Raw genomic sequence first — 57,671 nt, 5'->3', positions numbered from 1 at the left:
TATCAGTTTCAGAAACACCTGATGAAGATGAGAGATCAAGGAACTGATATTTATCAGTTCCAGTATTGTAGTTATCCGGGTTTGCATATTTCTTAATATCATCTTCAGAGGCGTTGACAAAACCGCGTCGCGTCCACTTTTGAGGTTTAGCCTTTAAATTCTTTTGCTTATCCACCATGTCCTGCAACGAATAATTATATTCACTGGTTTTGTCTGTGCCCGTTGTAGCAGCAGAATTGTTTTGCGCAGGCGCCGCTTTACCCGATCCTCCGGCAACTCCCGCACCGGCAGATTTTTTAGCCTGATCCGGAGAGAAATACGCCTGCACCGACGCATCAATATCCCCTTTATGCCCCGATCCCGGTGCCGTTGTGCCCGGCTTGGTGCCAGAGGTATTCAGATGCAGCTTACCGCCCGTGGTGATATACCCATCCCCTTCCACGAAGAAGTTAAACTCTTTGCCGATCAGGTTAATCTTGCCGTTAGCGTTCAGCTCAATGGCGCTCTCACCGGAGACCAGCCGCAGCTTCGTCCCGGAAGCAATGACGTACTGCTCCACCGCCGCATCCAGCTTGCCTTTCCCCGTCAGGATCTCGGTTCCACCTTTCACGGCCTGGGTTTGGTTCGCTTCCACGCGATGCAGTTCATTTTTCTTCACGTAATGGCTGCGCGCCCCGCCGACGCTGTGCGTTTCATCGTTCTTAACGCTGGTGTCCATGTTGCGCTCGGCCTGGATCCACACCTGCTCTGCGCCCGCTTTATCCTCAAACCGCAGGGCGTTGGCATTGTCGACGGAACCGTCTTTCGTGCGGCTCATAAAGCCCATCTGCGTCGCGGCGGCAGGCAGCGCCCACGGCGGCATGCTCGCGTCGTTGTACACGCGACCGGTAATAATCGGACGGTCCGGGTCGCCGTTGATAAAGTCCACCACCACCTCGTCGCCGACGCGCGGAATTTGCACCCCGCCGTAGCCCTGGCCCGCCCACGCGCTCGACACGCGCACCCAGCAGGAGCTGGTGTCATCGCCCTTCGCCAGGCGGTCCCAGTGGAACTTCACCTTCACGCGGCCGTATTTGTCCGTCCAGATACTCTCGCCCTTCGGCCCCACTACTTTCGCGGTCTGCGGGCCGTAGGTGCGCGGCCACGCCGTGGTCTGCGCCGGACGGTAGACCACCGCCGACGGGATGACCGTAAAATCGGTGCGGTGAATGGTTTCACCCTCGCCGCTGGCGTAGCGGTTCTCTTCGAAGTGATAACCCGCCGCCGTCACCAGATACTCGCCGTTGTCGCTGAAGAACGGCGCGTTGGTTAAGGTGAAGGTGTGCCCTGGCGCAATCCCCGCCGCCGTGGCGGTGGCCTGAATCTGCTGATGTTCAACCTGCCAGCGTTCCTGACGAATACGGGCATAAAACTCCCCGTGGCCTTTGTCCACAAAGCGACCCGGCCAGTCGTACACGTCGATGCTGCCCGGCTTCGGCGACGCCGGGTTCTGCTGGGCCTGGAACAGCCACGCGTTCGGCTTGCGGAAGTCATAGTCGTCGAGGCTGTAAATCCCCGGCGTCACGCTGTCCTCCAGCGCCCACTGGCTGATGCCCTCTTCGTCCGTACTGCCGCCTGACGGCGTCTGGTGGTAAGGAATGACCTCATAGCCGCTGAACGGCTGATGCTGCGTGGCGGCGTCGGTGAGCACCAGGGTGTGTTTGTCCGCCTCGTGGCTGAAGTGATAGGCAATCCCCTCCAGCTCCATCAGGCGGCTGATGAAGTCCAGGCTCGACTCCTGATACTGCACGCAGTAGTCCCACACCCGGTAGCTGCCGGTGAGTTTATCCTCAACGTTAACCTGATGCTCGCCCAGCAGGGTTTTCACAATCTGCGGCACCGTCTGCCCCTGGAAGATACGCAGGTTACGGTCGCGCTTCATCGTCCACAGGTCCGGCTCAACCGTCAGCTGGTACACCGCATAGCGGGTGCCCGTCAGCTCGACGGCGCTGACCGCCACGCGGGTAATTTTGCCGTTAACATAGCGGGACGTCAGCAGGTTCTGCGTCGGGATGGTCACCGTGACCGGCTGGCCCAGCAGCTTGCTGCGGTCAATGCGCGCGTCCGTGCCGAGCACGGTCAGCGTCAGCGCGAACGACTCGGACATCGCCTCGCGGCCCGTCAGTTTCCAGAACAGAAGCCCCTCCACCGGGAGCTGAACGGTAATTCGGTTGAGCATAATCTTTATTCCATCTAGCTTATGCGATTCAGAAAAGAGGTTCGCATCTGTGACTGAGCGTAATTCTAAGGGTTCACCAGCCAGGTGCCCGGCTTGGTGATATCCAGCGTCTGGCCACGCGTTCTTCCGTTGCCCTGGAGTTCAATCTTCACCTCACCGGCCGGCAGCTTGAGCGATGCATAGCCGTTGGTCGCCGGACGCAGCGCTTTTGGCTCGCCGTTCACTTTCAGCGTTTCGCCGTCGAGGATGCGGATATAGACCAGCGCAACCGGGCTCTCCACAGGCGGCGGAGTCTGCTGGGCCGTCGCCTGCTCGTTAACCTTCGCCGTTTCCGGCTTCATGTCCGGCGCGTGTGCGGCGGTTTCAGTCGAACGCGTCTCTGCCGGTGCCTGTGCAGCCTGCTCGGGAGCATCGTTACCGCCGCTGAACAGCATCGCCCCGGCGACAATACCCACCAGCACGCCTGCGGCAACCATGCCAGGGATCTTGTAGCGGCGCCAGTCGAGCAGCGAAGCCGGTTTTTCGTCTTCGACCGGAACCAGCATCGTGCCGGGCTTTTTCGCCGTCAGCACGTCGTTGATCCCTGCGACCGGCATCTCTATCAGCGCGGCGAACTCGTCGATTGACTGCGGACGGTCCTCCATGTGCAGCGCCAGCGCGCGGTCGATGGCCTGCAGCAGCGGAATGGAATAGCCCTGCGGCATAATTTCCACCAGCGGTTTGCAGGTATCCTGAATCGAGCGCACCACGCTGACCGGCGGCGGAGAACCCACAATCAGGGTACGCAGCACCGCGCCGAGGGCGTAAATATCCGTCCACGGGCCCTGCTCGCTTTCGTTGTCGTCGGTGTACTGCTCGATCGGCGCAAAGCCCGGGCGCAGCATGGTTTCCGTTTCATCGGAAAGGTTACCGATGGTGCGGCGCGCGGAGCCGAAATCAAGCAGCACCGGCAGGCCGTTATCCTGGATCTGAATGTTATCCAGCGAGATGTCGCGGTGCAGATAGCCTTCGTTGTGGATGGTCTTGATCGCACCGAACAGCATCGGCAGCGTGCGGCGGATCCAGGCCTCGTTGATCAGCTCCGGCTTTTCCTCGCGCAGGCGCGAAAGCGTGGTCCCGCTGTAAAACAGCGTCCCCATGTAGGCCGTGTCGTTTTGCACCCAGAAACGCAGGACGTGCAGCAGGTTCGGGTGGTTAAAGCGCGCCAGCAGACGCGCCTCCTGAATAAAGCTGTTCAGGCCTGCGGAAAACGCTTTGCCAAAGCGCTCGCTGCGCAGCACAAGGGTCATGTCGTCGCCGCGCACGGCGAGCGAGGAAGGCATAAATTCTTTGATAGCGATAGTGCGTTCGAGCTGGTGATCCCACGCGCGATAGACGATGCCAAAACCGCCGCCGCCGATCACCTCTTTGATTTCAAACTCGTTGAAGCGGTACCCGACCGGGAGCGCGTTTGGGACAGTCCGATTGTTATCATTATCCGTCATCTTTTACAGTTCTCTTGATGATTATTACGCGGCAAACTGACAGTGAAACTCGCCCTGCTCGCAGGTGACGTGCAGACGTCGGTACTGCTCGTCGCTGCGGCTGGCGGTAAGTAAGATCTGGCTCATCTGAGGCAGCAAGGTGTTGGTCAGAATAGCATCCACCATGCGGCCCCCGGACTCCACCTCGGTACAGCGCTGAACAATCTGTTCCACCACGCTGTCGTCAAACTCAGAAATAATGCTGTGATTCTCTTCCAGACGACGCTGAATGCGCTTGAGCTGCAGGCGAACAATCTGCCCCAGCATCTCGTCGCTGAGCGGGTAGTACGGCACCACCAGCAGGCGGCCCAGCAGCGCCGGTGGGAAGACCTCCAGCAGCGGCTGGCGCAGGGCGCCGCTTAACGCATCAGGCTCCGGCATCAGCTCCGGATCGGCGCACATGGCGCTAATCAGGTCGGTGCCGACGTTGGAGGTCAGAATAATGATGGTGTTCCGGAAATCGATGTGGCGCCCCTCGCCGTCTTCCATCCAGCCTTTATCAAAGACCTGGAAGAAGATCTCGTGGACGTCCGGGTGCGCTTTTTCAATTTCGTCCAGCAGCACCACGCTGTACGGGCGGCGGCGCACGGCCTCGGTCAACACGCCGCCTTCACCATACCCTACGTACCCCGGAGGCGCACCTTTTAAGGTGGAAACGGTGTGCGCTTCCTGGAACTCACTCATGTTGATGGTGATAACGTTCTGCTCGCCGCCGTAGAGGGATTCCGCGAGCGCCAGCGCGGTTTCGGTTTTACCGACCCCGGACGGGCCGCACAGCATAAAGACGCCCACCGGTTTGTTGGGATCGTCCAGCTTCGCCCGCGAGGTTTTCACGCGGCGGGCAATAAGATCCAGGCCGTGACGCTGGCCGATAACGCGCTGGTTAAGCGTGTCGGCGAGGTTGAGCACCGCGTCGATCTCGTTTTTCACCATCCGGCCCAGCGGGATCCCGGTCCAGTCAGAGACCACCGCGGCAACCACGTTTTCATCCACCGCCGCAAACAGCAGCGGTTCATCACCCTGCAGGGCGTTCAGCGCCAGCTGCTGTTCCGCCAGCTGGCCGCGCAGCTCGGCGCTATCTTCATCACCCGCCGCGAACAGCGCGGCGCGCAGGCGAATAATCTCCTGCACCAGGCTGCGCTCTTCTTCCCAGCGCCGGGACAGGGCTTCGCGTTTTGTCTCATACGCGTCGCGTTCGGCGAGTAAAGCGGTTACGCGCTCGGCGTCACCGGCTCCCACGCGCGCTTCACGCTCAGCGATCTCAATTTCCACGTCCAGCGCGGCAAGGTGGCGCAGGCAGTCTTCGAGCTGCGCAGGGGGCGCGCTCTGGCTGACCGCGACGCGGGCGCAGGCGGTGTCGAGCAGCGCAACGGCTTTATCCGGCAGCTGACGCGCCGGGATGTAGCGATGCGACAGCTTCACCGCCGCGCTGACCGCTTCGTCGAGCAGCAGCACCTGATGGTGCGTCTCCAGCGGCGACACGGTGCTGCGCAGCATCAGAATGGCTTTCGCTTCGTCCGGCTCGTGAACCTGCACCGTCTGGAAACGACGGGTCAGCGCCGGGTCTTTCTCGATGTATTTTTTGTATTCCGCCCAGGTGGTGGCCCCGATGGTGCGCAGCTGTCCGCGCGCCAGGGCAGGCTTCAGCAGGTTCGCCGCATCGCCGGTCCCCTGCTGGCCGCCTGCGCCAATCAGGGTGTGGATCTCATCGATAAACAGAATGATCGGCGTGGCGCTGGACTGGACTTCATTAATGAGCGCCTGCAGCCGGGCCTCGAACTCGCCTTTCATGCCTGCCCCAGCCTGCAGCATGCCGATATCCAGCAGCCATAGCTGAATGTTTTGCAGCGGCTCCGGAACGTCGCCGTCGGCGATACGCAGCGCCAGCCCTTCCACCACCGCCGTTTTGCCGACCCCGGCTTCCCCGGTCAGCAGCGGATTGTTCTGGCGGCGGCGCATCAGGATATCCACCATCTGGCGGATCTCCTCGTCGCGCCCGACAACCGGGTCAATCTTCCCTTCGCGGGCGCGGGCGGTCAGATCCTGGCCGTACTGGGCCAGCGTCCCCTGCGCAGCCGGTACCGCACCCGCCGGTGAGTCGACGGCGGCAGCGGCCTGCTGCGTCTCTTTGCTGTTGGCGCAGATGGCGTCGAACTGCTCAATCAGCACCTCGACGTTCAGGCGGGTAAACTGCGACGAGATGCTTTTCAGCACGTTGGCCAGGTTCCAGGTTTTAAGCATGCCGATCAGCAAATGGCCGCCGCGAATACGGCTGACGCCAAACTTCAGCGAGCCGAAGACCCAGGCGCGCTCCACGGCGCTGTCGATGTGCTCGGAGAGATCGGAAACGGAACTCGCCCCGCGCGGAAGGACATCCAGCGCCGCCACGATATCGCGCGTCAGCTGCTGTTCATCAAGGGCAAAGTGGCGGATGAGCTGCTGCAGATCGCCATCCTGCTGCTGCATCAGCTGATGCAGCCAGTGCACCAGCTCAACATAGGGGTTGCCGCGCAGCTTGCAGAACGCAGTGGCGCTTTCCAGAGAGGTAAATAACAGCGTATCCAGTTTGCCGAAAAGCACGGCACGGCTAATTTCTGACATGTTCGGTTCCATTGATAACAATGCGTTAGAAAAATTATCGCTCTGCGCAATACACCAGATCGCCACGCGGGACAGGCTGCGGCTGAAGGCCCAGCCAGGTGTTATAGCCTAATCGCCCATTGCTGCCGAGCGTGGTGCCCTGCACCGCGTCTTCACGCAGGATCACCCGCGTTTCCCATTCAAACTCCACCCCGGCGTACTGACGCACCCAGTCGCGCAGCTCGGTGACCCACGCTTCACCCGGCAGAAAACGGTTGTACTCCTCCGCGCTCAGCGGGCCAATTTCGATGCGAAACTTATGCTGCACGTCGCGGACGGCAACGCCGAGAAAGGCGGATTCCCCCATGCGCGGCATGCGGCGTCCTGCTCCCAGCTGCGCCTGCTCGCGCGTGGAGAGCGGCATCCACTGCGGCACGTTGCTCACCAGCTTAACCGGCGCGTTAAAATAGCTGCGCAGGATCTTCTCCAGCCCCTCCGGATCCCGCCCGTGACGGGTCAGGTGCCCGGCGTGGGTAAAGCGGGCATGCGAGCTCAGGCTGCCTTTGTTCATCTGTCCCGGCTGGCCCATGCCAATCAGCGACGCCAGGTAGCCCTCAAAGCGCCTGTTATCAGCGCGATCGAGGGAGACGGTGGGCTGCGCATCCGCCCAGGCGCGGTAAAACAGCAGCGCCAGGCGATGATGGAACAGGTCGGCAAACGCGCTGAGGCTGGTGTCCTGATGATGATAAATTCGCTCGCGGGCGTATTCGGTCATATGGACCGGCAGCGGGCCGTTCGGGCCAAACAGGCCGAAACTGAGGATAGACACCTCGTGCAGCCCGCTTTCCTCCCGCTGGCGGACCTGAGCCAGCGTCGACGGCGCAAAACTCATCGACGGCTGCTGGCCGATGCGCAGCGGCTCAAATTTCGGCAGCGGCGCGCGTCCCAGCGGGTAGCGTTCGCCGCCCTGGGCATCAATGCGCCTTAACAGCTGAAACAGGTCGTAGCGCCAGGGCGTCTCGCGAACCCCTTGCCAGAACGCGTCCGGCAGCCGGGTCAGGCGATGCACGCGCAGCGGTGCAGTGGCAGCGTCACTCATATCAGCGCCCTTTTACCCATGCGCGGCGCCCAGTAGCCAATCTCGCCGCGCTGCTGACTTTTCAGGGTGAACTCCGTAAAGCTGTTGATGGACACCAGGCGGGCAAAGAGACGTTCCATCACGCTGCCAAAAAGCCACGGACTGGCGCCGGAAAAGGCACGCTCGTCCACCGTCAGGGTAATGCCGATCCCGCGGGCGAAAACGACCGGGCCGGGTTCAGGCACGCGGCGGTGAACCGGCTCCAGCACGCAGTGGCGTACCCCTTCCACCTGACGCGCAACGGGCGTTTCTGCCAGGTTGGCGTACAGCCCTAACAGCTGGCGCAGCGCGGCCGCGCCGTCTTCGTTTTCGCTGTCCATCAGGCTGAGGTAGTTCATCTGCAGCTGGCTGATGAGCCGCCAGGTGCTGAACCCTTCTGCCAGCGCCGGACGCGGCGGCGTCGGGCCTTTGCGCAGGGTGAGGGATTTCACCGGCATGGAGTCGGCCATAATGAACTGCCCGAGCTCCTGCTGCAGCATCAGCGGCAGATCGCGGCTGGTGCAGAGCACCTCGGCAGAGATATAGCGCAGGTTGTCCTGCCACGGGGCGTGCTGTTCATCCACCAGCGAAACAAACACCTCCGAGCCGATATAGCCGGTTCGCGTGCCGTAGCGCAGGGCGTGCTCGGACAGCACGCGCTGTTCGCGGCGCAGGGAAAAATAGGCCCCGTAGTTGCCCGCATCGCCGCTCCAGGTGCTCCAGAATGGACGAAACGTCTGGTCATCGCGCTGGCCGTCCGCGCTACCATAGATTTTTTTGACCGCGTAAATTTCATAATCCAGCGGACGGATATTATCGACCACCAGATGGTATTCATGCTGGCCTTCATTCAGCTTCTGACGCGCCGCGACCTTTGGGAACAGGTTGATGACCGGCGTACAGTGCAGCGCCAGATGGCTGGCATCAACCACGCGCTCCAGCTGTTCATCCGACTTATCCAGCAGAATGAAGATGTCGAAGGCTTTTTCGCCTTCACAACGCTCGATAAGCTTGCCCAGACCGCTCAGGCTAATGAAGCGGAAGCGGGCCGGAAACGCGAAATACTCCTGCAGCAGGCGATAGCCGTCAAAGTTGCGCAGATCGTCCGGAAGCAGGGCCTGGTCAGGCTCAAAGCCTTCCTGGCGCAGCGCGTCAGACGCCAGCAGCTGCCGCTGCGGCTGCGGGCTGACCGTCTGGCAGACGATCCCGGCGTGATGCTCCATCACCAGCTCCAGCAGCTTCAGCGCTTCAATATCCGGACCGCCGAGGAAAAATTCCAGACGGTCGAAATCCAGGTGCCCGAGGTTTTGCGGGCCGTCGCAGGCGATGCGGATCCGTAAGGCGCTGCCGATCCCCCGCTGGCTCAGCCCCAGCTGCGCGAGCGGCAGATCGGCGGGCACGCCGCCCAGCTCGACCTTGTCGATTTTCAGCGGCAGCAGGTTGACCTCGTGCGCCGTGGTATAGCTGCAGGTCACGCCGGTTTTTTTCAGCGCCAGGCTGTCCATCATGGTACCGCGCGGCACAATGAAGCCCTTGCTCAGGTCGCCCCGGCTGCTGTCGGGCTCAATCTCCGCAATCGCCATCGACGGCGTGGGCGCGAGATAGTTAGGGGCAATCATCTCCAGCAGACGCTGGGAGAAGCGCGGAAACTCAGCGTCCATTTTCATCTGCACGCGGGAGGTCAGGAAGGCGAAGCCCTCCATCAGACGTTCGGTATACGGGTCCGCCACTTCGATGCCGCGCATGCCCAGCCGTCCGGCGACCTTAGGATAGCGTTCGGCAAACTCGGCCCCCATTTCGCGCAGGTAGGCCAGCTCGCGGTTGTAATATTCGAGCAGTTTACTTTCCATGATTACCCCGCATCTTTCAGTTCAAAATGGCCGTTTTCCAGATCGACATCGGTACGAAACAGAAACTCCAGCGGGTACGGCACACACCACAGACGCCCTTTGATCTCGATGGAGAGCACGTTGTGCAGATCCAGCGAGGAGGTATCCGACACGCAGCGGACCTGCAGCCCCTGCGGCAAAATGCGCGGTTCAAAATTGATGATGGCCTCGGTGAGCTTGCGCTGAATGTCGTGCCATTCGATATCCGACATTCTTTTCCCGGCCAGCGGCGCGACGCCGAAGTTGACCACCGAGCGCTTCACGTGCGGCAAGGCGCTCAAATCGCCGGAGGCATCGTGGTTGATGGTGTTAAACAGCCACTGTAGATCGCGCAGGACGTTGCGGCGCAGGGCGGCGTGGGTGATCAGATTGCTGTTGGCCGACTCGCGCTTTTTTTCCGGCTCATTATCGGTAAGACGATCCAGCAGCGAGGGCTGCATTTTGTCACGCGCCCCCACCTTCTCCTGCCTGCTGCGGGCTTGCCAGCCGCTGCGCAGCAGATCGCCTTCGCCAGCGGGATTACTCATCGGCTCCATCCGTCGCAAACGTCACGAGGCTTAAGGACAGCAGCGGGTATTCGCTTTGCTCGCTCAGCCAGGCCTTCTGGCCCCTGCCTTCGTAAAGGATGCCGTCTTCGTCGAGCGGCTGCCAATCGGTGGTGCGGCCCAGCCTGACCGCATCGGTGGCATCGGCAGCAAACGGGTAACGCGCCGGGATCTGACACACCTGCTCCGTACCGTCGGTCAGGCGCACCAGCGCGTGACGCCAGACCAGATCGGTCACGCTGGCGGGCGCCTGGAAACGGATCTCCGCGATGGCGCTGAACGGCAGCCAGAAATAACGGCCGTTCACGATGGTTTCGCAGACCGGGCCGAGACGGGCATCGCCGTCCATCAGCCAGTCAAACGCCTGCGTCTCCTCGTTTTCGAGGATAATCTGGCCGGGGATGGCTTCAGCCCGATCGAGGCCGTCAAGACGCAGCGCCCGGGCGCGCTCGCCCTCCTCGCTCAGCGCCGTGGCCAGGGTCGTCAGCCACGGCCACTGGGTTTCCGGCATGGCCGGACGCGCCTGTCCCGCCATCACCTGCGCGCGCTGCAGCTCGCCCTGAATGGATTGCTCCAGCAGCGTGACGGTGGGTTTCGCCTGAGGCTTCAGCGCCAGCCAGCTTTTCAGCTGGGTCAGCGCGCGCGTCCAGTTGCCGCTGAGGGTTAAAAACTGCACGAACGCGGCGCGGAGATCGGCATCCGCCGGACGGGCTTTGATTTCAGCTTCAAGGCGCGCCAGCGCATCGCTGATCGACTCGCCCGCCAGGTGTTGATAGAGCGTATTCATAGCCATTCCTTAATTCGCCGCGCGCCATGCGCCAACGGCCGGGTCGCGCAGCTGAGGACGCAGGGTGTCAATCAGGACGATATTGAGCGGCGTGCCGGGTGCGACCCAGGCGCTCCAGGTTTTTTTCACCGCCGCAATACGCGCCTGCAGTTTTGCATCGTCGCTGGCGATTTCACGGGAAATCTCCACCGCTACGGTGCCGTTGCTTTTCCAGCTGTTCAGGGCGCTATCGTAAGGCAGGATCATCCAGCTCTGGTCGCTGTTTGGGGTGCTGAACACCATGCGCTCTTTGTTGACGGAGGTGATCAGCGCGTTTTCAGGATCGGCGCTTTGATTCAGTCCGGTCACCGGGAAGCCGTGGATGTAGGTCACCGCCATCTCTTTCTGTCCGCCGTTGCGGGACTGCGAAACCACGGTGTGACCACTCAGCCAGCTGCCGTTACCGCAGCGGGTGGTGTCAGAATCCGGAATAAAGAGCGCCGGAGCGGAAGCGCCACCTTCCCAGAAGGTGCGCAGGTGACAGCCGTCCTGCAGGGTAAATTCCTGCCACGGCGTGCGGTCAGCCGCGACGGTGCGGGAAGCCACGTTCTGGTCCGGCGGCAGCAGCGCGCCGCTGGTTGGGGTTGCGGTCACGGTCGCAGCAGGCGCGGCCTGGTCCTGTTTCACCACCAGCGCCCAGTCCTGCGCTTTGCCTGCCGTACCCTGCGCCAGCGTGGTACCCGCCGGATCGTTTAGCGTCCAGCTAAGCTTATTCACTTTGCTGCACTGGTGTTCCAGCAGGGAGCCAAGACGCGGCACAAAGTTCTCCAGCACGGAGACGTCCTTCTTGCCGTTCGCCACAATGCGCAGCGCCACCTCAGGCTTACACCAGCTCTGCGGCGTGTTGTCTTTAATGTTGTCGATCCAGATATCCAGCTTCTGCGCAGGAGACTGCACGATGCGGAAATTCTCAGCCTGCGCGGTGGAGGTGACCGCCAGAAGTGCCAAACCCGATAGCCAAAGTTTCATATCATTCCTTGTGTGTCTAATCAGTTCCGCAGGGAAGAAATTGTGCTGCGTCAGAGAGGGTGTGCAGCAAAGTGGTGTCCTGAGGGTTGCCCATCCATACCGCCAGGGCAGTATAGTTATCCTGAGCATTCCCCTCCTGTTCGCCATTCTTTTGAATGATTTGGTTCATTAAGGTCAGCCACTCCTGCGGCGTATTGACCATATGCAGCGACTGCTTCATTTGCTCTTCGCTAACGCCGTGCCAGAACCCGTCGGTGCAGAGTAAGAATGCATCGCCGTCTTCAACCTGCACCACGTCGCTGTAGCTCGCTTCCGGCCCGCCGTTTTCAATTCCCAGCGCCAGATAGAGCAGGTTGCTGTTCAGGTTGTCGGTCTGGTGACCGGCGTCTTTCATCTGCTGCACCAGGCTGTGGTCGGTGGTCACATGCCACAGCCATCCCCGGCGAAACAGGTACAGGCGGCTGTCTCCGGCGTGCGCCCAGTAGGCCAGGCCGTAATCACGGTCAATGAACAGGCTGACCAGCGTCGTGCCCATCCGGCGATAGTCCTGAACGGCCTGCTGTTCGCTGAGGATGGTGCGGTTCGCCGTCTGCACGTAGTCGCGGATATGCTGCGCATTAAGATGTTTGTCGCCATCGAAGCGGGAGATAATGCTGTTGCGGGCCAGCTCTGCAGCCACCTCACCGCCCGGCAGGCCCGCGATTCCGTCGCAGACGACAAAGCAGGCTGAACGTTCCCCTATGGTTTCTCCCGTCTGATCCTGGTTGCTGGCGCGCGTCCCCTGGCGGGAGAGAGAAGCCGTTGCGATATTCATTTGTCTTCCGATCCGCTCTGTGAGTCTTTGTACTGATTCACCTCCATGTCGTACGCATGAAGGAAGGCCTCGCCGAACAGGGTGTGGAAATCATCCTCAATCTCGCCAGCCGTTTCGCCATAGCTGCGCACAAAATAGTCCCACAGGGCGGCTTTGCGGCTGCCCGGCAGCGCCAGACGCGAGGTCATCCCGTTCTGCTTCGCCTGCTCTTCCAGCTGTTCCGGGTTAAAGGACTGCAGCATCGCGGCAATGATGGCGCGGATACCGGAGATCATGCCCAGCTGGTGCGCCTGCAGGTCGATCAGCGCGTCGCGCACGGATTTGGTCGGCGGCATAAAGCCCGGCATCGGGGTGCCGAACATCTGGATCAGCACGGTTTTGCCGGTCGGCAACAGCTTGAACGGGTTGTTGGCATCGTCCAGCACCATGGTCATATCGGCCTTCACGCCGCGCTTGAGGATGGAGCGCGAGGAGAGCAGCGCCACGGTCCCCTGAGAGAACATGCCGAGGATCTGCCCGAGCTGACGCATATTTTCACGATCAAACTGCGGGACGGGCTGCATTTCGCTCAGCCCCATCCCCTCCAGCAGCGCCTCCAGCAGCTCGCCCTGCAGCACTTCGCCCTTCTCACCGCTGTTTGCCGTAGCGCTTGGGGCGGCGGCGTTATTGACCGGGTCAATGCGCAGGCGGCCCTTCGGGGCCTGAGCGCTGCTGCGCGCAACGGCCTGTGGCGTTGGCATAGTGAAGCCTGCGTAATCCGGCCGCGCGGGCTCTTCTTCAGCACGCGGTTCTTCCTGCGGCTCAGGGGCGAACAGCGGAGAATCGGCCAGCACGTCCTCTTCCTGCTCGGGTTCCGGCACTGGCGCAGGCTTTTCGGCAATAATGTCATCCGGATGGGTTAATGGCGCGCCGCCCATCAGCCCGAGCGGGTCGTCATTACGCGCGGCTGGCGCGCTGGCCTTACCGCCAAACAGGGCCAGCGGATCGAGCTCGTCCGTCGCCTCGTCTTCTGGCTTCACGGGGCTATTCTCGCCCGGCGGCACCAGCGTTGACGGGGTGACGTCGTCAAAAATACTCTCTTTTTTGAACAACGCTTCGTCGCTGAACAGCGTGTCCGGGTCGACATTCTTACGCTCGAGCTTTGGATCGCTGTCGTTAAACATCGCCAGCGGATCTTCCGCGTTACGCTCCGGGGCCGCAGGCTGGGAGAACGGATCGTGCGATGGAGCAGGCTGCGGTTTTGTACGATTGCTGGAGATGCTGTCAGAGATGGAGAACTCCTGCATCAGGCTATCCCAGATCTCCGTTGGCACGGCGGTTGGCTCGGCCTTCCCGCGCGGTGCGGCACTCGCCGGCTTCGGTTGCGCAGCGGGCGCGGGTGCGGCTGCCGGACGCGCCTGCTGATGCATACTGGCCGCCATACGGCTTACGGGCTGCGTATCGTGGATCAGTTCGGTCACTTCGATACGGTAGTCATCAATACCGAGAATGTCGCCATCCTGCAGCTCAACCTGACGCCCTCGCTCCAGCGGAATGTCATTTAATACCACGCGGGTGACGCTGCCACGGTTGGTCACGCGGCATTCGCCCTGGGCGTCAACGTGAACAATGGCCTGCAGACGAGAGATGGTGCGGTCATTATCCGGCAACACCAGATTGTTATCCGTACCGCGCCCAATGGTGCCGCCCGGGGCGTAAAAATCACAGCTGCTTTGCGGCGGCTGATGACCGGGTTTCGTAGAAATAATCGTGAATCGCATGGCGTATTCCTGCTGGTATGATTAGCGCTCAAACGCTGCCGCTCTCGGGGCGAGAACGGCGGCGTTTGAGAAATTGAATATCAAAACTATTTAATGAAGGTGATAAAATATAATCCAACAATGAGCCATAGAGTGAATATTAACGCCTGTAACTTATAACGGCGATGTAATTTTAGCATCCAACCAATTTTTTCTTCAGGTAACGACTGTACATATTTATAAGCATCTTCCTGAACAAGCCTTTCACGCGTGAATTTCATTTCAACGCCTTTATAAAGGCGAACAAACCAGATTATTTTTTGATAATTGGCCAGCGAACCAAAAAAAGAAGCATAGTTGGTTACAAGATCCAGATCATATCCCTTGCGCCGATAGTCTGAAAGTAACCGATTATAATCAGCCTCGTGTTTTTTGAAATAACGAGAACTGAACAAATCCATAATTACAACAACCAGCAATAAAACCACGATAAGAAATAATGATAAATTCTCTATATTCACCATATTTTATCCATCATATACTCAGTCGCTCCGCCCGCTATCTCGCCACCAACGTATCCACCTGCAGCAGCCCCAACAATAGAGCAGGCGAGCAGTCCTACGCCCCCCGTCGCAACACCAAGCGCAACGCATACACCAGCACCTGTCATTGCTCCGTATTTACCACCGTAAATACCCCCTGCCAGGCTTGCACCAAAGCTGCTGTATTTTTTTACAGCGACTTTAGAACAACTCTGCTCTCGTCCTACGGTGCAGGCATTGTAAACTTCATTAGTGGTATTTGCACCTGCAAAACCTATTGCAAGCCACCCTCCCGCTTTAAGAAAACGAGCGGCCTTAGAGGCGTTATCGATATAAGTTGAATAACCACGAATAGAGGCGACCCCGGCTGTACTCCATTCATGTACAATGGATCTGCTTGACAAGCCTAATGCATGCTTCAATTCGTTATAGGGCTTCATCTTTAAGGTCAGTCGGGACAATTTGTTTAATAAACTATCCAACTCAGAAAAGAGGCGCTGACGTTCAACAAAAAACTGTTGGCTTATCAATGTCCCTTGTGCTCTGTACTGATTCTGGTAAGCCAATTCAATGGATTTAAGTTTTTTTCTATTTCACTAAAATATTTTTCACCTGCATCAGCAACGACACCAAGGGACTTATCCATAAAATTAGTGACTGCAGCTATGGTACTAAAATGTTGATTAAAGAAATTCGCTTCACCAGAATTAAGATCGGCCAGAGCACCGTTGACTTTCTTTTTAGCGAGCTGTAATTGCTTAAGCTGCACAGAATTATTACTTCCCGGTGCACCAAGAATCAACATCTGCCCAGGTTTTGACCACTGCACATCACTATTAACCTGCATGAAATAACGTGCAGCATCACTATTTGGATCGTTGAATAAAAGCCTTGTCTGAAAATCCAGGGTTCCGGGTTGCTGAACAATACAATATCCCGGATTAACTAATGATTGGCTAGCCATATTCATTCCCTTTGATTTTTACAAAAACGCTCACAAATAAGCATACCCATTTAAATAAAAACGGAGTTGAATTAATATCCAAAGGTTGACACTTTCTTAAAAACATCAACATTTGAAAACGCTCCTATTCTATTCTAACCAGCGATAATTCGCCTCTGGAATTTATACTGAGAATAAAGCGAGTAGCATATCGAACAATAGTATTATGATTTCTCGATTGTAATACCACATCATACTCCCCTGACTGCCAGTCTACTTTATCCCAGCGTAGGCACTCTTCAGATTTCAGAAAGCGGCTGGAAGGAAATGCTCCTGGAGAGAAGATGCTTTCCCATTCGTTACCTGCACGTCGAGATATCGAGGGTTCATAAACTAGCACAACCTCACCTGGTTCAGTGTCATTCGAAACGCCAAAACAGGGTGCATTTTTTTCCACCTTAACAGTTAAACTCTGAAACTGAGCAGGGTGGGATATGCAGGCGCTACATGATAATACAATGGGTATAACCGTTAACGCTCTTTCCATCGCAAATACGCGCCGAATAGTGAAGCAATCATAATGACCGGGGAAAACTCCCCGGCCACATACGCAATTACGCTTCTTTGTTTTCTTTGATGTTCCAGCCAGCGCTGCTTTCAGCACCTTTACCACCAGACGTGGTCTGCTCCCAGTACTGCTGTTTCACTTTCGCAGCCTGGAATGCATAGGTCACACCAACGGTATCGCCGTTGTCAGCACCGGTGTACTGAACAGAGGTGACCAGCACATCTTCCAGCGTGATGCGGGAGTATTCCACCTGCTGGCCGCCGGCTTTACAGACGGACAGCTCAACTTTGGTCAGGTGTTTGCCGCTGGCGCAGTGTTTCAGGATAGCGGTGGTGGATTTGTCGATCAGCGCGTTAACGTGCAGGTCGTTGAAGTTAACTTTACCGGCACCGCCGCCACCGCCAACGCTCATATTACCTGGCTGGGAAGCGCCCCAGGAGAAGGAGGTAATATCAGTCCAGCCGGTGTGGTTAGAATCTTTAGATTCGCCCGTAACACCCTCGACCTTCAGAAACATATCAATAGCCATAATATCTACTCTTCGTGGATGAACAATATTGCTTTCGAAAAAGCACTTATATGGCAAACAGGAAAGCATGGGGCTGAATAAAACCGTCCATATTTTACCTCTGCCTCATATCAAATGACCCGTGTCATTTGACAGTCTTACATTCCCCCTGAATGAACGGAAAGAATGTGAAGCCTTTACTACCGGGCGTTATTCTGGAACCGAATAAGCCCGGCATTACCGGGGATTAATTTTTTGAATTCTTACGGACCGTGACGTTTGAGGAAAAATGAATAACCACCGCAGCGGTATTTTCCCCTTACCCCCGCCCTCTCCCTCAAGGGAGAGGGGGCGTCCGTGTCTTTATCACGCGTCTTTCGTCTTCAGCGACGGCAGTTTAGATACCAGACGCAGGGAAACGGTCAGACCTTCCAGCTGGTAGTGTGGACGCAGGAAGAACTTCGCGGCGTAGTAGCCCGGGTTGTCTTCAATCTCCTGCACCTGCACTTCCGCAGCCGCCAGCGGTTTACGGGACTTGGTCTCCTGAGAGGAGTTCGCCGGGTCACCGTCGACGTAGTTCATGACCCAGTCGTTCAGCCAGCGCTCCATCTCTTCGCGCTCGCGGAAGGAGCCGATTTTGTCGCGCACGATGCACTTCAGGTAGTGCGCAAAGCGGCAGCAGGCGAACAGGTACGGCAGACGAGAGGCCAGACGCGCGTTGGCGGTGGCATCCGGGTCGTGGTACTCGGCCGGTTTCTGCAGCGACTGCGCGCCGATGAAGGCGGCAAAGTCGGAGTTTTTGCGGTGAACCAGCGGCATAAAGCCGTTTTTCGCCAGCTCGGCTTCACGACGATCGCTGATGGCGATCTCGGTCGGGCACTTCATGTCCACGCCGCCGTCATCGCTCGGGAAGGTGTGGCACGGCAGGTTTTCCACCGCCCCGCCGGACTCCACGCCGCGAATCGAGGTGCACCAGCCGTACTCTTTGAAGGAGCGGTTGATGTTGGCGGCCATCGCATAGGCGGCGTTCGCCCAGGAGTAGCTGTTGTGGTTCGCGCCGTCGGTCTGCTCTTCAAAGTCAAAGCTGTCGACCGGGTTGGTGCGAATACCGTACGGCAGGCGCGACAGGAAGCGCGGCATCACCAGGCCCAGATAGCGGGCATCTTCGGATTCACGCAGCGAACGCCAGGCGGCGTATTCGGTGTTCTGGAAGATCTTGGTCAGGTCGCGCGGGTTAGCCAGCTCCTGCCAGGACTCCATCTGCATCACGCCCGGCGCGGTACCGGTGATAAACGGACAGTGCGCCGCAGAGCCGATGCGCGCCATTTCGCCCAGCAGCTCAACGTCCTGCGGGCTATGGTCGAAGTAGTAGTCGCCCACGATGCAGCCAAACGGCTCGCCGCCGAACTGACCGTACTCCTGCTCGTAGATTTTCTTGAAGATCGGGCTCTGGTCCCAGCCCACGCCCTTGAAGCGCTTCAGGGTGCGGCCCAGCTCCTGCTTGGAGATGCTCATAAAGCGGATCTTCAGCATCTCGTCAGTTTCAGTGTTGTTCACCAGGTAGCTCAGACCGCGCCAGGCGCTCTCCAGCTTCTGAAACTCTTCGTGGTGAATGATCTGGTTTACCTGCTGCGACAGCTGCTCGTCGATACCGGCGATCAGGTTCTGAATGGTGCGGTAGGTGTCGTTGGAGAAAGTGACGGTATTTTCCAGCGCCTGCTGCGCCAGCGTTTTGACCGCGCTTTCGACGGCTGAACGGGCCTGATCGGTTTTCGGGCGGAACTCTTTGTTCAGCAGCGCGCTGAATTCATCCTGGCTGAACGCCTGACCCGCCTGCTGCTCGTGTTGTTGAGTCTGGTTGCTCATCGATTATTCCTCGCTACCTTTCGCGCTTTCGTCATTTTTCGGCAACTGGCTCAGGGATTTGAGCAGCGTCGGATCCTGCAGAATTTTAGCGATCAGCTCTTCCGCACCGTTTTTGCCGTCCATATAGGTCAGCAGGTTGGAGAGCTGGGTACGCGCTTCCAGCAGCTTGTTCAGCGGCTCGACCTTGCGGGCCACCGCATCCGGCAGGAAGTCGTCCATGCTGTCGAAGGTCAGATCCACGTTGAGCTTGCCTTCGCCGGTCAGGGTGTTATCCACCTGGAACGCCACGCGCGGCTTCAGCGCCTTCATGCGTTCGTCAAAGTTGTCGATGTCGATTTCGAGGAATTTACGCTCGTCGACGGCCGGCAGATTTTCAACCGGTTTGCCGACCAGATCGGCCATGACGCCCATCACAAACGGCAGCTGAATCTTACGTTCTGCACCGTAGATCTCTACGTCATACTCGATCTGCACGCGGGGGGCACGGTTACGTGCGATGAATTTCTGCCCACTGTTACTCATTGCCATGATGTTCTCCATCAAAGATGCGCGGTGAAGGTGAAACGGCAGGCTCCATGCCTGTCGTCATAATGCCTGGACGCGTTATTCGCGGCGCCCAAAGATGTTTTCAAGTTGGTTAACGCCGTCTGGCGCCAGGTCGCGAATAATGTCCATAAAGTTAAGTTCTGACAGCCGCTGCACCCGTTCAATCATCAGCGGTGCGGGGTGGCTCGGTTCGTACTGCGCAAAATACTGCTTCGCTTTTTCCAGCATCAGCTGCGCGTCGGCGCGGCTGGTGATCTGCACGCTGCGCCAGTCGGTGACCGGCTGAACGGGCTGCGCTGCCGTCGACTGCTGCTCGGCCTGGGGTTCTGCCTGCGCCTCACGGTTCGGCAGCAGCTTGCTGATGTCGGTTACCTGACACGCGCTGGCGACCAGTCCGACGGTTTTCAGCAGCTGTTCCATCTCGGGCACGCCGCTTTCACCGAGATGCCCGGTGAGAAGCTCGCGAATCGCCAGCAGACGTTCGTTAATGACGATAACCGCGGCGGTGCCGGGCTGGTCGCCGCGGGCCAGCTCGTCAATCAGCCGTGGACGGCCGCCGGGATAGTCCGGGCATTCCGTCTTGCTGCCGTCCAGCAGGGCCTGGGCATCCCGGAGCGAAATTTCATCGCCGTTTGAACGCAGAAGCGAGGCGTTTCGCACGGCGACGGTGAGGTCGGATTTATCGCTCAGCCCTGCCAGGGCGTTAATGCGATAGAACGGATCGGTTTCGCCATACTCTTCCAGCAGCGGATAGAGCGTCTCCCAGTAACGGGCGATCGCCTCCTGCACCAGCAATAATCCGTCCGCGTAGCCCGCCAGCCCGCGGCGGCGCGTCCAGGCATGGGTTAACGCCAGCAGTACGCGAAGATCTTTGGTGCGAGTCAGCAGGCTGGTGGCGTATTTTTCCACCGTGTTCCAGTCAGCGGGCTCTGCCGGGATAATGGTGTCGCCAAACTGCTGTTCCGCTTTCCCAAGACTTGCCTGATTCATGATCTGGAAGTCGGCGTCGTACTCCAGGTTTTCCCCGCAGGGTTTTTCGGGACTGATTGGCGCGAGAAATTCTTCGATATTCATGAGATCCCTGCTTATTCAAACATGGGCGGATAGAGACCGTGGCGCCCCGGACGGGCGCCCCCTGCCGGGTCGAACAACAGGGTGAAAAGCTGCCCGGTAAAGTTACCGCTGTGCACGTGGGTGTACAGCGGGTAGCCGTCGCAGCGGTTGGTCCACCAGTAGCTGGTCTGACGCAACGGATCAAAACACTCGGCCGCCTGAGGCCAGCCCAGCGTGCTCTGCCCGTCCTCGTCATAGCCAATCACATCAAGGATGTCGGAACGCTTTTGCGGCTCGACGGGCTGCGGCGCCGGAATGGTCATCAGCATCTCATCCAGCTGTGAGGCGGAAAAACTGTTGCGCACCGCGTGCAACCCCAGGCGCCCAATCTGCTGGTACCAGCTTTCGGCCTGGCTGAGCAGGCTGGTCGACCACTCTGACGGGGCGAAGCTCAGCTGCAGGCAAACCGGATACTGTCGGCCAACGCTGTCGCGGCCGGGCAGCAGACAGCCCATCTGGATCATCTGGCTGCCCAGCATGGGCGGTACCACAAAATTCCAGACTGGCGCTTTGTTAAACTGGCGCTCGCCGCTGCGCTGCTCTTCCTGCTGCCAGGCCAGCAGGCCGACCTGGAACCAGTGTGACCACTGGCGCTGTAAAGTGTCAGGAAAGCGACGCTGCAAAAAATCTCCGGCGCTGGGTAATTTGCCATACCAGCTGTAGCGGTTCATCGCAGGGGTATTCGTCATACGGCTGTCCTTGCGGTTATGGGCATGAGAAACGGGGAAGCTGGAACGGGTTACGAATGCTGTTTGGCGCAAACTCCAGCGTGACCTGATGTCCGTCGACGTTGAAGGTGGCCTGACGGCTCAGGCTACCCGCGCCCGGGCTGGTGCTCGCTTTATCGAAGAAGCGGTTGAGCGCCCAGGCGCCGTTGGTGACCAGCGTCGCCGTGCTGCCGTTAGCCAGCCCCAGCTGCATGCGTACCTGGTTGGTGCCGCCCGGCCCCGGCCAGTTCATGATCTGTACGGCCTGTGGGCCGTGGCTGTAGCGCAGCAGCTGGCCGTCAACGTCCAGCGTCAGGTTCAGAATGGAGTTATCCATTCGCACGGTGCGAACCGTCACCTTGAAGGAGGGCGTCGTGGCGCCATTAGCAAAGAAAGCGTCGCGAATCGACTGGGCCTGCTGGAACGGTCTCAGCAACCCTTCGCTTCCCGGCAGCGTTTTCCCGTCGATGCCAGGCATAAAGCGCCAGTTTGCCTGCGTGGTATCCACTTTATTGGTCAGATTGTCGCGGAAGAAAGCGTCCATCAGCCCGGTTCCCGGCGCAAACATGCGCGCGAGATCGTCAGGGGTGACCTCGGTGCTGGCGCTGCGCACCAGCGGGTAACGGCCGGCGATTGCCTGACGGCAGAATCCGCCCACCTCAACGTTAATCCGCTTCCGCACGTTTTCGAGGTCGCGGCGCTGGGTATCGCTGCTGGCGCCCACCGCCATATTGCTGAACATGGTTTGCAGCCCGCCCGGCAGGCGACCGGCGCTGGCCTGCAGGCGGCTGATCGCCTCGCCGCCCGGTGCCGGCATGCCGCTGTTGGCCGCGTCCTGGACGGCGGTCAGGTAGCGATAGAGCTCATCCACCTGCTTGAGAAAATCATCAAACACGATGGTCTTCCCGCCCTTTTCCAGCGGCTGCGCCAGCTCAATCATCGGCGCGTAGTGGTCGGTGACCAGCTGTTCCGGCGCCTGGGTGACCACGGCGGCCTGGGTCGGCGCAGCGTCATTGTTGCTGAACAGCGCTTCCAGCGTGCGGGTGGCGCGGCTGCTCTGCGCCTGCGCTTTATCCGCATCTTCCGGCGCTGGCGCATTGCGTGACAGCGTCAGGACCTGGCTCAGGTTCTGCACCAGACGGCGCAGCGGCGAGTTTGCGCCGGAGAGCAGGCGCGCGGTGTTGATGCGCTGGGAGAGATCGGCGCTGTTATTGAGCTGAATGTCGGCGAGGAAGCGATCCCAGTTCGCGATAAAGTCGCGCATGTAGAGCTGGCGCACGGCGTTATCGATCTGCTGTTTATCTTCCTGCGCCGTCGCGGCCCCCAGCACCCAGGCATCGTCCTCGTGCAGGGCGGTGGTTACGCTGTCAATCTGGCCGTTAAAGCTTTTCCAGTAGCCGTCCGGCGTATACAGACCCGGCACGCCTTCGCTCACCGGCTTGCCGCTTTTGCGTGAAAACACCAGCTCGCTCTGCGGTCCGCCCAGATCGGAAAGGGAGACCGGCTTGAGGTTGTCATCATGTTCAAGCAGGCGTTTGAGACGACCGTAAACGCGCGTGGAGAGCGGCTGCTGGCCGATCATCGCTCTTTCGCGGGCCACCAGAGATTCATCCTGCGCGTACGGCGAGGCCTGGATTTTCGGTTCCAGCAGCTGCGTCAGGTGCCATTCAAGCTGCTGCAGCTGCGCCTTCGTGACGTTCTGCGGCAGATTTCGCTGCAGGTTGAGCATCACCCACGAATGCAGGAATTTACCGTCGTAGTGCTTCGGCTGATACAGCATCTGATAGGCTTTCAGCGCTTCATAGCTATATTCCACATCGCTACCGTTGTCGTTGCGCAGCCAGGTGGTGATGTGCATAGCGACGGCAGGCAACAGCATCTGATCCAGCGCTTTCTGGTACAGAGACTGCGAGGCATCGCTGACGTCATCTCCGCGGTAGAGCCCCATACGGCGTGATAGGGGCGGATCGTTTACATCAAACGCGTCGCTTTTCGGCAGGTCAACCAGACCGTTCAGCAGCGGCAGCAGATCGAACAGGTCACGCTGGGTCTGGTTCTGCAGCGCTTTGCTCTGCTGGTCCAGCAGCGGCACCTTCGCATCCACCTCTTCCAGATAGGCCTTGTTTTTGGCATAGCTGGTCAGCCACAGACCGCCGAGGATGACCAACAGGGCCAGCAGCGCCGCGTAGCCGGACCAGATCACCGCCCGGTTGCGCAGCTCCCACCAGCGGTTTTCGCCCGCGATCCCGGCTTCCTGGAAGATGACGTTTTGCAGCAGGTTCTTAATGAAGAAACTCTGGCCTTTTGCCCCCGGGATAGGCGCTTCTTTGCTGACCGAATCCCAGTTATCCGCCTCTCCCCCTTCCGGCAGCGACAGCGCGCGGTTCAGTTCGCCCATCACGCGGTCGAACGGCATACCTTCCTGCGTCCCGCTGGCGAAGTAGATCCCGCGCGGAGAGAACTCGGTTTCGAAGTTGGAGCGGGCGAAGACCGTGCTCAGGTAATCCGCCAGCAGCGGACGCAGCGCGGCGAACTCCTGCGGGAAGAGATATGCTTCAGCGCGGGTTTTCGCGTCATGCTCTTTCAGCATGGTTTCCGGCAGCCCGGCATCAAGGCGCTGCTGGAGCAGAGAAAACTCCTGCTGGAAGTTGCCCATCAGGTCGTAATCGGCGTGTTTGGTTTGCTCCCACGGCAGCGTAAAGCCCCAGATCTGGTCGCGCTGCGCTTTGTCGTAGTCGGCAAACCAGGCGCGGAAACCTTTAAGCAGGTCGGCCTTGGTCACCATCACGTACACCGGGAAGCGGATACCCAGCTGTTCATGCAGCTCGGACAGACGCTGGCGCAGGTTCACCGCCTGCTGACGGGACGCCTCGGCGGACTGGGTGAGCAGGTCAGAAATGCTGATGGTGATGATGACGCCGTTGATCGGCTGGCGGCGGCGATACTTGCGCAGTAACCCCATGAACTCCAGCCATTCGCCGGCGTCCTGCACCTGCTCGCTCTCCTGGGTGGTGTAGCGGCCCGCCGTGTCCAGCAGCACCGCTTCATTGGTAAACCACCAGTCGCAGTTACGCGTGCCGCCAATGCCCCGCAGCGCGGTTTTACCGAAGCGATCGGCCAGCGGGAACTGCAGCCCGGAGTTAACCAGCGCCGTGGTTTTACCGGAACCCGGCGCGCCGATAATGACGTACCACGGCAGCTGATAGAGATATTGCGTGCTGAAGCGCTGCGTCCACTGGGCGCCCTGGCCCGCTTTGCTGAAGTGCGCTTTTTTCAGCATCTGCGCGGCTTCATCAAAGCGGCTGGCGAGGATCTGCTCCTCGCTGTTCAGCCGCTTCTGCGGATCCGCCGCTTCCGGGCTGGCGGTGTTCTCTTTGAGCTTGTCCATCAGCTTGCGGTTCAGCCAGGCATTGTACAGGCGCGGCAGAATGTGGCCCTGCGCCCAGAGCAGATAGACCACGGCAATGCTGATAATGCGGTTCTGCTCAGACTCAAGCGGTCGGGTGTCCACGATGGACAACAGGGGACCAATCATCCAGATCACCGCCGCAAGCGCCGTTACGCCGAGGAAGCTCCACAGAATGCGGTTGGTCAAGATGGAAAGAAGTGTAGTCAGCATCCTTAGTTTCCTTGCGGCAATCCGTTCAGCTCAGCCTGAGTGTTTTCAGGCGACACCAGCAGAGTAATTTCCACACGGCGGTTACGGGCGCGGTTTTCAGGCGTCGTGTTCGGCGCCACCGGGTTAATCTCGCCCCGCCCTTCCGCTTTCACGCGGCCAGGCTGAGAGAGGCTTCCCTGCAGCATTTTCTGTACCGAGCGGGCGCGTTCCAGAGAGAGTTCATAGTTCGAGGCAAAGCGCGCGCTGCGGATCGGCACGTTGTCGCTGTAGCCCACCACCAGAATTTTGCCGCTGACGTTATTCATCGCCTGCGCAATGCGGTTGATGACCGGTTCATAGCGGTCACGCACGACGGTAGAGGCAGAGGCAAACAGCCCGTCGCCCTTCAGGATAACGACGCTGCGATCCGCTTCGTCTTTCACCGCGACCAGGCCCGCCTCGATTTCAGGCTTCAGGAAGCCGCGCAGGTTCAGCACCGCCGGAAGCTGACGGGCCGGTTGCTGAATAGTGGTTTCCGGCAGCTGGGACTGGTAAATCTTCGCCAGCACCGGGTTGGTGTTATCGCCAAGGCGCCAGTTAAGCACGATATAAAACAGGCAGGCGATAAACCCGGCCAGCGCCACGCAGGCCCACAGGGGAACCATCGGCCGCCAGAGCTTGCGCAGTACCGGACGATCTTCCGGATGGGGAGAAAGCGGCGGCGGATAGCTGCCGCGCACGCCGCGGATCATCTGCCACAGCCGCTGCTTGATGGTTTCAAGCTGCGTGCGGCCATTATCCAGCACCCGATAGCGTCCTTCGAAGCCCAGCAGCAGGCAGTAGTTGATCATCTCCAGCAGCAGGATATGCTCGCGCGGGTTCTGCGACAGGCGCGCCAGCAGCTGGAAGAACTTCTCGCCGCCCCAGGTTTCGTTGTGGAAGGTCACCAGCAGACCGTTGCTTGACCAGACGCCGCTGCTGCCCCAGGGGGTGAGCGCGGCGGCCTCATCGAGCGCCGTACACAGGCAGTAACGTGCCCCGACGATCACTTCGTAGGGCAGCCCCGCCTGCTGACAGCGGACTTCGAAACGGCGAATCTCATCGATCAGACGCTGGCGTAACGCCACCTGATCGTCATGGGAGACCGAATGACGGATCTGCGGAATCGCGTTGAGCAGCGGATTGGCGGCCGCCACCAGCTGGTTGTTGCTACTGGCTCCGGTAAACGCGGCATCACTGCCGGTGTCCTGTCGTTCCTGCATATTAAGCGCTCGCTTTATTATTCTGTCGGGCTACGGATGGCCCAAAACTCCATATCCAGCCCCGGGAATTCCCCTGCAAGATGCAGGGCAAATGCGCCGGACTTATCCATCTCGTGCCACAGCTCGCTGCCCTTCTCCAGTTCAAAGTAGCTGTAGCCGGCATGCCACGGGATCTGCGGCGGCGCGACCGGCATGGCGCGCAGCATAATGCCCGGCAGCTGAAGCTGAACCAGATCGCGGATTTTCGAGACCGGCGCGACCTTCATCTGCGCCGGGAAATGGGTTTGCAGGTGTTCGCCCGGCACGTTGGCTTTAACCGCCAGCACGAAGCCGAACTCGCGCACCATGCTGGTTTCAGGCACCGTGGCGATGTTCAGGCCGTGAGAGCGTTCGTTCAGCGGCAGCTGAATTGCGTGGTCTTCCATCACCAGCGACAGTCCCTGACGCAGCATCAGCATCAGTTTGCTGAAGCAGTTAGCCAGATCGTCATGATCGTAAATCGGCAGCACGCTTTCGGCGGTACGCTGCGACGTCCAGGTGGCGAGCTCGGTCGCAAACGGCAGCCAGCTGCGCCAGAGCGTTTCCGGATGCAGCAGCGGGAGGGTTTTTAAATGAGAAACCTCGCCCAGATGACGGTTAACCAGCGACAGCAGCGTGAACTCAATCAGTTCGGAGGTGTTAAAGCGGCCAGGCTGGCGCAGACGACCACCAATTTGCTGGCTGCGCTGGACCAGCAGACCGTGCAGATCGTTGATCATGCTGTAGATCTGCGGGCTGTTGTTGGCGTTGAGCATCGGCGGGATGTAACTGTTATCGAGCCGCACGTGGTTGTCGTTACGTTTCTCCGTCACAAACGCCACGCCGATGGCGGTCCATTCTGCCGTGAGGTCTTTTTCCAGCATCAGGGTCAGACGCAGACGGCCAAACTGGACGGTGGCATCCCCCACCGACATGGCGTTGTCGTCTTCCACCTCTTGCTCGAAAGCGATGAAGCGCGCCAGCGAGGCCGGCTCTTCGCTAAAAATCACCTCTTCTCTCTCGCCACGACGAACCGGCAGCGCGAGCACCACCTTTTCGTTGGTGAGATTGTCAGGAATTTTCAGCGGCGCAGGGCCGTTGCGCCCGTTACGCACCTGGAAAAAGGTGCCGTCCGGCAGCAAGCCACTGCAGTAGCTCAGGGCAATGCATCCCTGACGAAGCATCGCTTCATCCAGTTCCACGTCAAGAAAGCCCCAGAGATATGACCGCTGTAGCGCGCCCCATTCACGAACATGGTTGAGCAGATAGCTTTCAGTCCGCTGAAAATGGTGTGGACGCAGGAACATGCCTTCGGTCCAGACGACCTTTTCTGCTTTCGTCATGATGATGTGTTTCCTGTGTTGAAGCGCGTTACTGGCTGATGACCCGAATGCCGTTCACGTCGAGAAAAACGTTGGCCTGAAGTTCATCCGCGGACCATTTCCAGAACTGGTAGATATGATTTTCGCCAGGCACAGGCAGAGGGAGTGAAACGCGCCATTTTTTGCCATCCAGCACCTGATACTCCGCCATCACGCCGATGTAGCGGGCCTCCGGAGAGCTTTGCCCGCTGAGGGTTTTGGACAGCTGTCCCGGCATCAGGAAGAACACGTCGCTGTTCAGCAGATTCGCGCCAAGCGTGGCTGACGCGTTGTTCTGCAGGGAGTAGAAGTCGCTGGACATGAAATCCGCATCGGATTTCAGCAACAACACCCGGACCTTAAGCGGCGCAGATTCGTTGATTTGTGGATGAGCCTGAAACTGCAGATTGTAGCGGGAGGGGTCGCTGTGTGAAGACGACGTACAACCACTGACCAGGGCGAAAATCACCGCGTAAAAGAATAACCACAGCTTATGAAAATTTTTATTATTCATAAAAATGCGCTCATGCAAGCCGTTTAGTTCAGGATCCAGGTACCGTTAGCGCTGTCTTTGCAGGCTTTGCTGTTGCCATCGACGTCGACACAGGTCGCTTTTTTACGCGCCTTCGGACGAATGGCCTGTTTACGCACGGCGGCGTCGTACAGGTCGGCCTTGATCACGGCGCGCATCGGGACGTAACCAATCAGCTGATCGTTGCCTTCATCGGCAAGCGCCATCCAGTAATGTTCAACCTGACCCAGCACCACGTACGTTTTTCCGGTGTCGAGAGTGCGGATAACTTTGCCGCCGAAGTCAGGACGGCTCATCAGGGAGGCTGGATACATGGCGCGATACGGTTCGTTGACCGGGTTGAACTCCGCCGGCGGCGTCACAGCGTGACGGTGGGTTAAGGTCACGCCGTTGACCTGGCTGGTCTCGATCGTATCGTCGTTGATCACAGGTTTCTGCGGCGCTTTACAGCCCGCCACCGCCATTACAAACAGAAGTGAAAACAGTACGCGCATTTTCATATGCTTTTCCGTAGCGATATTTCGATGATGAAGATAAGGGAGTGAAGTTTGACTTAGGTGCTATTGTTAAAATAGCCAGGATATTTTCGGGGCGTTACTATTTTAAGGGCATAGCTACCGCACGAGCCCTTCAGAATAAGGCCCAGTGTCTTCCTGACATATTTTGACAAACGGTAAACAAGTTTACATGAGCTTCGTCTCAATTCAATATTTACCGGTACGTAACTGTTGGTAAATGAAGCAGTCGGAAAATTATAGGATTAATCCTATGAAAAAACCCGATATGACCTACACCCTTTTATTTCTTAGCCACAAAACATTGCAATCATTTGTTTTATATACAAAAAATACAAAAGATAACCACTTTCATTAACGCAATATGGCTATTATCACCACTACCATAATTAGTAGAATTCGCGTATTGGTGAGGTCAGCAGAATATATGAAAGATGAATTATTTGTTGCACTAACAGGGTAACTTTAATATTGAATGCACGTGTTAACGTGAATGTGACTATTTCACTTATGTTGCACGACGTTAATTTTACGCCTCAAAATAACTTTATATTTCGCGTTGCGACAATTACCCAACCAGGCCTGAATTTTATCCTTTAATCATTAAGCCTGAGTTAACCATCCTGACATTATCGCCGCCAAAAAATGCTCGCAATGGTCCGCCAGCTGCGACGCGTGTTTATTGCTGCCGCCCGCAGCCTTCATTCGAAATTTTATTGTTGCTACATCCTCTCCTGCTCGCCTCATCTATCTTGCCTACCGTGTGATAGATAAGATTTATTATTAAAATGATAAAATTTCGTTATAATTTCTTTAAATATTTAAACATCAGATCTGATAAATCGCTGTAATAAAACGAATTTAAGATAAAGCATTTTTCTACACCGCATGCGCATAGCCATCCGGTCGTCATTGCTTTCACTTATTGTCCTTTGCAGCGTTTTTATGGGTTCAGACGTTGTGTGACCGAAGAAATCAGGAGTGGGTATGAATAAGAAAAGACGCTCGGTGCCGGGTATCAGACACTATGACGGTCCTGCCGGAGGCTGGGGCGCGTTAAAAGCGACGGCCATCGCGGTACGTACCCAAATGGATACCCTGGATGCTCCCGCCACGCTGCTGCGCACCAACCAGCCTGACGGTTTCGACTGCCCGGGCTGCGCGTGGCCGGATAAAGAACACAAGTCGACGTTCCAGTTCTGCGAGAACGGCGCAAAAGCCGTGACCTGGGAAGCGACCAGCAAACGCGTTACCCCCGCGTTTCTGGCCGAAAACAGCGTCTCCTCGCTGCTGGCAAAATCGGACTTTGAACTGGAAGGCTACGGTCGACTGACGCATCCCCTGCGCTATGACCGGGCAAGCGATACCTTCCGGCCCGTCGACTGGGAAGAGGCGTTTCACCGCATCGGCGCAGTATTGCGCGGGCTCGAACCGGACCAGGTCGAGTTCTATACCTCCGGACGCGCCTCTAACGAAGCGGCGTATCTGTTCCAGCTGTTCGCTCGCGAATACGGCACCAATAACTTCCCCGACTGCTCGAATATGTGCCACGAGGCCACCAGCGTCGGTTTGCCGCGTTCGATTGGCATCGGGAAAGGCACCGTCTCGCTGGACGACTTCGATAAGACCGAGCTGGTGATCTCCATCGGCCACAACCCCGGCACCAACCATCCGCGAATGATGGGGACGCTCCACGAGCTGGCCCGTCGCAACGTGCCGATTATCGTCTTTAACCCGCTGCGCGAGCGCGCCCTCGAACGCTTCGCCGACCCGCAAAGCGTGATTGAAATGGCGACCTACGGCTCAACGGATATCGCCTCGACCTATTTCCAGGTGAAGGCCGGGGGCGATGCCGCCGCGCTGAAAGGCATTGCCAAACATCTGCTGGAAATGGAGGCCGAACGCGGTGACGTGCTGGATCATGCGTTTATTGCCGAACACACCCAGGGCAGTGAGGACTTCGCCGCCGATATCGCGCAAACCCGCTGGGACGAGATCGAGCGCGAATCGGGCCTGAACCGGGCGGCGCTCAAAAAGGTGGCCGACGCCTATGCGAAATCAAATGCCACCATCATTACCTACGGGATGGGCATTACCCAGCACAATAAAGGTACGGCAAACGTCCGCCTGATCGCTGACCTGCTGCTGCTGCGCGGAAACATCGGCAAGCCCGGCGCGGGAATCTGCCCCCTGCGCGGCCACTCTAACGTTCAGGGGAACCGCACCGTCGGGATCAGCGAGAAGCCTACCCCGGCCTTCCTGAACCGTCTGAAGGACGTTTTCGGCTTTGAGCCGCCGTCTCACCACGGACACGATGCGGTGCAGGCCACGCAGGCGATGATCGACGGCCGCGCGAAGGCGCTCATCTGCCTCGGGGGTAATTTTGCCGTCGCGATGCCCGATCACGAGCGGGGTTTTCCGGCGATGGGTAACCTGGATTTGAGCGTGCACGTCGGGACCAAGCTCAACCGTACCCATCTGCTGGTGGGCAAAGAGACCTTTATCTTTCCGTGTCTCGGCCGCACCGAGCTGGATCTCCAGGCCACCGGCCGTCAGTCCATTACCGTCGAAGACTCCATGTCGATGGTGCACGCCTCGTCCGGCAAGCTGAAGCCCGCCTCGCCGTTGCTCCGTTCGGAGCCGGCTATCGTCGCCGGCATGGCGAAAGCCACGCTGCCGGAAACCCGCGTGGACTGGCTGACGCTGGTAGAAGATTACGACCGGATCCGCGATCTGATCGAGCAGACCATTCCGGGCTTTGAGAACTACAACGCGCGGATCCGCGTTCCCGGGGGCTTCCGCATGCCGCTGCCGCCGACGCAACGCATCTGGCCAACGGCGACGGGAAAAGCGATGTTCTCGGTGTTCGACGGCGTTCACGAGAACGCCAGCGGCGAAGGTGAGCACGTTCTGCGGTTAATCACGCTGCGCAGCCACGACCAGTACAACACCACCATTTACGCGCTGGACGACCGCTACCGCGGCGTGTTTGGCCGCCGCGACGTGCTGTTTATGAACGAAGACGATATGGCGCAGTCAGGCCTGGAACACGGCGACCGCGTGGATATCGAAACCGCCCTCCCCGGCAGCGTCCAGCGTTTGAAGGACATTACCGTGGTGGCGTACAGCATCGCGCCGGGCACCGTCGGCGCCTATTACCCGGAGGCCAACGTGCTGGTACCGCTTGATTATCTGGATAAGGACAGCGGTACGCCGTCGTATAAATCCGTTCCGGTTCGCATCACCCTGCGCTCGAAAGAGATCCGCATGCTGTAAGGCTGCTCGCGCAGAGATAATGATGGATATTAAACAGTTAAAATATTTAATCGCGCTCGACGAGACCCGCCACTTTGGTAAAGCGGCCTCGCAGTGCAACGTCACCCAGCCGACCCTCTCCATGCGCATCCGCAGCCTGGAAGAGGAGCTGGGGCTGGTGCTGATCGTGCGCGGGCAGCGCTTTGAAGGGTTTACGCCGGAGGGGGAACGCATCCTCGCGTGGGCCCGCGCCCTGCTTGCCGCACACGACGGGTTACAGGCGGAAGCGGCGCTGTGCAAAGGCCAGGTGGTGGGCGAATTACGTCTGGGGATGGTGCCGCTGGCGAGCGTGGATCCGATGATCTTTATTCGCCAGCTAACGCAAAAATACCCGGAGCTGACCTACAGCCTCTATTCCATGTCCTCAGCGCAGATCGCCGACGGCGTCAGCCGCAATCAGCTTGAGCTGGGAATTTGCTACCTCAACAGCATCGACACCAGCCTGTTTGACATTATCCAGCTGCCAAAAACAAAGATGGGCCTGCTGCACGACGTCCGCCATTTCCAGCTCGGCCAGGCAGCGCTGACGTGGCACGACCTGACGGATTTTCCGCTGGGGTTTCTGACCAAAGGGATGCACTACCGGGCGCATATGGAGGCCAGCTTTAAATCTGCCGGCATCGAACCCACGTCCGTTTTCGAAAGCGACTCGACGTTCCAGATCATTCAGGCGGTTCAGAGCGGCGTGTGCTGCGCCGTGATGCCGCTGAACAACGGGCTGGAGGCACTGAACGGCAACTTCAGGATTGTCCCCATCGCCGACGCGAACATTGAGGCTCCCGTCGGCCTGATTATGCGCAGGCAGAAGCCCGTCTCCTCGCTGGCGCTGCGCTGTTTTACCGACGCGCAGGAGATTTATCACGCGGACAATGAGGCGTAGGCCTCGCGCGTCACCTCGCTAAAACCGCCGATCAGCACCGCGTCGCGCACTTCCCGGTATTCCGGCGCATCCACCAGCTCGTGAAGCGCATCGCGAATGGCGTTAAGCGTTTCAGGCGAGGTGTCATGCGAGGTAATCAGCGGCAGTCCCGGCGTCAGCGGGGTGCGGCCAATGACCGCCAGTCCCGCAAGGCGTTCCGGCTCATGGCGCTGCAGCAGTGCCCAGGTCACGCAGTCGATGGCCGCAATATCCCCCGCCCCGCGTTTCACATCAATCAGCGACTGGCGATGGCTGCCGCTGAAGGACGTTTGCGCGAAAAAGGGACCGCCGCTCAGCAGGGGAGCCACTATTTTTCGCAGCGCATTGTAGCCGGACTGGGAATCCGGGGAATTACAGACCGCCCGACGTCCGCGAAAACCCGCCAGCGTCAGGTGCCGATCCTCCTCGCGCACCGCCAGAAAGCTGCGGTACTGGATCCCTTCGCAGCCCGGCGCCGCGTAGTGAAAACAGCCGACCACCTGCACGTCCGGGAGCTGCGTGACCAGCGGATAACCGCAGGTCTGGCTGAGGATAAGCGCTGGCTGTTGCCAGTGGGTCAGCAGGTCAGACTCCGGCCAGCCGGGGTCACGATCGACGGACACACCGCGCGCGACCAGCAGCCCCTTTACCGCCAGCCAGAGCGCGCGGGTGTCGGCGCGATCCACGGCATACATGGGAAACGCCAGCAGGTTACTCATACCCTTCCCCCTGTTGTTTTGCGGGATGAACGGTGACGTCGACGGGTCTCACCCAGAACTGACGCAGCCATTCACCATAGCCCCTGACGAGAAAACCGTGGTTTCGCTGCTGGTACGCCTCCCGGTTTTGCTGGTAGATGGCCTTCAGCCCGTACCAGGGAACGCCCGGCAGATCGTGATGCACTGAATGGTAGTTGAGATTCAAAAACAGTACCCGCCAGAATAACCCGGCCTCGTTAATCACGGAGCGCGCCAGCGGGTCGTCCGCCGCGCGATGTTCGAAAAACGATCGGATCTTGGTCAGCGCCAGCGCCGGATAGCTGACGGCCAGTACAAACCAGACGGGTGAAAAACCGGTACGCGTCATCCAGGCGAAGAGCGCCACCAGCAGCAAAACGTGAACCAGCCACATCGCCATCGCCCGCAGGTGAAGGTGACGAAATGCCGCCACGGCGGTGCCCAGCGTCTGAAGGATATCCAGCAGCGGGGCCAGCACCAGCCGCCCGGCGAAGGTATTCCGCGCCCGAATTGTACGTTTCTGCCAGGGGGAAAAGCGCGCCCAGCTCTCGTCGGTAAAATAGTACGACTCCGGGTCATCCACCGGATGGGTCAGGCTATGGTGCCGATGATGGGCGAGATGGGAGTCCCGGTACAGGCCATACGGATACCAGACCGCCAGCGGGAGCGTGCCAAACAGCTGGTTGAGCCAGGCAAAACGCGTGGGGTGCCCGTGGATCAGCTCATGCTGCAGGGACATGTACCAGGCGGTAAACCCGATGAGCAGGAGCGTGGCGGGCAGCAGGCCGAGCGTTTGCCAGAACGCCAGCGTGGCAAACCAGCCTGCATAAATCGTGATAATCAACAGCCACGTGGGCAGTTCGCTGCGCCATAAAAAACCCGATGCAAGATGGCGGATTTGTTCGCGTTGTTGCGGATGTAAATAGAGGGAGCTTCGTTGACTCATTCCTTCAGACGCCGTTTCGCCAGAGATAATTCTTTGACGATCGGGGATAACGACTGAAATAACAAAGAACTTAAATCGCTTTGCTTTGCCAGAAACGTGGGGCGCACGCGTCGCTTGACTTATTCTGTGATAAAGGTACTTTTCAGGACATGAAGAAGATCCTGATTATTGTTCCCGACGGCGGCATGCTGTTTGAAGCCGCCGGTATCGCCGACATTCTGATGCAGGCCAACCGGCTGCATCCGGAAGGTCTTGCGCAGCCCCGCTACCGGATTATCATCGCCACCACCCAGCCTCACCAGGTGATCCACGGCCAGTCCGGCCTGAATCTGCTGGCGGACTATCGCCTGCCGGAGCTGGATCCGCGTGAACCGCTGGACACCATTATCATCACCGGACGCGGCATGAACGAGCTGGAGAGCACGGCGGTGGTGGACTGGTTGCACCTCGCTGCGCCGCACGCCCGGCGGGTAGCCTCTATCTGCGGCGGCGCGATGCTGCTGGCCCAGACCGGCCTGCTGGACGGTCGCCGCGCGACCACCCACTGGCGGCTACTGGAGACGATGCAAGCCCAGTATCCCGCTATCCACGTCGAAGGCGGTCCGCTGTATATTCAGGATGGTCCCATCTGGACCTCCGGCGGCGTGAGTTCCGGGTTCGATCTGACCCTGGCGCTGGTGGAAGACGATTACGGATTTACCCTCGCCCGCGACGTGGCGCAGGATATGGTGATGTATCTGCGCCGTCCCGGCGGCCAGCTGCAGTTCAGCCGTTACAGCCTGCAGCAGCCCGGCACATCGGGCCCGATAAGCGAACTGCAAACCTGGATCCTGCAAAACCTCACCGCCGACCTGTGCGTGGAAAATCTGGCCGAGAAAGCGGCGATGAGCCCGCGTAATTTCACCCGCGTGTTTACCCGCGACGCGGGAGTTTCTCCGGCCCGCTACGTGACCGAAGCGCGGCTGGCCGCGGCCCGCCAGCTGCTTGAGCAGACCCATGACTCCCTTGAGCGCGTTGCCGAGCAAAGCGGGTTTGGCACCAGCATTAACCTGCGCCGCATCTTTGAGAAACAGCTCCACCTCACGCCCGGCGAGTACCGCCAGCGCTTCCACTGCCGCAAAATGGCGTAATCTGATCCTTTTTTGTCATTTACGCCAAAGGGCCCGACGCCTACAGTGACTCCAGACAACAGAGATAAGGAGTGCACCATGGTTAAGGTCGGTATTAACGGTTTCGGCCGTATCGGACGTAATTTCCTGCGCGCGGCGCTGGGTAACCCGGATCTGCAGATTGTGGCCATTAACGATCTGACGGACAGTAAAACCCTCGCCCACCTGCTGAAACATGATTCCCTTCTGGGCAAGCTTCCCGCCCCGGTTGAAGCGGCAGACGGCGCGCTGCAGGTAGACGGGCAGCGGATCGCCGTATTTAGCGAACGCGATCCGGCGAATATCCCGTGGCGTGACGTCGGCGTTGACGTGGTGATTGAGGCCACCGGTTTCTTTACCGAGCGGGAAAAAGCGGCGGTGCATATCACCCACGGCGGCGCCAAGCGCGTCATCATTTCCGCTCCCGGGAAGAACGACGACCTGACGATTGTGATGGGGGTTAATCACGAGCAGTACGATCCCGCCCGTCACGCGGTGGTGAGTAACGGGAGCTGCACCACGAACGGTCTGGCACCGGCCGCTCAGGTTCTGCATCAGCAGTTCGGGATTGAGCATGGCCTGATGAATACCACGCACGCCTACACCAACAGCCAGGCGCTGCACGATCAGCCGGAGAAAGATCTGCGCGGCGCGCGCGCGGCGGCGCTGTCGATTGTGCCTTACTCAAGCGGCGCGGCAAAAGCGCTGGGGAAAGTGATCCCATCCCTTGACGGCAAACTGACCGGGTACTCCCTGCGCGTGCCGGTGCCGGTGGTGTCGATTGTAGATTTAACGGTAACGCTGAGCCGTAACGTAACCGCCGAAGAGGTGAATGACGCGTTCCGCAACGCGGCCGCCAGCGGGCCTCTGAAAGGCATTCTGGGCTATAGCGATGAACCGCTGGTCTCCAGCGATTACCAGGGCGACCCACGCTCCTCGATTATCGACGGGCTTTCCACGCTGGTGATTGGCGGGAACATGGTGAAGATCCTGGCGTGGTACGACAACGAGTGGGGCTTCTCAAACCGTCTGGTGGATCTGGCGGTGTGGATGGATAAGAAAGGACTGTAAGTCTTACCGTGATGCCGGGTGGCGCTTGCGCTTACCCGGCCTACAAATTATGTCATCATTCAGTAATATCTCCCCATTCCTCGCTGAATATATAATTCTTAATAATCTCAAGATTATTTAACTCTTTTTAATTCATCGCATCAATTATAAAAACGCACCAATTAACTTAGAAAATAGGTTAATGTTTATTCTTTACTTTACGTTTAAAAGTGCGAGTCCGATCACTGTCCTTAGACGATAGCGTAGACCATGATACACCCTGCATACAACAGGACCATATTATGTATTACAGCAAGGAAATTATAGAAAGAATTGGATCCGATAAAGATCTTGCATTAAGGCTCGATCGCGCCGTCGCGGGGGTAAAGGACGGTGCCATCGAATATTTAAATAATCTTGGTGATGCTACCACGCGATTGCTTTATTATACGTCTTGCTTCACTGATAATTATCAGGATGTCTGTAAAAAATTGGGTTCGGAAGATTTGAGGTTTTTAGCAGGAGTCGCCGAGCTTGTTAAGCATAGAGATGTAATTTTTAGAATGGTAAGGATTTATATTGAAACGATGCTTCAGAACAGATCCATTATTCAAAGAAAAATTATTCTCGAAAAATTAATACCATTTACAACAAACTATTCAGTAAAGCAAGTATCTAAGAGCGGTTTGATTTATGCCGCCACGTCATACATCTGTTATGGTAATAAAATGAACGCGGCCGTAAAAAGTGCATTTATGAGAAAGGTTGGTTTGAGCACAGGAGGTGTAATTACCGTATTAAACCTTTACGCTATAGTTCAGCATGCGGCAGACAGCGCAAATACACTTAAAAAATTTCAGCCGTTATTTTACCATGCGCTGTATGTTGAAAAGCTGGAAATGATGTATTTCCTTATTGAACCGGTGATAATGAAAGCCGGTTATCTTAACTTAAACACTGCATCCGATAGCGAAATTGCTGATGCGCTGAATAGAATGATGCGATAATGTGGCAATCGATAAAAGCATTTTTGAAACAATTTTTAAAAACTTTCTTACAAGACATTCTGGATGATTTTTTTTGGTATGGCACTGGAATATTCGCCATCATTCTCGGTGCTGTCGTAGTGAGTTTTATAGAAAACGAAAAAATTGCACTACGAATCGTTGGGATTATTGTATTAGTTGTGTACTTCATTGCATTTCGTTACAAAACAAAGGATCAATAAATGTCTACGCCAGCACATATATGGTTTACTGATGAAAATAACGCGCCCGTTTCAGGCGAGTGTTTAATGCCTACAAGATTGGGCTCTACCGAACTCAAATCGTTTAATCACTCCGTCTGGATCCCGACCAGTTCCAACACGGGAAAACTGACAGGAACGCGCCTTCATGTTCCCATTACCTTTGAAAAAGAAATAGATCGCATCACACCCCATCTTTTTCGTGCCGTATGTACAGGTAAAACCTTCAAAACGGCATTAATCAAAATGTATAAAATTGATGACGCCGGTATTGAGCGCGGATACTTCAATATCACTCTGGAAAACGTCAAAATAACCAGGATCTCGCCAGTATTGCACCCGCTCGGTATCGCAAGTGCGCATATGGAAGAAGTCGAACTTCGCTATGAATCGATTGAATGGAAATATTGCGACGGGAATATCATGTTTAAAGACACCTGGAATGAAAGAGCAACAGCATAGAACAATGAACAACCGTTATGTCCCTCTCCCCAAGGAGAGGGAAAAGGCTCACTCTGCTTTCACTTTCACGCCCATAAGCACAATCACCATCGCCGTTACCAGCAGAAGCCCGCTTCCGGCGAATACGCCGCTGGCGCCGTTGAGGTCAAATACCGCGCCGCCCCCGGCCGCACCGGCACTTATCGCCAGTTGAATTGAGGCCACCAGCAGCCCGCCTGCACTTTCGGCTTCATCCGGAACGGTAGTGGCAAGCCAGGTTGACCAGCCCACCGGAACCAGACCAAATGCAAAGCCCCACAGCGCGACCAGGAACCCGTCCAGCATCGCCAGATGACCAAACGCCACCATGGTGAGCGCGAGAACGCCCATCGCGAACGGCACCAGCGCCAGCGTCAGGCGCAGATTTCGTGCCAGCAGATGCCCGGCAACCGAGGTGCCGACAAAGTTGGCCAGCCCAAAGCCCAGCAGGATCAGCGAAATGGTCTCCACGCTCGCCTGCCCCACCGTTTCCAGGAACGGGCGCAGGTAGGTAAAGAAGGCGAAATGGCCGCTGAAAATCAGGATGGTCGCCAGCATGCCGCCGATCATCCCCGGACGACGCAGCACGCGGAACAGCGTACTCAGGCTGCCGCTGCTCTCCGGCTTCATGGACGGCAGGACCCAGAGCTGCCACAGCAGCGCCAGCATGCTCGGCAGAATGCAGAGCACAAAGACGTTGCGCCAGCCGATCAGGCTGCCCAGATAGCTGCCCAGCGGCGCCGCGACCACCGTGGCTATCGATACGCTGGAGAAGATCACCGCCAGCGCCTTCGGCACTTTATCCGCCGGAACCAGGCGCATCGTCGTCGCCGTCGACATCGCCCAGAATCCCCCGATGGCGATCCCCAGCAGCAGGCGCCCCATCAGCAGGACGTGCAGGTTGGGCGCAAAGGCCACCAGCAGGCTGGAGATAATTTGCAGCACCGAGAAAAACATCAGCACCCAGCGGCGGTCAATGCTTTTGGTCGCCGGCGTAATCAGCAGTCCGGTCACCAGCGCCACCAGCGCGGTGGCGGTGACGGCCTGTCCGGCCATTCCTTCACTCACGCCCAGGCTCGCGGCCATCGGCGTTAACAGACTGGCGGGCAGAAATTCTGCCGTAATCAAACCAAACACCCCCAGCCCCAGTGAATAGACGGCCCGCCAGGCGGGTTTTGCAGGCGCTACCGCCTCGCTCGCCGCGACACATGAATTCATCTGTTTTTCTCCCGTTATAAAAATGTGACAACTGTCGCAAAAGCATAGAAGGTTCACCCTGGACGATCTATGACATATAATCTCCACTTATTGATTATTCGTCCGGAGTTGCGCCATGACCGTACAGTCACCCGATCTGATCAGCGAACTTTTACGCGGCATGCGTCTGTCAGGTGTGAAATACCGGCGGATCCAGGCCAGCGCGCCGTTTGGCGTCGCCTTCCATCAGGCGCCCGGTAGGGCGCAGTTTCATTTTGTGAGCCACGGTAGCGCCCTGCTGCGAATGGAAAGCGGTGCGACGTTCGAACTGAGCAGCGGCGATGCCCTCTTTATTCCTTGCGGTAATTCTCATGCCCTGCTCTCTGACGAGCGGGCAACCATTACGCCCGTCAATGCCTTTCCCAGCGAGCCCATCTGCAGCTCGGTGTGTGCCATCACCTGCGAACCCTGCCCGGAAAGCGAGAACACCATCATCTTTAGCGGGTGCATGGATTTTGAGCTGGGCGGGATGCAGCCGCTGATCAAGGCGATGCCGGAAGTGATGATGGTCAGCCGGCTGATGTCCACCTGGCCGGAGATCCACCCGCTGCTGGCGGCGATGGAGCGGGAATCCGTTTCGCGTCAGGCCGGGTACGCCGGGATCCTTGCGCGTCTGGCCGACGTGGTGGCCGCGTTAATCGTGCGTGGCTGGGTTGAAGGCGGATGTGGTAAAGCCACCGGCTGGGTGCAGGTTCTGCGCGACCCGCGCCTGAGCCGGGCCATTTACGCCATGCACCAGCAGCCCGGCCTGAACTGGAGCGTGGCGGATCTGGCAAAAGAAGCGGGCACGTCCCGTTCCGTGTTCGCCGAACGATTCCTGGCCGCGACGGGAACCACCCCGGCAAAATATCTCAGCGAGCTGAGGATGCGGCTGGCCATCCAGTACATTCGCCACGAAAATCAGCCGATTGAAACCGTCGCGCTGCGGCTGGGGTACGGCTCTCTGGCGGCATTTAGCCGGGCATTTAAGCGCATCATAGGACATGCGCCGGGCACGCTGCGGGAAGCCAGCCAGACGCCGGAAGAGGTCTGATGGGCAGGCAATTATTAACGCGAAGCGGGCAATATTCGTCTAAGGTTTTCAGGTGATTGACAACAGCGGTCACGCTGTTTAGTGAAGACAGGAGACGAACTGATGATAAGACCTCGTACACTACGCCCCGCATTCTTGCCCCTTGCGTTAGGAGGCGCGCTGCTCGGCGTCACGACTTGCGGTTATGCCGACGATAGCCCCGCAGCCCAGACAACCTCACCCGATATTTTGCTGGGCCCTCTATTTAACGATGTGCAAAGCGCCAAACTGTTTCCCGATCAGAAAACCTTTGCGGATGCCGTCCCCAAAAGCGACCCGCTGATGATTCTGGCGGATTACCGGATGCAGCACGCGCAGTCCAGCTTTGACTTACGCCACTTTGTCGAGATGAACTTTACGCTCCCTGCGGAAGGGGAAAAATATGTTCCGCCTGCTGGACAAAGTTTACGTGAGCACATCGACGATCTCTGGCCCGTGCTGACGCGCACCACGGATAAAGCCAGCAACAAATGGGATTCCCTGCTGCCGTTACCCAAACCTTACGTTGTGCCCGGCGGACGTTTCCGCGAGGTCTACTACTGGGACAGCTATTTCACCATGCTGGGCCTGGCAGAGAGCGATCACTGGGACAAAATCAGCGACATGGTGGATAACTTTGCGTATGAGATTGTCACCTTCGGCCACATTCCCAACGGCAACCGCAGCTATTACCTGAGCCGCTCCCAGCCGCCGTTTTTCTCAATGATGGTTGAACTGCTGGCGACCCACGACAGCGATGCGCTGAAGAAGTACCGTCCGCAGATGGAGAAAGAGTATGCCTACTGGATGGACGGCGTCGACGCCCTTCAGCCGGGGCAGGCTAACAAACGCGTGGTGAAGCTGGACGACGGCGTTATCCTCAACCGCTACTGGGACGACCGCGATACCCCGCGCCCGGAGTCCTGGCTTGACGACGTGAATACCGCCAAAAGTAACCCTAACCGGCCTGCGACCGAGATCTACCGTGATTTGCGTTCCGCTGCGGCCTCGGGCTGGGACTTTAGCTCCCGCTGGATGGACGATCCGCAAAAGCTCGGCACCATCCGAACCACCAGCATTGTCCCCGTGGACCTGAACGCCCTGATGTTCAAGATGGAAAAACTGCTGGCGCGGGCAAGCCAGGAGAGTGGCGACGCCGCCAGCGCAAGCAAATACGAGGCGCTGGCGACGGCGCGTCAGAAAGCCATCGAGAGCCACCTGTGGAATGATAAAGAGGGCTGGTACGCGGATTACGATCTGAAAAGCAAGAAGGTACGCAATCAGCTCACGGCGGCAGCCCTGTTCCCGCTTTACGTGAAGGCGGCCGCGCAGGATCGGGCCGATAAAGTCGCCGCGGCAACCTCGTCGCGCCTGTTGAAGCCGGGCGGTATTGCGACCACCACCGTCAATAGCGGCCAGCAGTGGGATGCGCCAAACGGCTGGGCCCCGCTGCAGTGGGTGGCCGCGGAAGGGCTGCAGAATTACGGACAGAAGAAGGTCTCTATGGACGTGACCTGGCGCTTCCTGAAGAACGTTCAGCATACTTACGACCGCGAAAAGAAACTGGTCGAGAAGTATGACGTCTCGACAACCGGTACGGGCGGCGGCGGCGGTGAGTATCCGCTGCAGGACGGCTTCGGCTGGAGTAACGGCGTGACGCTGAAAATGCTGGATCGGGTCTGTCCGAAAGCAAAACCGTGCGACAGCGTGCCGGAGAATCAGCCTGCGGCAAATGAGGAGGCTGAGCCGGTGAAAGCTGCGGCGCAGTAAGGGTATTGCCGGGTGGCGGCTACGCCTTACCCGGCCTGCGCGTGCTGGCTCTCTCCCTCCGGGAGAAGGTTAGCCAGTAAGTTTTGAGCAGAAGCAATAACGTTGTTTCAGAACGCTTGAACGCTTTCAGCGATGCCATGGTCCGGCTGTAAATCGCTGAGGCGTTTGCCTTCCGGCCGGGGCGAGGCGCATGGATGCGCCGAGAGGGCGGGCTTTACAGGGATGTTACCTCCGCCCGTCCCCGATAAGCCGGAAGGAATACGCCGAGGGCACCGCGAAGCGGCGATTTACCGCCGGGAGCCCGGGTTGCCAGGGTGGCGGCGACTGAGCCACCCTGGCACGTTCACCGGTCACATCGTTACAGAGTAGCAAGGAACATGAAGTGAACGGAATGACCACCACAGCCGTATGTTCCCCCTCACCCCAGCCCTCTCCCTCAAGGGAGAGGGGGCAGTACGATTGCGCATTTTGACGGGGTTCCCCTGGTTCCTTAGAAACTATAACTCGCCCCTAGCTGATACGTCCTGTCACGCCCAATCCAGCAGTTGGTCGCGTCGTAGCAGGTCAGCGTCTCTTTATTGGTGATATTCTGCGCGCTGGCTTTAAGCGTTAGCCCTGCCAGCGAAGGCAGGATTTCGCCCATCCGGTACGAGGCCGCCAGATCGTACTGCGTGGTGCCGCCCAGTTTACCCGCATCGTTTGCCGGAGAGATTTCCATCGGCCCGGTGTAGCGTGCGCCCGCTCCCAGCATCAGTCCTTTCAGCGGCGTGTTGTCAAAGGTGTAATCCCCCCAGAGGTTGAAGGCATTTTCCGGTACCTGCGTTGGACGTTTGCCTTTGTATTTGTCATCTTCCCGGTTGATCGCGTGGGTGTACGCATAGTTGGCAATCAGCGTCAGGTTGTCCGTCGGACGGCTGATGGCGGAGAGCTCTGCCCCTTTGGATTCCACTTCCCCGGTCTGACGATAGTTCAGGAAGCCCGGATCGGAGGTGACGACATTTTTCTGCCGGATGTTAAACACCGAGGCGGTAAAGGTGGTGGCGTAGTCGGCCAGCAGATATTTCACCCCGCCTTCCACCTGCTTGCTGGTAGTCGGTTTGACGTCTTTCGCCACGAGCGTACCCTGCGGTGACACCGGCGCGAAACCTTCTGAATAGCTGATAAACGGCGAAATCCCGTTATCGAAGGCGTAAAGCGCGCCCAGGCGTTTGGTGACGCGATCCTGCGATACCCAGGCTTTATCACCGTTTTGCAGGTAGTTGGTGGTAACGGAGCGGTAATCGTCGTAGCGCAGGCTGCCCAGCAGGTTGAGGCCGCCAAACTCTACCTGATCCTGTAAGTAATAGCCGTTCTGCTGATAGCTGAGACGGTTTTTCTGGGCGGTATAGAGCCCCAGCGCGCTTTCCTGGATCTGCGAATAGTCAGGATGCCGCATATCGATGCCCGGCGTGGCCGACGCGTAGCGATAATGGAAATGGGAATTCAGCTTCTGATAGTCAAACCCGGCCAGCAGGTGGTGTTTCCAGTCGCCAAGGGCAACGGTTTTGGTCACCTGGTTGTCGATGTTGAAGCTCTTAAGGTCTTCATCGGTGGTGTAGGCAAAGCGGTTGAGCTGATACGCCTCGCTTCCCGTCCCTGTCGCGTAGACGCTGCGCTGGTGGGTATCGACGTCGAAATAGCGCGCTTTCTGATTAAAGCCCCAGCCGCTGTCAAACTCATGTTCAAAGCTGTAGCCCAGCATCCACTGACGCTGCTTAAACCCGCTCCATTCGTCTCCGGCATAATCGCGCTTGCTCGCATATTTCGAGTGCAGGTAGGCGAGCGGCAGCGGGTTAGACGGTGTCAGGCTCGGGGTGTTTTGCGCCAGCGCGTCCAGGGTGAGGCGGGTTTTGCTGTCCGGCTGCCAGGTGACGGATGGAGCAACCAGGTAGTTTTCATACCGGGTGGTGTGCGGCTGATCGTCGTTTTCCGTCGCTTTGCCCAGCAGACGGTAGTTCCAGTCGCTGTCGGCAATCTGCCCGGTTGAATCGAGGTATCCCTCTTTCAGATTACGGTTTCCGGTGTTAACGCCGATTTCGGTCCGGGCTTCCCGCTGCGGTTTTTTACTTTGAATATTCACCAGCCCGCCCGGCGAACCGCCGCCGTAAAGGACCGATGAGGGGCCTTTCAGGATATCAACGCTGTCGATCAGCAGCGGATCGATGCGCGCTTTGGTATTGCCGGTGACGTTATAGGGCAGCTGCAGCCCGTTGTAGAACTCCTGGTCAACGGTAAAGCCACGAATTTTATATTCGCTCATGTAGGAGGTATTCCCCCGCACCTCGGTTGAGACGCCCGGGGCATAGCGCAGGATTTCATTCACCGAATTCGCGTGACGCTTTTCAATTTCCGGCGCAGTGAGGGTCGTGATGACCTGCGGCGTTTTACTTTCGGCAACGGCCGATTTCGTGGCGCTGTTCGTCCAGACCGGCAGCGCGCTGCCCTGCTCTGAGCCCGTGACGACGATGGTGGATTCTTCGGCAAACGCCGGGACCTGCAATGCCAGCGTGATGGCCCCTGCCAGAGCGCAAAGCGTAAAACGTGAGGTATTCATAATGTCGTCTTGTTGTTAGATGCAATACGGAACGACAATTATTATCATTTAGATTAACAAATCAATACTCAGGCAAAAAAAACGGCCCTCCGCAGAGAGCCGTTTACGTCAATTTATGCTCGTCGCAGTAACCTGAATATGCCCAGCACCACAATGGCACCCACGACAGCGACCAGAAAACTGTGCAGGTCGAAACCACTTATGTTGCCTCCAAAGCCAAACATCGTCGCCAGCCAGCCGCCCACAACCGCACCAACGACCCCGAGTACACAGGTCAGAATAAAGCCGCCGCCATCGTTTCCCGGCATGATCAGTTTAGCGATAGCGCCAGCAATAAGACCAAAGATAATCCAGGCGATGATACCCATAGCGATGCCCTCTTGCAGGTTTAACGCGTGCGCAGAAAACCTTCTGCACAGCTAACTTAAGTATAGGTCATCGCCGGAAAATCATTTTCATCTCACCGACTTATCTTTGGTTAAACAGGCAAAAAAAACTCACCGGTTTGTATTAAGTTTCATTGCAGATTGCCGATAACGCTAAGACAGTCTGTCATCAATCAAGGAGCCATCCGGCGTGAGTCATTACAGTGAGCAGTTCCTCAAGCAAAATCCGCTGGCTGTATTAGGGGTATTACGCGACCTGCAAAAAGGTGAAGTGCCGCTGCGCATCAGCTGGTCGAATAATCAGTTCATCAGCAAGATCCTTGACGCCTCGCAGGATCGGCTGGTGATTGATTTAGGCAGTCAGGAGTATGAAAACCGCGCGGCGCTGAAAGCGGAGAATATCGCGGTGATGGCCGAAACGCAGGGCGCCAAAGTGGAGTTTGTCCTGTCGCGGCTGGAACTGAGCGAATACCAGGGACTGCCGGCTTTTGTTACCCCGCTTCCGACCAATCTCTGGTTTGTTCAGCGTCGTGAATATTTCCGCATCAGCGCCCCGCTCCATCCCGCCTATTTTTGTAAGGCCAAAATGCCGGACAAAAAAGAGATCCGCTTCCGCCTCTTCGATCTGTCGCTGGGCGGCATGGGCGCGCTGATGGATACGCCGAAACCGGACGGGCTGGTAGAGGGCATGCGGTTTACGCAAATCGAACTGGATATGGGGGGCTGGGGTCGCTTTTATTTCGATGCGCAGCTGATTGCGATCAGCGACCGCACCGTCGTGGACAGCAAAAATGAAACTATCACCACGCCGCGTCTGAGCTTCCGTTTCCTCAACGTCGGGCCCGGCGCAGAGCGTGAGCTTCAGCGTATTATCTATTCCCTGGAGCGAGAGGCGCGGGAACGCGCAAATAAGGTCCTGTGAAGAAATCGGGCAGCGTGACCGCCGCCCGTCTGCGGCATTACATGGCATCCATCGCTTTCTGTACTTTCCAGATATAACGAGGCGCCTGTGGTGCCGGGTGATTTTTCGCCACATGTTCAAAGAATTCGTCTTTGTCCATGCCGTTAATCTCTTCTATCGCCTCTTTGCGGTCAGAGGAGAAGGTTCTGAGCAACGCGCCGGCACCGTTAACGTAAGACACCACCAGCGCGTACTGCATCACCTCTGGATCCTTAATCCCCTTCAGCACGCCATGCTCCATAATGCTCAGATAGGCCGTGCCCATTGAAATGTTGCGTTCCGGGTTTTTCAGCTCGCTGGTCGACGGCTGGCCGTTCCAGCCCATGTAGCGGTAAACCTCTCTCCCCGCCGTTGACGCTTTAAGCTGCATCAGCCCCACCGCGTTGGATTTGCTGACAAGCGTGGGATTACCGCCTGACTCCACCGCAATGATCGCCGTGATGAGACGCGGGCTGACGCCCCAGGCCTTCCCGGCTTGCTCACTGATTGGCATCCACTGCATGGCCCGTTTCACCGGCACTTCCGGGTTCCAGGGCGGGTTTTGATAATCATGTTTTGAACTACAGCCAGCGAGCAACACAATCAAAAAAGCAAACCATCTCAAATTCACGTCATCTATCCTTATAGCCGGTCATCGCGGTGCGCCGCCTCTTGAAGCAGGCAGCGTATAAGCGGCATGATATAGACAATTAGTTTCTCATTCAGCAAGGAATTGCCATGTCTCAGTTTCATCTCATCGCGCCGTCGGGCTACTGCATTAACCAGGACGCGGCGCAGCGGGGCGTTCAGCGTTTGCTGGAATCTGGCCATCAGGTAGAAAATCAGACGATTATCCCCCGCCGCCAGCAGCGTTTTGCCGGTACCGAAGCGCAGAGGCTGAATGATATCAATAGTCTGGTGAACCTGACGGGCGAAAACCGGGTTGTGCTTGCGGTGCGCGGCGGATATGGCGCGAGCCGGCTGCTGGAGAGCATTGACTGGCAGGGGCTGGCGCTGCGCCAGCAGCAGGATCCGCTGCTGATCTGCGGCCACAGCGATTTCACCGTCATCCAGCTTGGGCTGCTGGCCCTGCATAACGTCATCACCTTCAGCGGTCCGATGCTGGCCGGTAACTTCGGCGCACCGGAGCTGGATGCGTTTACCGTGGAACATTTCTGGCGCGCGCTGCGCAATTCTACCTACAGCGTGGAGTGGCAAGGCAATGGGCCGCACTGGGAATGTGAAGGCCAGCTCTGGGGCGGCAATCTGGCGATGCTGGTCTCGCTCATCGGCACGCCGTGGATGCCGCAAATCGAGGACGGCATTCTGGTGCTGGAAGATATCAACGAACATCCGTTCCGCGTCGAACGCATGCTATTGCAGCTTTATCATGCCGGTATTCTTGAACGCCAGTCCGCGATTGTGCTGGGCAGCTTCAGCGGCTCTGCTCCGAATGACTATGACGCGGGTTACTCCCTGGAGACCATGGTCGACTTCGTTCGCTCGCGGCTGGATATTCCGGTCATCACCGGTCTGGATTTCGGCCATGAGCAGCAAACCGTCACCCTGGCGCTGGGGGCGCATGCCTCCCTGATCCACAACGATTCCGGCACTCGGCTGACCATCAGCGGCCATCCTGTCATAAAGGCATAAAAAAGCCGTTATACCCCCTTAATAAAACGCTGTTGCCGTTGTTAATATGTTAGGGTTTTAGTAACAGCGTTAACATTGAGGTGGGAGTAAGAGAACATTGGATGCCGCAGCGATAATCAGCCTTTTCATTTTGGGTTCCGTCCTTGTAACCAGCAGTATTTTATTAAGTTCATTTTCATCGCGTCTCGGCATACCTATTCTTGTCATTTTCCTCGCCATCGGCATGCTGGCCGGCATTGATGGCATTGGTGGTATCCCCTTCGATAACTACCCCTTCGCCTACATGGTGAGTAACCTCGCGCTGGCGGTGATCCTGCTGGACGGCGGGATGCGCACCCAGGCGAGCTCCTTCCGCGTGGCCTTAGGGCCTGCGCTGTCGCTCGCCACGGTCGGCGTGTTGATTACCTCTGGCCTCACCGGGATGATGGCCGCGTGGCTTTTCCATCTCAATATCATGGAAGGTTTGCTGATTGGCGCCATCGTGGGCTCAACCGATGCGGCAGCGGTGTTTTCCCTGCTCGGCGGAAAAGGGCTTAACGAACGCGTTGGCTCCACGCTTGAGATTGAATCCGGTAGTAACGATCCGATGGCGGTATTTCTCACCATTACGCTTATCGAGATGATTCAGCAGCATGAAAGCGGGCTGAGCTGGATGTTTGCGTTACATATCCTGCAGCAGTTCGGTCTGGGGATTGTCATCGGCCTGGCGGGGGGATACCTCTTACAGCAGACGATCAACCGCATCTCGCTGCCCGCGGGGCTTTACCCCCTGCTGGCGCTGAGCGGCGGCATTCTTATTTTTGCCGTCACCACCGCAGTGGACGGCAGCGGTATTCTCGCGGTCTATCTCTGCGGGTTCCTGATGGGCAACCGCCCTATTCGCAACCGCCATGCCATTTTGCAGAACTTTGACGGCCTGGCGTGGCTGGCGCAAATCGGCATGTTCCTGGTGCTGGGCCTGCTGGTTACGCCATCGGACCTGCTGCCGATCGCCGTTCCGGCGCTGCTGCTGTCCGCGTGGATGATCTTCTTCGCCCGTCCGCTGTCGGTATTTGCAGGCCTGCTGCCGTTTCGCGGCTTCAACCTGCGCGAGCGGGTCTTTATCAGCTGGGTGGGGCTGCGCGGCGCGGTGCCGATTATCCTTGCGGTGTTCCCGATGATGGCCGGTCTGGATAACGCGCGGCTGTTCTTTAACGTGGCGTTCTTCGTGGTGCTGATTTCCCTGCTGTTCCAGGGAACCTCGCTCGGGTGGGCGGCGAAAAAAGCCAAAGTGGTGGTCCCGCCCGTGGGCTGGCCGGTCTCCCGCGTGGGGCTCGATATTCATCCGGAGAACCCGTGGGAACAGTTCGTCTATCAGCTGAGCGCCGACAAATGGTGCGTGGGGGCCTCGCTGCGCGATTTGCACATGCCTGCCGAAACGCGCATTGCCGCCCTGTTCCGCGATAATGTCCTGCTGCACCCTACCGGCAGCACCCGCCTGCGCGAGGGGGATATTCTCTGCGTCATTGGCCGCGAGCGCGACCTGCCCGCGCTGGGCAAGCTGTTCAGCCAGTCGCCTCCGGTGGCGCTGGATCAGCGTTTCTTCGGCGATTTTATTCTGGAAGCCAGCGCTAAATTTGCGGATGTGGCGCTGATTTACGGTCTGGATGAAGGTGCTGAAGACGGTGATAACCCGCAAACGCTGGGCGAAATCATCCAGCAGCGGCTTGGCGCTGCCCCGGTCGTGGGGGATCAGGTAGAGTTTGCCGGGATGATCTGGACCGTTGCCGAAAAAGAAGATAACGCGGTGCGGAAAGTCGGTTTAAGACCGATGGATGAGGAAGCGGAGTAGTTTTTTTGCCGGGTGGCGGTTTCGCCTTACCCGGCCTACAAAACCCTCTAACGTAGGCCGGGTAAGCGTTAGCGCCACCCGGCGAACGTAGGTTACACCGTCACAACCGGCACTCGAGGGGCCAGCGCGCACATCAATTCATACCCCACCGTGCCCGCCGCGGCAGCCACGTCATCAATTTTGATTTCGTTACCCCACAGCTCGACGGGTGAGCCAATGCCCGCCTGCGGGCATGGCGTCAGGTCAACGGCCAGCATATCCATAGATACGGTGCCCACCGTTCCCGTGCGAACCCCATCGACCCAGACCGGCGTGCCGGTCGGCGCGATGCGCGGGTAGCCGTCGGCATAACCGCCCGCCACGATGCCAATCCGCTGCTCGCCCTTTGCCCGGTAGCGGCTGCCGTAGCCCACCGTGTCCCCGGCCTTCAGCGTCTGCACGCCAATGATTTCACTGCGCAGGGTCATGACCGGCTTCAGGCCGCTGTTGGCGATATCCTGCCACTCACCGGAGGGAGACGCGCCGTAGAGAACGATCCCCGGGCGCACCCAGTTATAGTGCGCCTCGGGATGCCACAGCGTGGCCGCCGAGTTCGACAGCGAGCGCGGGCAATCCAGCCCTTCTGCCGCCTGCTCAATGCGGACCATGGCATCGGCAATACCGTCGGGTTTTTCCGCGTCGGCAAAATGCGCCATCAGCGTCATTTCGCCCACGTTTTTCATGGCGCGCAGCTGCTGCCAGACCGTATGCACCCGCTCAGGCTGAAAGCCCAGGCGGTTCATGCCGCTGTTCACCTTGAGATAGATATCCAGCGGAGCATGGAGCTTCGCATCCTGGATCGCCTTAATCTGCCAGTTGCTGTGAACGCTGGTGGTCAGCCGGTACTTATCCAGCAGCGGCAGATCGTCCGCATGGAAGAACCCTTCCAGCAGTAGAATCGGCCCTTTCCAGCCGCGCTCGCGCAGCAGAATGGCCTCTTCCAGATTCAGTAGCGCAAAACCGTCGGTCGCGCTCAGCGCGCTCCAGATACGATCGATACCGTGGCCGTAGGCATTCGCTTTCACCACCGACCAGACGCGCGAACCCGGTGCCGCCCGACGAACAATTTGCAGATTATCCTTCAGGGCCTGCAGGTTCAGCTGGGCCAGAACAGGACGGGACATGACAACTCCTTAGCTATGCGCGCCGTGCAGGTGCTGTGGACGCGAAGGCGTAAACCCCGATTGATAGCGCGCGGCGCTTAAATCGTCAAACGGAATTGCCGGCGTGCGCCCGGAAATCAGGTCGCTCAGCAGCTGGCCCGATCCGCAGGCCATTGTCCAGCCGAGCGTGCCGTGTCCGGTATTGGTCCACAGGTTTTTAAACGGCGTGCGCCCTACGATCGGCGTGCCGTCAGGGGTCATCGGACGCAGGCCGGTCCAGAACGTCGCCTGCTCAACAAAACCGCCGCGCGGGAAGAGATCGCCCACGACCATCTCCAGCGTTTCACGACGCGGCTGCAGCAGTTCGGTGTTGAAGCCAACAATTTCCGCCATGCCGCCCACACGAATGCGGTTGTCGAAGCGGGTAATGGCGATTTTGTAGGTTTCGTCCAGAATGGTCGACACCGGGGCGCCGCTCTCTTCTTTCACCGGAATGGTCAGCGAGTAGCCCTTCAGCGGATAGACCGGAATGTCGAGAATGCCTTTCAGCATGGCGGTGGAGTACGAACCAAACGCCATCACGTAGGCATCGGCTTTGATTACCTCGTCGCCGCACTTCACGCCGTAAATTTTTTCGCCTTCCGACAGCAGCTTGTCGACGGAGGTGTTAAAGCGGAACTTCACCCCCGCCTGCTCGCACATTTGCGCAAGACGTTGCGTAAAGAGCTGGCAGTCGCCGGTTTCGTCATTTGGCAGGCGCAGGCCGCCGGTCAGCTTGTGCGCCACTTCCGCCAGCGCCGGTTCAACCTGGCCAAGCTGGCTGGCTTCCAGCAGCTGGTACGGTACGCCGGCATCTTCCAGCACGGCGATATCGCGAGTGGCATTTTCGTACTGTTGCTCGGTGCGGAACAGCTGCAGCGTGCCGCCCTGGCGGCCTTCATACTCAATCCCCGTCGACGCGCGCAGCGCTTTCAGACAGTCGCGGCTGTATTCCGCCAGGCGCACCATGCGCCCTTTGTTCTCCATGTAGTGGCGGGTGTCGCAGTTGCGCAGCATCTGCCACATCCACTTCAGCTGGAACTGCGTGCCGTCAAGGCTGATGGCCAGCGGCGCATGGCGCTGGAACATCCATTTAATCGCTTTCAGCGGAACGCCCGGCGCAGCCCACGGCGCCGCATACCCCGGAGAGATTTGCCCGGCGTTCGCCGCGCTGGTTTCAAGCGCCGGACCGGATTCACGATCGATAACGGTTACGTCATGTCCCGCCTGACTTAAATACCAGGCGCTGGTTACCCCAACGACACCACTTCCCAGTATGACAACACGCATAGCCACTCCATTATGTGCAAAAGAACAATCTTCTAATTACAGATTGATAACCTAGTTGAAAATATTATTCAACATACGACTTTTTTATGGTGACTTACCTCACACATCCCCCAGCATCAGGGGATAGTGCTAATTTGGGATCTCCTGCTGCGCGTTATTTTTAACCAGCATAATATTCTGAGACATGCCGTTTTTTTGCCGTATCAAAAACGCGAAATCGCAAAGAAAAAATTTCTGCCCCAGCACGCTTTTTAACACGTTGATCTATGCTTGAAAGGAGGCTCTCCAGACAGAGAGAGCACCCACAACGAGGGCGCGCTAATGGCTACTATTGATTCCCTGAACAAGGACAACACACGTCTGAGCGATGGACCCGACTGGACCTTCGAGCTGCTGGATGTTTACCTCGCCGAAATCGACCGGGTCGCAAAGCTATATCGCCTGGATACCTATCCCCATCAGATTGAAGTCATTACGTCCGAACAGATGATGGACGCCTACTCCAGCGTCGGGATGCCGATTAACTATCCGCACTGGTCGTTTGGCAAAAAATTTATTGAAACAGAACGGCTGTATAAGCACGGCCAGCAGGGGCTGGCGTATGAGATTGTGATTAACTCCAATCCGTGTATTGCCTATTTAATGGAAGAGAACACCATTACCATGCAGGCGCTGGTGATGGCGCACGCCTGCTACGGGCACAACTCCTTTTTCAAGAATAACTACCTGTTCCGCAGCTGGACGGACGCCAGCTCCATCGTCGATTACCTGATCTTCGCCCGCAAATACATTACCGACTGCGAGGAGCGCTACGGCGTGGACGAAGTGGAAAAACTGCTCGACTCCTGCCACGCGCTGATGAACTACGGCGTGGACCGCTACAAACGTCCGCAGAAAATCTCCCTGCAGGAGGAGAAAGCCCGGCAGAAGAGCCGCGAAGAGTACCTGCAAAGCCAGGTGAACATGCTGTGGCGAACCCTGCCGAAGCGTGAGGAGGAAAAAACGATCGCCGAAGCGCGTCGCTATCCGTCCGAGCCGCAGGAAAACCTGCTCTATTTTATGGAGAAGAACGCCCCGCTGCTGGAGCCGTGGCAGCGTGAGATCCTGCGCATCGTGCGCAAGGTGAGCCAGTATTTTTACCCGCAAAAACAGACGCAGGTCATGAACGAAGGCTGGGCGACCTTCTGGCACTACACCATTCTTAACCATCTGTACGACGAGGGAAAAGTGACCGAGCGGTTCATGATGGAATTCCTCCACAGCCATACCAACGTGGTGTTCCAGCCGCCCTACAACAGCCCGTGGTACAGCGGAATAAACCCGTATGCGCTTGGCTTCGCCATGTTCCAGGACATTAAGCGCATCTGCCAGTCGCCGACGGAAGAAGACAAGTACTGGTTCCCGGATATCGCCGGTTCTGACTGGCTGGAAACGCTGCACTTTGCGATGCGCGACTTTAAGGACGAGAGCTTCATCAGCCAGTTTATGTCGCCGAAGATCATGCGTGATTTCCGCTTCTTCACCGTGCTGGACGATGACCGCAACAACTATCTGGAGATCTCCGCAATCCACAACGAAGAGGGATACCGTGAGATCCGCTCTCGCCTCTCTTCCCAGTACAACCTGAGCAATCTTGAGCCGAATATTCAGGTATGGAACGTCGATTTGCGCGGCGACCGCTCTCTGACGCTGCGCTATATCCCGCACAATCGCGCGCCGCTGGATAAAGGGCGTAAAGAGGTGCTGAAGCACGTGCATCGCCTGTGGGGTTTTGACGTGCAGCTGGAGCAGCAGAATGAAGACGGGAGCGTCGAGCTGCTGGAACGTTGCCCGGCGCGGTTGAATACGCTGTAGTGACGCTTTTGCCCGGTGGCGGCTACGCTTACCGGGCCTACAAAACCCGTAGGTCGGGTAAGGCGTAGCCGCCACCCGACGAAAAAAAACCTCTCATACGAGAGGTTTTTTCTTTTAGCGAGTCTGAATCGCTAAATCACCCGGCAGCGTTTTCTGCATACGGTGCCAGATTTCACCGGAATCGTGACCGTAGCGGCGCACCGTCTCATAAACCTGATCGTGCAGACCTTCGGTACAGAGCTTGCTCAGCTTGTGGTAGAAGCCCAGCGCCAGGCTACGCGCTTCCGGATTGGCAAAGTAGTGGCGGCCAATGCGGGTGTAAAGCCCTTTCATACCGTTGAGGATCAGCCCATACACCGGGTTGCCGGAGGCAAACGCCAGGCCGCGGAACACGTTGTAATCGAGAGTGGCAAAAGCATCGGCGTGATCTTCCACCTCGTTCGCGCTGGCCAGCACCGCAAGGGCGTCTTCCGGATGCTGACGGAAAGCGGTACGAATAAAGATCGTCGCGATGTTGGTGCGAACGGAGAGCAGATTATCAATGAGCTGCGGCACGCTTTCATGGTCAAGACGCGCCAGCGTTTCAAGAATGTTCAGCCCGGACGTTTCCCAGAAGTTGTTCACTTTCGTAGGCTTACCGTGCTGGATCGTCAACCAGCCATCGCGCGCCAGCCGCTGAAGCACTTCACGCAGCGTGGTGCGAGTGACGCCAATCAGTTCAGAGAGTTCGCGTTCAGCCGGAAGAATGGACCCCGCAGGGAAACGATTATTCCAGATGCTTTCGATGATGTACTCTTCCGCGAAACCCGCCGGGCTCTGCGCCTTAATGACCATAGTGAGATTTCCATTACACAGCTTTAGCAAATTGGACTCATCATACCAGAGGCACGCAGTGGCAGGTAGCGCGGCAAAGAGAGAAAAGAGGGATCGCCGTTTCATTTTTGTGAAATTTACAATGCAGCCTTATCCGCCTCCAGGCCGCGATTTTTGCGTATACTGATGTTTTGTCTTACTTGACGGGAAGGACGTCTGTTGTGGAAATTTCTTTTGGGCGCGCGCTATGGCGCAATTTTTTAGGTCAGTCTCCTGACTGGTATAAACTGATACTGCTGGTTTTCCTGGTCGTTAATCCCATCATTTTTAGCGTGAATCCCTTTATCGCCGGCTGGCTGCTGGTGGCGGAGTTTATCTTCACCCTGGCCATGGCGCTGAAATGTTATCCCCTTCTGCCGGGCGGATTGCTGGCGTTTGAAGCCGTCGTCATCGGTATGACCAGCGCCGAGCATGTCAAAGCAGAGCTGGCGTCTAATCTCGAAGTGCTTCTGCTGCTGATCTTTATGGTGGCGGGTATCTACTTTATGAAACAGCTGCTGCTGTTCATCTTCACGCGCCTGCTGCTCAGCATTCCGTCGAAAATGTTCCTCTCGCTGGCGTTTTGCCTTGCCGCCGCCTTCCTGTCGGCGTTCCTGGATGCGCTGACGGTCGTTGCGGTAGTGATCAGCGTCGCGGTTGGGTTTTACGGAATTTATCACCGCGTGGCCTCCTCTCGCCCAAATGAGGACCTGCAGGATGACAGCCACGTTGAGGCGCATAACCGTGACGTGCTGGAACAATTCCGCGCGTTTCTGCGCAGCCTGATGATGCATGCCGGCGTGGGTACCGCGCTGGGCGGCGTGATGACCATGGTCGGCGAGCCGCAAAACCTGATCATTGCCAAAGCGGCGGGCTGGAACTTCGGTGATTTCTTCCTGAGAATGGCACCGGTGAGCGTACCGGTGCTGATCTGCGGGCTGGCGACCTGTCTGCTGGTGGAGAAGTTTCACCTCTTTGGCTACGGGGCGCAGCTCCCGGAGCCGGTTCGTCAGGAGCTGCATAAATTCGATGTGCAGAGCCGAAGCCAGCGGACGCGCCAGGAGACGCTACGACTGATTGCTCAGGGGATCATCGGCGTCTGGCTTATCGCGGCGCTGGCGTTCCATCTTGCCGAAGTGGGGCTGATTGGCCTGTCAGTCATTATTCTCGCCACCACCTTTACCGGCGTGACGGACGAACATGCCATCGGCAAGGCGTTTACCGAAGCCCTGCCGTTTACCGCCCTGCTGGCGGTGTTCTTTGCCGTCGTGGCGGTGATTATCGACCAGCACCTGTTCGCGCCGATTATTGCCTTTGTATTACAGGCCTCACCGGATGCTCAGCTCTCGCTGTTTTACCTGTTTAACGGCCTGCTCTCGTCGATCTCAGATAACGTCTTCGTCGGGACGGTCTACATCAACGAGGCCAAAGCCGCTATGGAGCAAGGCGTTATCAGCGCCGGACAGTTTGAGCTGCTGGCCGTGGCGATCAATACCGGAACCAACCTGCCGTCGGTGGCGACGCCAAATGGCCAGGCCGCCTTCCTGTTCCTGCTGACCTCCGCCCTCGCGCCGCTCATACGTCTTTCTTATGGCAGGATGGTATGGATGGCGCTGCCCTATACGCTGGTGCTCACGATCGTCGGATTGCTTTGCGTCAAAATTACCCTCATTCCCTGTACGCAATGGCTGGTACAAGCGGGTATACTTGCGGCGCAGTAAACTATGCATCTCGGGCAGTTCGCTGCCCGTTTGCCTTTTCGCACGATAAACATCCAATTACGTTTTATTTCGCCAGGTACAGGTGGCGCGAAAAACGAATTCGTTTACACTGCGCTTTCTAAGCATGTTCCAGGGAAATGATTATGTTGAGATTTTTAAACCAGTGCTCCCGCGGTCGCGGAGCGTGGTTGTTAATGGCCCTGACCGCCTTTGCGCTGGAAATGGTCGCGCTGTGGTTCCAGCATGTAATGGGACTGAAACCTTGCGTACTGTGTATTTACGAACGCAGCGCGCTGTTCGGCATTATGGGTGCGGGCCTGGTGGGTGCGATTGCCCCAAAATCGCCGCTTCGCTATGCCGGTATTGCCATCTGGATCTACAGCGCCTGGAAAGGAATTGAACTCTCCTGGCAGCACACCATGATGCAATTGCATCCGTCACCGTTTATGACCTGTGATTTTGCCGCCCGCTTCCCGAGCTGGCTGCCGCTGGACAAATGGCTGCCGCAGGTGTTCGTCGCATCCGGTGACTGCTCCGTTCGCCAGTGGGAATTCCTGACGCTGGAGATGCCGCAGTGGCTGGTGGGCATTTTTGCCGCCTACTTCGTCGTGGCGCTGCTGGTGCTGATTGCCCAGCCGTTCAAACCGAAGAAACGCGATCTTTTTGGGCGCTAATTTGCCCGGCGGCGCTTCGCTTGCGCGGGCCTACGGTTTTGTAGGTCGGGTAAGCGCAGCGCCACCCGACACAACAGCGCACAATAAAAAACCCGCCTCGGCGGGTTTTTTAATCTTAACGGGTCGGGTGGTTCATGATGTGATCTTCCCAGTCCTGCACCTCGGACTCTTTCACCGCGATGTGGCGCACAGAAATGCGTTCACCGTGCATCGCCGCTTTTGAACCGGTTAACAGCGGATGCCAGTCAGGCAGACCTTTCCCTTCCGCCAGCAGGCGATACGCGCAGGTATGCGGCAGCCATTCAAACGTCGGCAGATTATCCCGGGTTAACTTGATGCAGTCAGGCTCAAATTCAAACCGGCGCTCATAGTTGCGGCACTGGCAGGTTTTAATGTTTAACTGCTTGCAGGCAACGTTGGTGAAGTAGATTTCGTCCGTATCTTCATCCATCAGCTTGTGTAGGCAGCACTGCCCGCAGCCGTCGCACAATGATTCCCA

General features: G+C 57.8%; 46 protein-coding genes and 1 pseudogene (2 of these 47 cut by a window edge). 15 read left to right on the top strand and 32 right to left on the bottom strand.

Features of this window, described 5'->3' with window-relative positions:
- The 22 genes and pseudogenes from tssI to HCH49_RS03560 all read right to left on the bottom strand — a co-directional run.
- Positions 1–2,218, bottom strand: partial view of a type VI secretion system tip protein TssI/VgrG gene (tssI, locus tag HCH49_RS03665; RefSeq protein WP_221702210.1) — the 5' portion only. Its footprint begins 488 nt before the window's first position; the window shows 2,218 of its 2,706 coding nt (coding positions 1–2,218); its start codon is at positions 2,216–2,218; its stop codon lies beyond the left edge, outside the window.
- 65 nt (positions 2,219–2,283) lie between these two features.
- Positions 2,284–3,702: a serine/threonine-protein kinase gene (locus tag HCH49_RS03660; RefSeq protein ID WP_221702209.1), complete on the bottom strand. Its 1,419-nt coding sequence runs from the start codon at positions 3,700–3,702 to the stop codon at positions 2,284–2,286.
- Positions 3,703–3,726: 24 nt separating this feature from the next.
- Positions 3,727–6,342 (bottom strand): type VI secretion system ATPase TssH, encoded by a 2,616-nt coding sequence (gene tssH, locus HCH49_RS03655; RefSeq protein ID WP_221702208.1) that lies wholly within the window; start codon positions 6,340–6,342, stop codon positions 3,727–3,729.
- Positions 6,343–6,376: 34 nt separating this feature from the next.
- Entirely contained in the window at positions 6,377–7,420 is a 1,044-nt protein-coding gene (gene tssG / locus HCH49_RS03650) for a type VI secretion system baseplate subunit TssG (protein WP_221702205.1), read from the bottom strand.
- Positions 7,417–9,288, bottom strand: coding sequence for a type VI secretion system baseplate subunit TssF (gene tssF / locus HCH49_RS03645; RefSeq protein WP_063440441.1), 1,872 nt, complete (start codon positions 9,286–9,288; stop codon positions 7,417–7,419). The genes tssG and tssF overlap by 4 nt, the downstream gene beginning before the upstream one ends.
- Before the next feature lie 2 nt (positions 9,289–9,290).
- Positions 9,291–9,854, bottom strand: coding sequence for a type VI secretion system baseplate subunit TssE (gene tssE / locus HCH49_RS03640; RefSeq protein WP_045888006.1), 564 nt, complete (start codon positions 9,852–9,854; stop codon positions 9,291–9,293).
- Complete coding sequence (locus tag HCH49_RS03635) at positions 9,847–10,659, bottom strand: type VI secretion system accessory protein TagJ (protein WP_221702204.1); 813 nt, start codon at positions 10,657–10,659, stop codon at positions 9,847–9,849. Before HCH49_RS03635 ends, tssE begins: the two co-directional genes overlap by 8 nt.
- A gap of 9 nt (positions 10,660–10,668) precedes the next feature.
- Positions 10,669–11,667 carry a hypothetical protein gene (locus tag HCH49_RS03630; protein WP_033145791.1) on the bottom strand — a complete coding sequence of 333 codons (999 nt, stop codon included), beginning with the start codon at positions 11,665–11,667 and terminating at the stop codon, positions 10,669–10,671.
- 16 nt (positions 11,668–11,683) lie between these two features.
- Entirely contained in the window at positions 11,684–12,481 is a 798-nt protein-coding gene (locus HCH49_RS03625; RefSeq protein WP_014884226.1) for a PP2C family protein-serine/threonine phosphatase, read from the bottom strand.
- Complete coding sequence (gene tagH / locus HCH49_RS03620; protein WP_033145792.1) at positions 12,478–14,241, bottom strand: type VI secretion system-associated FHA domain protein TagH; 1,764 nt, start codon at positions 14,239–14,241, stop codon at positions 12,478–12,480. The genes HCH49_RS03625 and tagH overlap by 4 nt, the downstream gene beginning before the upstream one ends.
- 86 nt (positions 14,242–14,327) lie before the next feature.
- Positions 14,328–14,744: a hypothetical protein gene (locus HCH49_RS03615; RefSeq protein ID WP_221702203.1), complete on the bottom strand. Its 417-nt coding sequence runs from the start codon at positions 14,742–14,744 to the stop codon at positions 14,328–14,330.
- A pseudogene (locus tag HCH49_RS03610) lies at positions 14,738–15,726 on the bottom strand (hypothetical protein). The gene HCH49_RS03615 and the pseudogene HCH49_RS03610 overlap by 7 nt, the downstream one beginning before the upstream one ends.
- Before the next feature lie 593 nt (positions 15,727–16,319).
- A complete protein-coding gene (locus HCH49_RS03605) occupies positions 16,320–16,802 on the bottom strand; it encodes an Hcp family type VI secretion system effector (RefSeq protein ID WP_008502640.1) in 483 nt (160 codons plus the stop codon).
- Positions 16,803–17,147: 345 nt separating this feature from the next.
- Entirely contained in the window at positions 17,148–18,647 is a 1,500-nt protein-coding gene (gene tssC, locus HCH49_RS03600; RefSeq protein ID WP_014884232.1) for a type VI secretion system contractile sheath large subunit, read from the bottom strand.
- Positions 18,648–18,650: 3 nt separating this feature from the next.
- Positions 18,651–19,175 (bottom strand): type VI secretion system contractile sheath small subunit, encoded by a 525-nt coding sequence (gene tssB, locus HCH49_RS03595; protein ID WP_008502644.1) that lies wholly within the window; start codon positions 19,173–19,175, stop codon positions 18,651–18,653.
- A gap of 75 nt (positions 19,176–19,250) precedes the next feature.
- Positions 19,251–20,267, bottom strand: coding sequence for a type VI secretion system protein TssA (gene tssA / locus HCH49_RS03590; RefSeq protein WP_087822756.1), 1,017 nt, complete (start codon positions 20,265–20,267; stop codon positions 19,251–19,253).
- Positions 20,268–20,278: 11 nt separating this feature from the next.
- Entirely contained in the window at positions 20,279–20,995 is a 717-nt protein-coding gene (tagF, locus tag HCH49_RS03585) for a type VI secretion system-associated protein TagF (RefSeq protein WP_033145799.1), read from the bottom strand.
- 16 nt (positions 20,996–21,011) lie between these two features.
- Positions 21,012–24,632, bottom strand: a complete 3,621-nt coding sequence (gene tssM, locus HCH49_RS03580) for a type VI secretion system membrane subunit TssM (RefSeq protein ID WP_221702202.1) — start codon at positions 24,630–24,632, stop codon at positions 21,012–21,014.
- A 2-nt stretch (positions 24,633–24,634) separates the two neighbouring features.
- The gene (locus tag HCH49_RS03575; protein WP_033145801.1) at positions 24,635–25,873 is read right to left on the bottom strand and encodes a DotU family type VI secretion system protein; all 1,239 of its coding nucleotides are present in this window, start codon (positions 25,871–25,873) and stop codon (positions 24,635–24,637) included.
- A 17-nt stretch (positions 25,874–25,890) separates the two neighbouring features.
- Positions 25,891–27,234: a type VI secretion system baseplate subunit TssK gene (gene tssK / locus HCH49_RS03570; RefSeq protein ID WP_024909829.1), complete on the bottom strand. Its 1,344-nt coding sequence runs from the start codon at positions 27,232–27,234 to the stop codon at positions 25,891–25,893.
- A gap of 28 nt (positions 27,235–27,262) precedes the next feature.
- Complete coding sequence (tssJ, locus tag HCH49_RS03565) at positions 27,263–27,766, bottom strand: type VI secretion system lipoprotein TssJ (RefSeq protein WP_047652274.1); 504 nt, start codon at positions 27,764–27,766, stop codon at positions 27,263–27,265.
- 23 nt (positions 27,767–27,789) lie between these two features.
- Positions 27,790–28,284 (bottom strand): hypothetical protein, encoded by a 495-nt coding sequence (locus HCH49_RS03560; RefSeq protein ID WP_033145802.1) that lies wholly within the window; start codon positions 28,282–28,284, stop codon positions 27,790–27,792.
- Positions 28,285–29,286: 1,002 nt separating this feature from the next.
- On the opposite strand from HCH49_RS03560, the gene HCH49_RS03555 reads away from it, so the two are divergent.
- Together HCH49_RS03555 and HCH49_RS03550 are read left to right on the top strand one after the other, a co-directional pair.
- Positions 29,287–31,575 carry an FdhF/YdeP family oxidoreductase gene (locus tag HCH49_RS03555; RefSeq protein ID WP_221702201.1) on the top strand — a complete coding sequence of 763 codons (2,289 nt, stop codon included), beginning with the start codon at positions 29,287–29,289 and terminating at the stop codon, positions 31,573–31,575.
- A 22-nt stretch (positions 31,576–31,597) separates the two neighbouring features.
- Complete coding sequence (locus HCH49_RS03550; protein WP_048980939.1) at positions 31,598–32,494, top strand: LysR family transcriptional regulator; 897 nt, start codon at positions 31,598–31,600, stop codon at positions 32,492–32,494.
- On the opposite strand, the gene HCH49_RS03545 is transcribed toward HCH49_RS03550, so the two are convergent.
- Both HCH49_RS03545 and HCH49_RS03540 read right to left on the bottom strand, forming a co-directional pair.
- Positions 32,473–33,231 (bottom strand): phosphate/phosphite/phosphonate ABC transporter substrate-binding protein, encoded by a 759-nt coding sequence (locus HCH49_RS03545; RefSeq protein ID WP_221702198.1) that lies wholly within the window; start codon positions 33,229–33,231, stop codon positions 32,473–32,475. The two genes, HCH49_RS03550 and HCH49_RS03545, sit on opposite strands and share 22 nt — an antisense overlap.
- Positions 33,224–34,195 (bottom strand): fatty acid desaturase, encoded by a 972-nt coding sequence (locus HCH49_RS03540; protein ID WP_221702196.1) that lies wholly within the window; start codon positions 34,193–34,195, stop codon positions 33,224–33,226. Before HCH49_RS03540 ends, HCH49_RS03545 begins: the two co-directional genes overlap by 8 nt.
- 149 nt (positions 34,196–34,344) lie before the next feature.
- On the opposite strand from HCH49_RS03540, the gene HCH49_RS03535 reads away from it, so the two are divergent.
- The 5 genes from HCH49_RS03535 to HCH49_RS03515 all read left to right on the top strand — a co-directional run bounded on the left by HCH49_RS03535 (position 34,345) and on the right by HCH49_RS03515 (position 38,101).
- Positions 34,345–35,325 carry a GlxA family transcriptional regulator gene (locus HCH49_RS03535; RefSeq protein ID WP_221702194.1) on the top strand — a complete coding sequence of 327 codons (981 nt, stop codon included), beginning with the start codon at positions 34,345–34,347 and terminating at the stop codon, positions 35,323–35,325.
- A gap of 78 nt (positions 35,326–35,403) precedes the next feature.
- Complete coding sequence (gene gap / locus HCH49_RS03530) at positions 35,404–36,414, top strand: type I glyceraldehyde-3-phosphate dehydrogenase (protein WP_048980942.1); 1,011 nt, start codon at positions 35,404–35,406, stop codon at positions 36,412–36,414.
- A gap of 281 nt (positions 36,415–36,695) precedes the next feature.
- Positions 36,696–37,400 (top strand): hypothetical protein, encoded by a 705-nt coding sequence (locus HCH49_RS03525; RefSeq protein ID WP_221702192.1) that lies wholly within the window; start codon positions 36,696–36,698, stop codon positions 37,398–37,400.
- Positions 37,400–37,621: a hypothetical protein gene (locus HCH49_RS03520; RefSeq protein WP_221702189.1), complete on the top strand. Its 222-nt coding sequence runs from the start codon at positions 37,400–37,402 to the stop codon at positions 37,619–37,621. Before HCH49_RS03525 ends, HCH49_RS03520 begins: the two co-directional genes overlap by 1 nt.
- Positions 37,622–38,101 carry a type VI secretion system tube protein TssD gene (locus HCH49_RS03515; protein WP_221702188.1) on the top strand — a complete coding sequence of 160 codons (480 nt, stop codon included), beginning with the start codon at positions 37,622–37,624 and terminating at the stop codon, positions 38,099–38,101. It abuts the gene before it with no gap.
- 48 nt (positions 38,102–38,149) lie between these two features.
- Here the strand turns inward: HCH49_RS03515 and HCH49_RS03510 are convergent, their stop codons facing one another.
- Entirely contained in the window at positions 38,150–39,337 is a 1,188-nt protein-coding gene (locus HCH49_RS03510) for an MFS transporter (protein ID WP_047741732.1), read from the bottom strand.
- Positions 39,338–39,452: 115 nt separating this feature from the next.
- Here HCH49_RS03510 and HCH49_RS03505 point away from each other — a divergent pair, with 115 nt between their 5' ends.
- On the top strand, positions 39,453–40,409 hold the full coding sequence (locus tag HCH49_RS03505) for an AraC family transcriptional regulator (protein ID WP_087822764.1): 957 nt from the start codon (positions 39,453–39,455) through the stop codon (positions 40,407–40,409).
- Between the two features lie 102 nt (positions 40,410–40,511).
- Complete coding sequence (locus HCH49_RS03500; protein ID WP_221702187.1) at positions 40,512–42,197, top strand: alpha,alpha-trehalase; 1,686 nt, start codon at positions 40,512–40,514, stop codon at positions 42,195–42,197.
- Positions 42,198–42,687: 490 nt separating this feature from the next.
- On the opposite strand, the gene HCH49_RS03495 is transcribed toward HCH49_RS03500, so the two are convergent.
- Both HCH49_RS03495 and HCH49_RS03490 read right to left on the bottom strand, forming a co-directional pair.
- Positions 42,688–44,790: a TonB-dependent siderophore receptor gene (locus HCH49_RS03495; protein ID WP_221702186.1), complete on the bottom strand. Its 2,103-nt coding sequence runs from the start codon at positions 44,788–44,790 to the stop codon at positions 42,688–42,690.
- A gap of 113 nt (positions 44,791–44,903) precedes the next feature.
- Positions 44,904–45,158, bottom strand: coding sequence for a GlsB/YeaQ/YmgE family stress response membrane protein (locus HCH49_RS03490; RefSeq protein WP_008502662.1), 255 nt, complete (start codon positions 45,156–45,158; stop codon positions 44,904–44,906).
- Positions 45,159–45,366: 208 nt separating this feature from the next.
- Between HCH49_RS03490 and HCH49_RS03485 the strand changes: the two genes are divergently transcribed.
- Complete coding sequence (locus tag HCH49_RS03485; RefSeq protein ID WP_023312174.1) at positions 45,367–46,098, top strand: flagellar brake protein; 732 nt, start codon at positions 45,367–45,369, stop codon at positions 46,096–46,098.
- A 37-nt stretch (positions 46,099–46,135) separates the two neighbouring features.
- On the opposite strand, the gene emtA is transcribed toward HCH49_RS03485, so the two are convergent.
- Positions 46,136–46,747 (bottom strand): membrane-bound lytic murein transglycosylase EmtA, encoded by a 612-nt coding sequence (gene emtA / locus HCH49_RS03480; protein WP_221702185.1) that lies wholly within the window; start codon positions 46,745–46,747, stop codon positions 46,136–46,138.
- A gap of 107 nt (positions 46,748–46,854) precedes the next feature.
- Here emtA and ldcA point away from each other — a divergent pair, with 107 nt between their 5' ends.
- Positions 46,855–47,769 (top strand): muramoyltetrapeptide carboxypeptidase, encoded by a 915-nt coding sequence (ldcA, locus tag HCH49_RS03475; protein ID WP_047061068.1) that lies wholly within the window; start codon positions 46,855–46,857, stop codon positions 47,767–47,769.
- 97 nt (positions 47,770–47,866) lie between these two features.
- Entirely contained in the window at positions 47,867–49,600 is a 1,734-nt protein-coding gene (locus HCH49_RS03470; protein WP_221702184.1) for a potassium/proton antiporter, read from the top strand.
- 92 nt (positions 49,601–49,692) lie between these two features.
- Here HCH49_RS03470 and dadX read toward each other — a convergent pair whose 3' ends face one another.
- Positions 49,693–50,763 (bottom strand): catabolic alanine racemase DadX, encoded by a 1,071-nt coding sequence (gene dadX / locus HCH49_RS03465; RefSeq protein WP_048979608.1) that lies wholly within the window; start codon positions 50,761–50,763, stop codon positions 49,693–49,695.
- A gap of 9 nt (positions 50,764–50,772) precedes the next feature.
- Positions 50,773–52,071: a D-amino acid dehydrogenase gene (locus HCH49_RS03460; protein ID WP_032658462.1), complete on the bottom strand. Its 1,299-nt coding sequence runs from the start codon at positions 52,069–52,071 to the stop codon at positions 50,773–50,775.
- 321 nt (positions 52,072–52,392) lie between these two features.
- Between HCH49_RS03460 and HCH49_RS03455 the strand changes: the two genes are divergently transcribed.
- Complete coding sequence (locus HCH49_RS03455; protein ID WP_023293929.1) at positions 52,393–53,925, top strand: SpoVR family protein; 1,533 nt, start codon at positions 52,393–52,395, stop codon at positions 53,923–53,925.
- 114 nt (positions 53,926–54,039) lie between these two features.
- On the opposite strand, the gene fadR is transcribed toward HCH49_RS03455, so the two are convergent.
- Entirely contained in the window at positions 54,040–54,759 is a 720-nt protein-coding gene (gene fadR, locus HCH49_RS03450; protein ID WP_023336056.1) for a fatty acid metabolism transcriptional regulator FadR, read from the bottom strand.
- A gap of 200 nt (positions 54,760–54,959) precedes the next feature.
- Here fadR and nhaB point away from each other — a divergent pair, with 200 nt between their 5' ends.
- Together nhaB and dsbB are read left to right on the top strand one after the other, a co-directional pair.
- Complete coding sequence (nhaB, locus tag HCH49_RS03445) at positions 54,960–56,498, top strand: Na(+)/H(+) antiporter NhaB (RefSeq protein WP_221702183.1); 1,539 nt, start codon at positions 54,960–54,962, stop codon at positions 56,496–56,498.
- A gap of 143 nt (positions 56,499–56,641) precedes the next feature.
- A complete protein-coding gene (gene dsbB, locus HCH49_RS03440; RefSeq protein WP_023312182.1) occupies positions 56,642–57,172 on the top strand; it encodes a disulfide bond formation protein DsbB in 531 nt (176 codons plus the stop codon).
- A gap of 115 nt (positions 57,173–57,287) precedes the next feature.
- On the opposite strand, the gene HCH49_RS03435 is transcribed toward dsbB, so the two are convergent.
- Positions 57,288–57,671, bottom strand: the 3' portion of a protein-coding gene (locus HCH49_RS03435; protein WP_033145818.1) for a YcgN family cysteine cluster protein. Its footprint extends 57 nt past the window's final position; 384 of the gene's 441 nt are visible here — the last part of the coding sequence; the start codon falls outside the window, past its right edge; its stop codon occupies positions 57,288–57,290.

This window comes from Enterobacter sp. Y17 (genome assembly GCF_019730495.1).
Classification (GTDB): Bacteria; Pseudomonadota; Gammaproteobacteria; order Enterobacterales; family Enterobacteriaceae; genus Enterobacter; species Enterobacter asburiae_B.
The sequence above is the reverse complement of the archived record's forward strand: the minus strand, read 5'-3'. Positions and strand labels throughout refer to the sequence as shown.

Bases quoted from the DNA above. Each gene is read 5' to 3' on its own strand.
- tssC (WP_014884232.1), bottom strand. From the start codon at position 18,647: ATGAGCAACCAGACTCAACAACACGAGCAGCAGGCGGGTCAGGCGTTC.
- HCH49_RS03500 (WP_221702187.1), top strand. From the start codon at position 40,512: ATGATAAGACCTCGTACACTACGCCCCGCATTCTTGCCCCTTGCGTTA.
- HCH49_RS03545 (WP_221702198.1), bottom strand. From the start codon at position 33,231: ATGAGTAACCTGCTGGCGTTTCCCATGTATGCCGTGGATCGCGCCGAC.
- tssE (WP_045888006.1), bottom strand. From the start codon at position 9,854: ATGAGTAATCCCGCTGGCGAAGGCGATCTGCTGCGCAGCGGCTGGCAA.
- HCH49_RS03535 (WP_221702194.1), top strand. From the start codon at position 34,345: ATGAAGAAGATCCTGATTATTGTTCCCGACGGCGGCATGCTGTTTGAA.
- tssB (WP_008502644.1), bottom strand. From the start codon at position 19,175: ATGGCAATGAGTAACAGTGGGCAGAAATTCATCGCACGTAACCGTGCC.
- HCH49_RS03460 (WP_032658462.1), bottom strand. From the start codon at position 52,071: ATGCGTGTTGTCATACTGGGAAGTGGTGTCGTTGGGGTAACCAGCGCC.
- HCH49_RS03515 (WP_221702188.1), top strand. From the start codon at position 37,622: ATGTCTACGCCAGCACATATATGGTTTACTGATGAAAATAACGCGCCC.
- HCH49_RS03630 (WP_033145791.1), bottom strand. From the start codon at position 11,667: ATGAAACTTTGGCTATCGGGTTTGGCACTTCTGGCGGTCACCTCCACC.
- tagH (WP_033145792.1), bottom strand. From the start codon at position 14,241: ATGCGATTCACGATTATTTCTACGAAACCCGGTCATCAGCCGCCGCAA.
- HCH49_RS03455 (WP_023293929.1), top strand. From the start codon at position 52,393: ATGGCTACTATTGATTCCCTGAACAAGGACAACACACGTCTGAGCGAT.
- tagF (WP_033145799.1), bottom strand. From the start codon at position 20,995: ATGACGAATACCCCTGCGATGAACCGCTACAGCTGGTATGGCAAATTA.
- HCH49_RS03605 (WP_008502640.1), bottom strand. From the start codon at position 16,802: ATGGCTATTGATATGTTTCTGAAGGTCGAGGGTGTTACGGGCGAATCT.
- gap (WP_048980942.1), top strand. From the start codon at position 35,404: ATGGTTAAGGTCGGTATTAACGGTTTCGGCCGTATCGGACGTAATTTC.
- HCH49_RS03505 (WP_087822764.1), top strand. From the start codon at position 39,453: ATGACCGTACAGTCACCCGATCTGATCAGCGAACTTTTACGCGGCATG.
- fadR (WP_023336056.1), bottom strand. From the start codon at position 54,759: ATGGTCATTAAGGCGCAGAGCCCGGCGGGTTTCGCGGAAGAGTACATC.
- HCH49_RS03550 (WP_048980939.1), top strand. From the start codon at position 31,598: ATGGATATTAAACAGTTAAAATATTTAATCGCGCTCGACGAGACCCGC.
- HCH49_RS03510 (WP_047741732.1), bottom strand. From the start codon at position 39,337: ATGAATTCATGTGTCGCGGCGAGCGAGGCGGTAGCGCCTGCAAAACCC.
- tssF (WP_063440441.1), bottom strand. From the start codon at position 9,288: ATGGAAAGTAAACTGCTCGAATATTACAACCGCGAGCTGGCCTACCTG.
- HCH49_RS03635 (WP_221702204.1), bottom strand. From the start codon at position 10,659: ATGAATACGCTCTATCAACACCTGGCGGGCGAGTCGATCAGCGATGCG.
- HCH49_RS03615 (WP_221702203.1), bottom strand. From the start codon at position 14,744: ATGGTGAATATAGAGAATTTATCATTATTTCTTATCGTGGTTTTATTG.
- dsbB (WP_023312182.1), top strand. From the start codon at position 56,642: ATGTTGAGATTTTTAAACCAGTGCTCCCGCGGTCGCGGAGCGTGGTTG.
- tssM (WP_221702202.1), bottom strand. From the start codon at position 24,632: ATGCTGACTACACTTCTTTCCATCTTGACCAACCGCATTCTGTGGAGC.
- tssG (WP_221702205.1), bottom strand. From the start codon at position 7,420: ATGAGTGACGCTGCCACTGCACCGCTGCGCGTGCATCGCCTGACCCGG.
- tssK (WP_024909829.1), bottom strand. From the start codon at position 27,234: ATGACGAAAGCAGAAAAGGTCGTCTGGACCGAAGGCATGTTCCTGCGT.
- tssA (WP_087822756.1), bottom strand. From the start codon at position 20,267: ATGAATATCGAAGAATTTCTCGCGCCAATCAGTCCCGAAAAACCCTGC.
- HCH49_RS03575 (WP_033145801.1), bottom strand. From the start codon at position 25,873: ATGCAGGAACGACAGGACACCGGCAGTGATGCCGCGTTTACCGGAGCC.
- HCH49_RS03490 (WP_008502662.1), bottom strand. From the start codon at position 45,158: ATGGGTATCATCGCCTGGATTATCTTTGGTCTTATTGCTGGCGCTATC.
- ldcA (WP_047061068.1), top strand. From the start codon at position 46,855: ATGTCTCAGTTTCATCTCATCGCGCCGTCGGGCTACTGCATTAACCAG.
- HCH49_RS03520 (WP_221702189.1), top strand. From the start codon at position 37,400: ATGTGGCAATCGATAAAAGCATTTTTGAAACAATTTTTAAAAACTTTC.
- HCH49_RS03540 (WP_221702196.1), bottom strand. From the start codon at position 34,195: ATGAGTCAACGAAGCTCCCTCTATTTACATCCGCAACAACGCGAACAA.
- HCH49_RS03555 (WP_221702201.1), top strand. From the start codon at position 29,287: ATGAATAAGAAAAGACGCTCGGTGCCGGGTATCAGACACTATGACGGT.
- HCH49_RS03660 (WP_221702209.1), bottom strand. From the start codon at position 3,702: ATGACGGATAATGATAACAATCGGACTGTCCCAAACGCGCTCCCGGTC.
- tssH (WP_221702208.1), bottom strand. From the start codon at position 6,342: ATGTCAGAAATTAGCCGTGCCGTGCTTTTCGGCAAACTGGATACGCTG.
- tssJ (WP_047652274.1), bottom strand. From the start codon at position 27,766: ATGAATAATAAAAATTTTCATAAGCTGTGGTTATTCTTTTACGCGGTG.
- HCH49_RS03560 (WP_033145802.1), bottom strand. From the start codon at position 28,284: ATGAAAATGCGCGTACTGTTTTCACTTCTGTTTGTAATGGCGGTGGCG.
- HCH49_RS03495 (WP_221702186.1), bottom strand. From the start codon at position 44,790: ATGAATACCTCACGTTTTACGCTTTGCGCTCTGGCAGGGGCCATCACG.
- HCH49_RS03525 (WP_221702192.1), top strand. From the start codon at position 36,696: ATGTATTACAGCAAGGAAATTATAGAAAGAATTGGATCCGATAAAGAT.
- HCH49_RS03625 (WP_014884226.1), bottom strand. From the start codon at position 12,481: ATGAATATCGCAACGGCTTCTCTCTCCCGCCAGGGGACGCGCGCCAGC.
- dadX (WP_048979608.1), bottom strand. From the start codon at position 50,763: ATGTCCCGTCCTGTTCTGGCCCAGCTGAACCTGCAGGCCCTGAAGGAT.